The organism is Streptomyces shenzhenensis (assembly GCF_021462265.1).
In the GTDB taxonomy this organism is placed as follows: Bacteria; Actinomycetota; Actinomycetes; order Streptomycetales; family Streptomycetaceae; genus Streptomyces; species Streptomyces shenzhenensis.
Window position 1 is genome coordinate 115344 of record NZ_JAJONF010000015.1, and the last position, 55195, is coordinate 170538.

A 55195-nucleotide genomic window follows, 5' to 3' on the forward strand; every position below is an offset into this window, starting at 1 on the left:
CTCGGTGAGCCCGGCGGCGCGCAGGGCGTGGGCGAGGCGGTTGCTCGCGCCGTGCAGGTCCGCGTAGGTCAGGGTGCGGCCCTCGCAGAGCACGGCGGGGGCGGCGGGTTGCCGGCCGGCGTGGAAGCGGGCGGTCTGGACGAGGGTGGTGAGTTCGGGGTGGTGCAGCCGGTTCCGCACCGGCTGCGCAGGTGTCCGCATGGGCGTTCTCCCGTTCGGCGGGTCATCGGTGGGTCAGGGGACGTTGACGAACGCGAGGGTCGCCTCGCCGTCGCACCTGCCGCCGTCGCCGTCCCAGTAGCGGTACGACGTCCGCGCGTGGAGGAAGGGGGCGCCGCCGCCGGGGGTGCGCCGGGTGACGGAGTGGAACTCCATCTCGCCGCAGAAGGCACGGGGGTCGACCGGGCGGCGGAAGCTGCCGGCGAAGCGGGCGATGAGGATGTCGGGGAGCTGGTGGCGCCAGAAGTCGTCCAGCGTCCAGGACCCGAACCCGGTCAGGAGCCCTTCCCGCACGGACGTGGCGACCAGGTAGTACATCATCTGGTTGTAGGCGATGTTGGCCTCGACCGAGTTCAGGTGGCCGGTGTCGTCGATGTAGCAGGACTCCGGGATCGCGAACTCGCAGCGGGCGGCGGAGAGTCCGGCGCCGGCGGTGACGTGGGCGGATCTCAGGTACTTGCAGTTGTCCTTGTAGGGCGTCAGGACACGGGCCAGCAGTGCCTCATCCGTGGCATACGTGGCGTACGAGGCGTACGTGGCGTTCGGACCCGGTGGCGGGGCCTCGGGGCGGTCGGCGGCGGGCGCGGTCACGCGGCCGGTGTCCCGTCGTACAGCCCGCGCTCGTCGTGGACGGTGAGGCGGTGGGAGACCGTCGGTTCGGGTGTCGTGGTGTGCCGGGCGCGGTGGATCAGGCTCCGGTTGTCCCAGACCAGCAGGTCGCCCTTGGCGAAGCTCTGGAGGTGGATGTTGCCGTGCTCGAAGGTCTCGTCGAGCTGTCCGGTGGCCTCGAAGAGCCGCCTGAGCAGTTCCTCGTCGAGCGGGTTGCCGTCCGCGTCCTCGATGCCGACGGTGAAGCCCTCGCTGATGTAGAGGACGGTCTCGCCCGTCATGGGATGGGTGAAGGTGGTGGGCTGGACGACGGGCGGGGTCCTGGTCTCGACCTCCTCGATGACTTCGCCCAGGGGGCGGTACACGTCCTGCGGCCGGATCTTGAAGTACTTGCGCACGGAGTGCCGGCACCGCGTCCCGGCGATCTCCTTCTTCAGGTCGGCGGGCAGCGCCTCGTAGGCCCGGCCCATGTCGATGAAGTACGTTCCGCGGTTCTTCTCCGGGACGGCCCGGGGGTAGATCAGGGTGATGCCGAAGGGATCCGGCATGAACTGGTAGTCGGCGTGCCAGAACTTGCCGGTCTTCGGCACTCCTGTCTGCCTGCCGTTCTCCGGGACGTTGGAGGAGACGAATATCTCCGGGACCTCGGGGTGCTCGTACATCGGCTCGTAGTAGGTCTCGGGGCGGCCGAGGCGCTCGCCGAGCGCGAGGAACTCCCGCGGGGAGAGGTCCTGGCCCTTCAGGACGGCGATCTTCTTCGTGTAGACGGTGCGCTTGAGCGTCGCGATGTCGGCGTCGGACGCCGTGGTGTGGTCGAAGTCCTCGACGGTCGCGCCTGGTCCGGCTCCGGCCTGGTCCGTGATCCGCATGTCGCTTGTCCTTCCGCGGGGTTCGGGGGGTGGGGTTTCCGGCGTGGGGTTTCCGGGGGGTTCCGGCGTGGGGTACAGAGGTGGGGTTCGGGGTCGGGTGCGCGGGGTTCAGACGGTGGTGGCGCGGCGTGCGTCGATGAGTGCGGCGATCTCACCGAGCGTCAGGTCGGGCTGGAGTTCGTCGTCGCCGACGGTGACGCCGAGGTCGCGTTCGATACGGATGCTGATCTCGACGGTGGTCAGGGAGTCGACGTCCAGGGCGCCGAGGGTGGCCTCGGAGCGGATCAGGTCGGCGGGGGCGTCGTGGAGGCGGGTGAGGATCCCGACGAGTTCTTCGTAGGCACTGGTCATGGTGTGGTCCGTTCCGATTGCGGATGCGTGGCGAGCGAGGGCCAGGTCAGGAGGCAGGAGCCCCAGGTGAGGCCGCCGCCGAAGGCGGTGAGCAGAAGGCGGTCGCCGGGCCGGAGCCGCCCCCGGGCGGCGGCGTCGGCGAGGGCGAGCGGGATGGAGGCGGCGCCGGTGTTGCCGACGGAGTCGACGTTGGCCACGCAGCGTTCCCGGGGCAGGCCCAGGTCCTCGGCGACGGAGTGCAGGATGCGCAGGTTGGCCTGGTGGGGGACGAAGTGGTCGACGTCGTCGGTCTTCCGTCCGGCCCGGTGAAGAGTGGTCCGTGCCGAGGCGGCCATGCGGGTCACCGCGTGGCGGTAGACCTCCCTGCCGCGCATCGCGAAGTGCCGCTGGGCGGGGGTGGGTTCGCCGCCGTCGGCGTACGGCCGGCGGGAGCCGCCGGCGGCGACCATGATCAGGTCCTCGTGGGCGCCGTCGCTGCCGAGGTCGAAGTGCCCGACCGCGCCGCGCTCGTCCGGGTGCCCGGCGCGCAGGACGACCGCTCCGGCGCCGTCGCCGAAGACGACCGCGTTGGCCCGGTCCAGGGGATCGACGATCGTGGAGTAGGTGTCCGCGCCGATCAGCAGGACCCGTGCGGCGACCCGGGAGGCGATCAGCCCCGCGGCGGTGGCGAGGCCGTACACGAAACCGGTGCACACCGCGCCGACGTCGAAGGCCGCGGCCCCGTCGAGCCCGAGCCGGGCCGCGACCAGGGGTGCGGTGGCCGGGCAGGGACGGTCCGGGGTGGTCGTGGTGACGATCACCGCGTCGGCGGAGCCGGCCCCGGAGCCGCCCCCGGCGGAGCGCAGGGCGAGCCGCCCGGCCTCGACGGCGAGGTCGGAGGTGGCCTGGCCGGGGCCGGCGAGGTGCCGTCGCCGGATCCCGGTGCGGGTGCGGATCCAGGTGTCGTCGGTGTCCAGCCGCTCGGCGAGTTCGTCGTTGGTGACCACGCGGGGCGGAACCCACCCGGCCAGTCCGCACAGGACGGCCGCTGGGGCGGACGGGCTGGGGGCGTTGCTGCGCACGGCTGTTCTCCTGACGGTGTGGGTGGGGAGCGGCGGGTCGAGGAGGCCTACCGGGAGGTGACGGTGGAGCGCAGGGCCAGGACCAGCAGGCCCCCGCAGCCGAGAGCGGCCGCGACGGCGAACACGGCGGCCCGGATGCCGGTGAGCAGCGCGTCGTCCGGCGGGTCCTGGCCGCTGCCGCCCGCCAGAGCGACCAGCAGGGCCAGTCCCACCGCGCCGCCGACCTGGAGGCTGGTGGAGGCCATGCCGGACGCCACCCCCTGGTCCTCGGGGGCCGTCCCGGAGGCGGCGGCGATCCACATGCCGGTCCAGGCGGCGCCCTGGCCGAGGCCGAGCAGCACGATCCCGGGCAGCAGCAGGCCGTATGGGCCGTCCGCGGTGAGCGCGGCTCCCAGGGCGGCGGCTCCGGCCGCGCCGGCGGCCAGACCGCCGACGAGCATGCGCCGTACGCCGACGGCTGCGACGGCCCGTTCCCCGGCCTGGGTGCCCAGCGCGGTCACCACGGCCGGCACGAGGAAGGCGAGGCCGGTCGCGAACGCGCTGTAGCCGCGCACGTTCTGGAAGTACAGGGTCAGGAAGTAGGGCAGAGAGCTGAACGTGGCGCTGTAGAGGGCGGTGACCGCCATCGCCGCGGCCAGACCCCGGTGGGCGAACAGCCGGGCCGGGACCAGCGGGTCGCGGGCGCGGGACTCGACGACGGCGAACAGGGTCAGGAGGACGACCGCGAGACCGGCGGCCGGCAGGACGGACGGGCTGGTCCAGCCCGCCTCGGGCGCGTGCACCAGGGTGAACACCAGGAGGGTGATGCCGCCGGTCCCGCAGAGCGCGCCGGTCACGTCGAAACGCCGCGCACCGGGGCGTGGGCCGCCCGGGCGCGGACCGTCCGCCGGGAAGAGGCTCCGGCCCGCCCACGCCATGGCCGCCGCCACCGGCACGTTGACGAAGAACACCGAGGGCCAGCCGAACGCGCCGACCAGCACGCCACCCAGCAGTGACCCCAGGCAGAGGCCCCCGGCCCCGGCCGCACCCCATACCGCCAGGGCGCGGTTGCGGGCCGGTCCCTCCTCGTAGACCGTGTTGATCAGGGAGAGGGTGGCCGGGAAGAGCAGCGCACCGCCGATGCCCTGGACCGCGCGGACGGCGACGAGGGTCCCCGCCGACTGCGACACCCCGCCCACCAGGGAGGAGCCCGCGTAGACCAGGGCCGCGGCGACGAACGTCCGGCGCCGGCCCAGCAGGTCCGCCGTCCGGCCGCCCAGCAGCAGGAAGCCGCCGCTCGTCACGACGTACGCGCTCACCACCCACTGGAGGTCGTGCGCGGAGAAACCGAGGCCGGTGCCTATGTCGGGAAGGGCGACGTAGACGATGTTGTAGTCGAGCGCGATGACCAGCTGAGCGAGCGCGAGAACGAGAAGCGACAGTCGTGCACGCATCGGTCGGCCTCCTCCTCACGCCTGAACGGGAAACGGCGATGAATTCGGACTCGATATCCGCGCCGGTCGATCGATTTCGGTCACCATAACACCCCGGAGAAGGCTTGAGAATGATTAACCGGAAAACATTTCTCCGCGACTTGAATCGCATTTTCAGGCATGCCTGAATTCCGGCGGAGAGAAATTCCGTCGGCTGAATTGGCGTTACCCGTGACGCGGGGTCAGCCGTCACCCATCAGGCGTCTGATCTCGGTGATGAGCGCGACCAGTGCGCGCCGTTCGGGAATCGTCGTCTCCGGATGCCACAGGTCAACGAGCAGGCAGGTCCGCGGCCGCTCGCCGGCATTGCGCGCCGCATGCTCGAAGGAATAGTCGAAGAGCAGGCATTTTCCCTCCTGCCAGGAACGGGTCTCACCCGCCACGGTGATACTGCAGCCGTCGGGAATGTCGACCGCGAGATGCAAGTTGATGCTGAAGTTCCACAGGTCGCTGTGCGGGGCGATGACGGCCCCGGGGAGCAGTGTCGAGAAGTGGGATTCCAGGAGGGGACAGATCTTTCCGGTGTCCACCGCGAATTCCTTGAGCACCCGGTACGCGGTGGGCGCGGGGCCGGCCGACTCCTCGACCAGCGCCCCTCGCCGGTACAGGTAGAGGGCCTGCCAGTCCTCCTGGCGCATCAGGTAGTGCTCGTAGCCCGAGAACGCCTCCCGCCGTCCCGCCCAGGCGGCGGTCAGCTCTTCCTTGACGGCGGGGTGGGCGCTCTCCAACGCCTCGACCAACGGGGTCAGTTCGGGATACCCGTGCGGATCGTGCCAGGGGGTGGCGGACAGTCCCGGCAGGATCCACTTGGCCGCCTTCTGCAACGGGTGCCGTGGGCCGCCCCCGCCGGGCTCCAGCATCCGTTCCACACGCAGGAGGCAGTCCGCGCCGTAGTCGCCTCTGATCGCCGCGAAGGCGGCCTCCGTCCCGGGTGTCATACGGGCCCCTCCCACTGGTGCCACGACCGGCTCGACGAGCCGGTGTCGCACTAGTAGTCGGACGCGCAGGTGAGCGGGTTCCCGCGAGTTCCCGCCAATCGGCCGGCCGGGCTGAGCAGTTGGTGCTCCCCCGGCGGGGAGCACCAACCCGTCCCGTCAGACCGCCGGGGCGGCCGGGGCCTCGGCCCCCAGGAACTGCCGCTCCAGAGCCGCCCGGGCGCGGGACACCCGGGAGCGGACGGTGCCGACGGCGCAGCCGGTGAAGCCGGCGGTCTCCTCGTAGGAGAGGCCGACCACCTGGGTGAGGACGAACGCCTCGCGGCGTTCGTCGGGCAGCGCGTCCAGCAGATCGAGCAGGGCCACACCCTCCTCGAACCCCGGCAGGCCGCGCGGCTGGGTGCGTTCGACGGCCGTCTGCCAGTCGGGGGTGTCGGCGAGCCGCGGCCGGGCGGCGGCGTGCCGGAAGCTGTCGGCCACCGCGCGACGGGCGATGGACAGCAGCCAGGTGCGGGCCGAGGCCCGGCCTTCGAAGCGGTGCAGGCTGCCGAAGGCCCGCACGAAGGTGTCCTGGGTCAGGTCGTGGGCGGTCTGGGGATCGCCGCTGAGGTGGGCGACGTAGCACAGCACGTCGTGGTGGAGCGCGCGTACGAAGTGCTCGGCCGCATGGCGGTCGCCACTACGGGCGGCCAGCGCCCAGGCGGTCGCCGCCGCGTCCGTCGCGGCGCGTTCCGTCCGGGAAGCGGGCAGGACGGTAGCAGTCACGTGATGTCCTTCTCGGGTCGTCCGGGGCCGGCCGCCGGGAGCGGCGGCGCACCGGGACTTGGGGTGCGGCCGTACCCGGTGGGTACGGCGATGCCCGGGGCCCGTCAGGAGGCGTCGGCGCACGGCGGCACGCGGAGGTGCCGGTGTGAAGCGCCGGTGCGGGAGGGAACTGCGCGCGAAGGCGGCAGGACGGAAGGCGAGACGTGAGGCCCCGGTGGATCCGGCTGTCTCAGACGACAGCGGCACCCGTGGGCGGGGCCCGGGAGGTGAGGGAACAGCACAGCAGCAGGCGCGCCGGCGCCGGGACGTCGGTGGCGCGGCGCCTGCCCGCGAGCGGGCGCGGGAGCGGCGCGGGGCCTGCGAGCAGCATCCGCAGCGGGGCCACCAGCCGGGTGGCCGCGGCCCGCAGGACGCTGAAGAACGCACGTTCGCCGTACGCGAGCCAGAGCCCGCACAGGATGGCGGCCAGGAGGTGCGCGGCGAACATGCCGTACGTGGTGGCGCCGCCCATGCCGGCCATGCCGTGCGTGTGCTGGGCACCGGCCATGGTGTGCGCCATGGACCCCATGTCCATCGGGTCCATGTGCGGGGAGCCCATGGAGGTGAGGCCCATGTCCATGCGGCCCGTATTCATGCCGCCCAGGTCCATGCCGCGCATGCCCGTCGTGGAACCCGGGGCACTCGCGGCTGCGCCCTGGCCGGGCGCCGTCGCCGGTGTGAGCGTCTGCGCCAGCGAGAACACCTCGTGGAGCACCGCCTGTGCCACCGTCACCACCGTGACGATCAGTGTGCGTTCGCGCTCACGCCCGGCCAGCAGCCAGCCCAGCGTGCCGGTCCCGGCCGCACCGGCCGCCATCGCCCACCAGGGGACGGAGGTCCCGGACATGAGCACGTGGCCGAGGGCGGCGAGCAGCACGCAGGCGGCGGCGAACACACCGGCTCGCAGCGCACGGCACCACCCTCGGACAGTCATAGCCCGCCCATCCTCGCACCCGGCGTCCGCTCGTCGTCAGGGGATACGTACGGGCACCCGCCCTCCGACTCACCGGCCGAACGGTAACGCACCTCACACCCGGTGGCCGGGAACTCGACGGGCGGCCGGTACGACTATTGCAGCGGGACACTCCCCGGACGCACCGCCACCGCGAGGACCTCGACCCGTCCACTGTGCCGGAACTCCAGGGTGAAGGGCACCAGATCGCCCGAGTTCCATTTCCCGGCCGGAGCGGACACCGCCAGATCCACCCCCCGCGGCGACATCGTGACGCTGCCGCCCGCCGGTATCCCGACGGAGTCGACGGTGGCGCGGTAGGCCGTGTTCCCGCCGTTCATGCGGTGCCGGCCGAGCGTGACTCCGCCGGTGGCCTCGCGCGAGGTCACGCGTATCAGACTGTCGGCGGAGCCGCCCGTGTTCTGGATACGGAAGAACGCGGCCGTCTCCGCGCCCCCGGCGGACGGCAGCAGGACGCGCCCCTCGGTGACGCTCATCCGCGGCGGGCTGCCCGCCCTGCCGGTACCGGTCCAGGCCGTCAGGCCCGCCAGCGCCACCGTGCACGCGGCGACGGGAACCAGAGCGGCGAGCGCGCCGTCCCGCAGCCGCCGGGCGTCGAGGTCCGTGGTCGTCCACCTCACAGAACAGCCGCCTTCCCGCCCCGCGCCCCGCGCCGGCGGCCCGCGCTCCCGCGGCGAGCCGGCTGCCAGCCGCGCAGCCGCAGGCTGTTGGCCACCACCAGCACCGAACTCACCGACATCGCGGCGGCGGCGAGCATCGGGTTGAGCAGCCCCACCATGGCGAGCGGCACGGTCACGACGTTGTACCCGAAGGCCCACAGGAGGTTGGCGCGCATGGTGCCCAGAGTGCGCCGGGCCAGCCCGACGGCGTCCACGAGCGCCTCGATGTCACGGCGCACCAGGGTCAGGTCCGCCGCCCCGATGGCCACGTCGGTGCCGCTGCCCATGGCGATGCCCAGGTCGGCCGCGGCCAGCGCGGCGGCGTCGTTCACACCGTCGCCCACGACCGCGACCCGCGAGCCCTCGGCCCTCAGCCGCCGGACAAGGCCGGCCTTGTCCTCCGGGGAGCAGCGGGCGTGCACCTCGTCGATCCCGAGCGCCTCCGCCACGGCCCGCGCGGGGGCCTCGCGGTCCCCGGTGGCGAGCACCGGGCGGATACCGAGGCGCCGCAGCCGCTGCACGGCACGGTAGCTGCCGGACCGTACGAGGTCGCCGACGGCGATCAGCGCCACGGCCCGGCCGTCCACCCGGACCACCACGGGCGTGTACGCCTCGCCCTCCGCCGCGGCCAGCGCCTCGGCCAGCACGGGCGGCAACTCGCCGTCGGGAACGGACACTTCGACGGTACGACCGGTCACGCGCCCGGTGACACCCCAGCCCGCCCTGGCGGCGAAGCCGGTCACGTCCGGCAGCGGCTCCCGGTCGGCCGAGCGGCGCGCGTAGGCCGTGACCGCCCGCCCGACGGGATGCTCGGAGCCCTGCTCCACCGCTCCGGCCAGCCGGACCAGTTCGTCCTGGGCCGGGCCGCCGGGCACGGTGGTCACCCGGGCGACGGTCATGTGACCGGAGGTCAGGGTGCCGGTCTTGTCCAGGACGACCGTGTCCACGTGCCGGAGCGCCTCCAGGGTCCGCGGCCCGCTCACCAGCACTCCCAGTTGCGCCCCGCGCCCGGTGGCGGCCATCAGCGCGGTCGGGGTGGCGAGCCCGAGCGCACACGGGCAGGCCACGACGAGGACGGCCACGCAGGCGGTGAGGGCGGCCTGCGGGTCGGCGCCGGCCCCGAGCCAGAACCCGAGGACGGTCACCGCGATCGTCAGCACCGCCGGCACGAACACACCGGCCACCGCGTCGGCCAGCCGCTGCGCCCGCGCCTTGCCCGCCTGGGCCTCGGTGACGAGCCGGGTGATCCGGGCCAGCCGGGTGGCCGCGCCGACGGCCGTCGCCCGGACGAGGAGCAGCCCGCCGGCGTTGACGGCCCCGCCGACCAGCGCCGAGCCGGGGCCCACCTCGACGGGCTCGCTCTCGCCGGTGACCAGGGACAGGTCCACGGCCGAACCGCCCTCCACCACCCGCCCGTCCGTGGCGACACGCTCACCCGGGCGCACGACGAAGACCTGCCCCACCCTCAACCGCGCCACGGGGACGGACCGCTCGCCGTGCTCGTCACGGACCGACACCTCCTTGACGGTAAGGCCCGCCAGCGCCCGCAGGGCCGCTCCCGTCCCCCGGCGCGCCCGTGCCTCCAGGTACCGCCCGGTCAGCACGAACAGCGGCACGCTCACCGCCGCTTCCAGGTAGACGTGCGCCGTGCCGTCCGACGCCGACGGCAGCAGACTGAACGGCATCCGCATGCCCGGAGCTCCCGCTCCCCCGAGGAACAGCGCGTACGCCGACCAGGAGAAGGACGCCACCACGCCCAGCGAGACCAGCGTGTCCATGGTGGCGGCGGAGTGCCGCAGCCCTCGTAGCGCGCGCTCGTGGAAGGGCCACGCGCTCCACACCGCCACCGGCGCCGCCAGCGCGAAGCACAGCCACTGCCAGTTGCGGAACTGAAGGCCGGGCACCATCGACAGCACCAGCACGGGGACCGCGAGCAGCGCGGTGCCGAGCAGCCGCTCGCGCTCCTGCCGGGCGGTTGCCCCGGCCCCGTCCGGGTCGGCGTCCGCCGTCCGCTCGTCCTGGCGGCCGGGCGGCGCGGGCAGCGCGGCCTGGTAGCCCGCCTGTTCGACGGCCACGACGAGCCGCTCCGGCGCGACGTTCGCCGGGTGACTGACCCGAGCCGTCCCGGTGGCCAGGTTCACGGTCGCCGTGACGCCGTCCAGCCCGGCGAGCTTCTTCTCCACCCGCCGCACACAGGCCGCGCAGGTCATCCCGCCGACGGTGAGGTCCGTGACCAGGAGGCCGGCCACCGCCTCGCCCGCCATCAGTGACCACTTCCGTCCGTCATCCCCGGCATGTCCTGCGTGCCGCCGCCGCTCCCGCCGCCACCGCCTCCGGTGCTCCCGGCGGTCCCGGTCCCGTGCATGCCGGGAGCCACCGGCCCGGCGGCCGATCCGGCGGCGTAGGACGCCGGGAACACGAGGACGAGCAGCAGCAGGAAGCCGCACAGCGCCGGAGGCGGCAGCGGCACGCGGGCGATCACGCCGGCGGAGTGGGACGGTTGTCGGATCTGGGCCATGCTCGACCTTCCTGGTCGCGTCGAGCCGTCGTGACGCAAGACAGCGGTTGGAGCCGTATCGCTCCAGTAGTCGGCCGCTCGGAAGATCGAGTTCCCGGCCCCGGACATGACGTACGACACACCAGGGGTGGACGGCGCCGGGGGGCCGACGCGCCGGACGGCACGCCGCTGCGTGGTCGCGGCGACGGCGTATGCGGGCTGCCCGGTACGGCCGAGTCCGCCAGGAGTCACGGCGAGGGCCCGGGACATGAGCCGCTTCGAGGGAGCCCGACGCCGTGCGGGCGTCCCGCGCGCACCCCGTGCGAGCGCATGGCCCGTCCCCGGGCAAGCGCATGGCCGGTCCCCGGGCGGCGGGTCAGCCCTCCGGCAGTACCGCGTCCCCCAGCCAGTACGCCGCGACCAGCGCCAGTTCCAGGTCGAGGCGGTCGTCCTCCAGCGGGCGGCGCCGCTGTGCGACGGCACGGGCGACGCGGTACTTCACCGTGTTCTTGTGCACGTGCAGGCGGTCCGCCGCGGCGACCAGGCTGCCGCGTTCCTGGATCAGCACGAGCAGGGTCTCGCGCAGCCGGGCGGCGCTCTCGGTCCTGGCGGCCAGTTCACCCAGCGCGGTCGCCACCAGGCGGCGGGTACGGGGCAGGTCCGCCGTGAGGAGCGCGGCGGCGCGGACGCCGGGATCGGTGTAGCTCACGACCGAGGGCGGTTCGCCGCTGCCGAACGTGGCCACGCGAAAGGCCTGCAGGGCGTCCTCGTGGGTGTGCCGGAAGCCGGCCAGCCCCGGGGCCGGGGCGCCGAGGGCCGCGTACACGCCGGGCGCGGTGCGGTCCAGGACCGCCGCGGCCGCCGCCGGGTCCGCCGTAGCCTCCGGGCCGAACGGGAACCAGACCCAGGCCGAGGCCCGGTCCTTCGGCCAGAAGACCGGGCTGCCCACGGCGCCCAGGGCCTGCCCGAGCCGGCCGGCCGCGGACTCCAACTGCGGCAGGTCGTCCCGTGCTTCGTGCCCGCCGGTGGTCCACAGCACCGCGCCCAGATGCTGCCGGCGCAGCCGGATGCCCAGGGTGGCCTCCACGGTGCGCTCCTGGACCGCGTCCCCGGCCAGGATCCGCTCCAGGGTCTCCGCCCGGACCGTGTTGCGGTGCGAGAGCCACCGCTCGCGCTCGGCCTGGTACTCCTCGATGACCTGCTCGGAGAGGGTGTCGATGTAGACGAAGTTCAGCCCGAGCAGGGCGCGCACGGCGGCCAGCGCCCGTGCCGGGTCGGGGTATTCGCGGACCAGTGACTCGACGGACCACATCAGGTGCAGGTGCTGTCCGAGCCGGTAGGCCCGCACCAGCGCGGTCACGGCGACGCCCCGCTGGGCCAGCCGGCGCGCGTACTCCCGGGCCTCCGCGGGGGCCACCAGCTCGGCGAGGTCCAGCTCGCCGCGGTAGAGCGCGCCGGCCGCGCGCAGGTTGCTCTCCACGCTCCGCGACAGCAGAGCCGCGGTCATCCGGTCCTGCGGCAGCTCGGGGATCTGCTCCCGCATGGCGGCGGCCAGCGCCGCGGTGAGCTCCGCCATGTGCTCGGCGACGGCGGCACCGAGCACGCTGACGTCGGCGGGCACCTCCACGTCGTACCGCCCTGCCATCCCAGCGCCTCCAACAGTGCTCCAACAGTGTCCCGGAGGCCAATGAATGCGGCCTGTCGGGACCATTCTGACCCCGTTCCTTGTCCTCCCGGGACAGTGTCGGCGGTCACGGCCCTCTCTACCTTCGACGCACCCTCGAAGGACAGGAGCCGTCCATGACGCCACCGGCGTATCTCCCCTGGTCCGCGGAACCGGCCCATGCCGACCGCCCGTGCGTTCGCGACGAGCGCCATCAGCTCACCTACGCGGAGTTCGCCGTGTGGGTGGAGGCGGCGGCCGAGCAGTTCGCCGAGCGCGGCATCGGGCGCGGGTCGGTCGTCGCGGTCATGCTGCCGAACCGCGTCGAGCTGCTCGTCGCGATGGCCGCCGCGTGGCGGCTCGGCGCCGCCGCGACGCCGATCAACCCGGCGTTCACCGCCGAGGAGGCCGGCTACCAGATCCAGGACGCCGACAGCGCCCTGGTCGTGAACGCCGGCCCGGACGCGCCGGACGGCGGCCGGCCCGGTCTCCCCGTCGACGAGTTGCGGCGGGTGCCGTCGGGTGCGCCGCTGCCCGCGGCGCACACCTCGCCGGACGAACTGGCCCTGCTGGTCTATACGAGCGGGTCGACGGGACGGCCCAAGGGGGTGATGCTCGACCACGCCAACCTGGAGGCGATGACCTCGATGATGGCCGACCTCATGCGGCTCACCGCCGACGACCACTGCCTGCTCTTCCTCCCGCTGTTCCACGTGAACGCGATCTGCGTCAGCTTCCTGTCGCCGATGCGCACCGGCGCCCAGCTGACGCTGCTCGGCCGGTTCACCGTCGACGGGCTCCTCGACGCCGTCGAGCGGTACCGTCCGACGTACTTCTCGGGCGTCCCCACGATCTACGCCATGCTGCTGGCGCAGCCGCGCGACGCCGACTTCTCCTCGGTGCGGTTCGCCGCGTGCGGGGCCGCGCCGGCCTCGAAGGACCTGCTCGACGCCGTCGAGGCACGCTTCGGTTTCGTACTGGCGGAGGGCTACGGCCTGACCGAGTGCACCTGCGCCACCACGAGCAACCGGTGGTGGGACGAGCGCAAGGTCGGCACGGTCGGACCGGCCTTCCCCGGGGTGCGCGTGGAGATCATGGACGCCGCCGGGTCGATCCTGCCCCGCGGCGAGCGCGGCGAGGTGGTCATCCAGGGGCCCCACGTGATGCGCGGGTACCTGGGCCGCCCCGAGGCCACGGCCGAGACCCTGCGCGGCGGCTGGCTGCACACCGGCGACGTCGGCGTCCTCGACGAGGACGGCTACCTGCGCATCGTCGACCGGATCAAGGACATGATCATCCGGGGCGGCGAGAACATCTACCCGCAGGAGATCGAGGCCGTCCTGCTCTCCCGTGAGGGCGTCTTCGAGGCCGCTGTGATCGGCCGGCCGGACGAGCGGTTCGGCGAGGTCCCGTTCGCCTACGTCTCGCTGCGTCCCGGGGCCGCCGTCACCGGCCAGGACCTGATCGAGGCTTGTGCCGCGAACCTGGCCCGCTACAAGGTGCCCGTGGGCGTGCGCGTCCTGGACGCCCTGCCCAAGAACCCCGTCGGCAAGACCGACACACCCGCGCTGCGCCGGCAGCACGGCACCGTCACCACCGGAGCGTGAGGCATGGCCTTCAAGACCCCCGTCTTCCCCGCGGTGGACGACCCCGAGGAGTTCCTGCGCCGCCCGTTCTTCGAGCGGGTCAAGGTGATGACCGGCTTCTGGGCCGGGAACGGCTTCGGCAGCCCGTGGGTGCTGCACCTGATCTACATCGCCAAGCTGGTCGGTTTCTCCGCGGTCGGCGGCCTGCTGGTCGTGACCGCGACCTCCGACGTCGGCGGCCTGTTCGACGTCGGCCGGTGGTGGGACGAGCCGGTCGTCTACCAGAAACTCGTGCTGTGGGTCGCTCTCCTGGAGGTGGTCGGCGTCGGCGGCGCCTGGGGCCCGCTCACCGGCCACTTCAAGCCGATGTACGGCGGAGCGCGCTACTGGCTGCGGCCGGGCACGATCCGGCTGCCCCCGTGGCCGCGCGTGGTGCCGTTCACCCGAGGGGACCGGCGCGGTGTCGTCGACGCCGTGCTGTACGCCGCGATCCTCGTCAGCCTGGCGGTGGCGATCGTGCTGCCCGGCGTCGGCACCGCGGCGCTGTCCGCCGCCCGTCCCGACGTGACCGGTGGCCTGGTGCGGCCCGTGCTGTTCGTGGTACCGGCCGCCCTGCTCGTGCTGCTCGGTCTGCGGGACAAGGTCGTCTTCCTGGCGGGCCGGGGCGAGCAGTACCTCCCGGTGATGGCCGCCTGCGCCACGCTCGACTTCACCGACATGATCATCGCCGCGAAGCTGATCATCGTCATCGTGTGGGTGGGCGCCGCGGCCTCGAAGTTCACCCGCCACTTTTCCTTCGTGGTGCCTCCGATGGTGTCGAACGCACCGTTCATGCCCAGGGCTCTGCGGCTCAGGCACTACAAGAACGCGCCCGACGACCTGCGCCCCTCCGGCATCGCCCACTTCATGGCGCACGTGCTGGGGACGCTCGCCGAGTTGGCCCTCCCGCTCGTGCTGCTGTTCAGCACCGACCGGGACCTGACCCTCGTCGCCGTCGCGGGCATGGTGCTCTTCCACCTCTTCATCACCTCGACGTTCCCGTTGGCGGTGCCGCTGGAGTGGAACATCCTGTTCGCCTACACCGGGATCTTCCTGTTCGCGGGGCATCCCAACGGCACGGGCTACGGCCTCCTCGACTTCAGCGAGCCCTGGATGCTGCCGGTGATCGCGGGGGCCCTGCTCTTCTTCCCCGTGCTGGGCAACCTGCGCCCGGACCTGGTCTCCTTCCTGCCCTCGATGCGGCAGTACGCCGGGAACTGGGCGTCGGCCGTCTGGGCGCTGGCGCCGGGTGCCGAGGAACGGCTGGCCGAACTGCCGGTCCCGGTCGAGCCGCACCACCGGCAGCTGCGGGCCTTCGGCTACTCCGCTCCGCAGGCCGAGATGGCGATGCAGATGTTCGTCGCCTGGCGCTCGATGCACACCCAGGGCAAGGGGCTGCTGTCAGTGGCGCAGACCTACCTCGGTGACGACCTTGACACGTACACCGTGCGCGAGGGTGAGATCGGCGCGAACCTCGTCGTGGGCTGGAACTTCGGCGACGGCCACCTGCACGACGACCAGCTGATCGAGGCGATCCAGCGGCGGCTGCACTTCGCCCCCGGGGAGCTGGTGGTCTTCTGGGTGGAGTCCCAGCCGATCCACCGGCCCGTCCAGGAGTACTTCGTGATGGACGCGGCCCTCGGTGTCGTCGAGCGCGGCCGGTGGGACGTGCGCGACCTCGTCGACCAGCAGCCCTGGCTGCCCGACGGGCCCGTCCCGCTGGACGTCACCTGGCGGCACCCGCGGCACCACCCCGCCTACCGGACGGCGAACGGCGAGGGAGCGCTCGCATGACGACGGCAGTCGTGGTCGGCAGCGGGCCCAACGGGCTCGCCGCCGCCCTCACCCTCGCCGCGGCGGGGGTGAGGGTCCGCGTCATCGAGGCGGCGGACGTGCTCGGCGGCGGCGTCCGGTCCGGCGAGCTGACCCTGCCCGGCCTGGTCCATGACGAGTGCGCCGGCTTTCACCCGCTGGCGCCCGGCTCGGCCTTCGCCCAGCGGTTCGACCTCGCCGGGGCCGGTCTGACCTGGCGCTGGGCCCCGGTGGAGTTCGCCCACCCGCTGGCGGGCGGGCGCGGCGCGGTCGCCCTGCGGTCGGTGGCCGAAACCGCCGCCGGGCTCGGCGCGGGCGGCCCGGGGTGGCAGCGGACGTTCGGACCGCTCGCGGAGCGGTTCACGGCGATCAGTGAGGAGTTTCTGCAGCCGGTGCTGCACGTTCCGCGGCACCCGCTCCACCTGGCCCGCTTCGGTGCCTACGCCGGCCTGCCGGCCACGCTGCTGGCACGCCGCCTGCGCACCCCGGAAGCCCAGGCGCTCTTCGCCGGCGTCGCCGCGCACGCCTTCCGGCCCCTGGACACGCTCGCCTCCTCGGCGATCGGGGTCGCGCTGACCACGGCCGCGCACGCCTTCGGCTGGCCGGTCGCCGAGGGCGGTACGGCCGCGATCCGGGACGCGATCCTGGCCCGCGCGGCCGAACACGGCGTGCGGTTCGAGACCGGCCGCCGGGTGACCTCCCTGGACGAGCTGGGCGCTCCCGACGTGGTCATGCTGGACACCTCGCCGGCGGCTGCCGCCCGGATCGCGGGCGACCGGATGCCGCCCCGCGTCCGGCGCGCGTACCTGAGGTACCGCCACGGGCCCGGCGCGTTCAAGGTCGACTTCGCCGTCGAGGGCGGCGTGCCATGGCTGCACGAGGGTTCGCGCTCGGCCGGAACGGTGCACCTCGGCGGCGACCTGGCGGAGATGGCGACCGCCGAGAAGGAGGTGGCGGCCGGACGGATGCCCGAGCGGCCGTTCGTGCTCGTCGGGCAGCAGTACCTCGCCGACCGGACCCGCTCGGCCGGCGACGTGCACCCGCTCTACGCCTACGCCCACGTGCCGGCCGGCTTCACCGGCGACGCGACCGAGGCGATCACCGCCCGGATCGAGCAGTACGCCCCCGGCTTCCGCGACCGGATCCGGGCGATGTACGTCCGCTCCACCACGGAGCTGAGCCGGCACAACGAGAACTACGTCGCCGGCGACATCGTGACCGGCGCCAACGATCCCTGGCAGCTGGTCTTCCGGCCGCGCCCGGCCCTCGACCCGTACGCCACCGGCATCCCCGGCGTCCACCTCTGCTCCGCCGCGACCCCACCCGGCGCCGGTGCCCACGGGATGTGCGGCTACAACGCCGCACAACGCGCCCTCGCCCGGCTCTGAGGCCCGGCCAAAGGGCTGGTGTGACCGGCTCTGGGGGTGCTCGCGCTGGTCGTGGGCGGCAGTCTGAGGAGTAGATCATCTGACGGAGCTGTCTCGGGGGCGGATAAAGCGTCGGGACAAGTTGGTTGCGATCTGATCAGGCAGGATGGACGGATGCATGAGTCGTCCTTGCCCGGAGGTTTCGTCAACGCGGTCGTTCGTGTCGGGGACACGGTGCGCCGCCCGGCCTCGACTCGTACGACGTTTGTGGGTGATCTGCTGAGGTTGCTGGAAGCCAGTGGCTGGAGTGGAGCTCCGCGATATCTCGGTGTGGACGACGAGGGCCGTGAAGTCCTCGGTTACCTCGACGGCCATGTGGCATGGCAGCCGCAACAACCTGCTTCTGTGTCGTCCGACGAGAGTCTGGTGACGGTTGCCCGGCTCGTGCGTGAGTTCCACGACCTGACGGCCGGCTCCCCGCTGGCCGGAGGGCGAGAGGTCGTGTGTCACAACGACCTCTCGCCCAAGAACACGGTCTACCGGCTGTCCGGTGGCGAGCTTCGGCCGACGGCGTTCATCGACTGGGACCTCGCTGCGCCGGGCGCACGGGTCCACGACATCGCTCACGTCTGCTGGCAGTACCTCGGTCTGGGCCCGTCGGTCACCGACGTCGCGGAGGTGGCCCGGCGCATGAGGCTGATCGTTGACAGCTACGAGCTGTCCGACCGGCAACGTCTCGTGTCCACGATCCTGTGGTGGCAGGATCGGTGCTGGCGGGGCATCGAGCGCCAGGCCGACGCGGGGGACGTCGCCATGGCACGGCTCCGTGACGCAGGGGTGGTGAGGCAGGTTCAGATGGCCTGTCAGTGGGTTTTGGATCAACGGGGTGTGCTGGAGCGCTCAGTACAGTGAGCGCCTGGGTAACGGCGGCAGCCGGTTCGCTGGTTCCTCCGTTGACGGTCGGGCCCTCTACGATTCGACGCACGCTGGATCCTGAACTACTGGAACGGATCACCGCGCGCCGTGCGGAACTGGATGAACTCGAAGAAGAGCCGGCCACGCAGCTGGCGAGGTGCGGGCCGAGCGGGACGAACTCCTCGTCGGCGAACGGGTCCTTGAGGGTGAGCGAGCAGCTCGCCGACGAGCGCGCCTCGGCCACGCCAGCGCCCGGGCAGGTCGGCGGCCGTGCGGTGATGCTGATCCCGCACCGCACGCCGGACGCGGAGGAGCCCATGCTCCCGCCGGCCTACCAGCGCATCCTCGCTGCCGTCCGGCAGGCCACGGGACCGATCATGGCCCGGCAGGTCGGCGAGATGCCGGGAGTCGACGGCACCGTGCGGGCCAGGCTGGAACCGACCGCTACGTGGGCGGCTGGTCAGCCTCGTTGATCGCGGCTGGCTGCGCAAATTGCCCTCTCGATCGCCGCCGAGGGATGAAGCGCACTGTGATCACCAATTGCCCGCCTCGCACATCGCGATACGGTTCTGGATCTCGGCCTTCCCGGCCACCGCTACTGGCAGTCTTGTCGACCGGTAGATTCGCGCTTTGACGACTTGAGGAGGACAGGTCACACCAGTCCTTTGGCCTGCGCCTTCAGATTGACGGAGGCTCACTGCTCAACGCCGGAAACCAGGCTGCCCAGGACCGGCCAAGGCGCACTCGGCCCAGACGGTCTTGCCGGGGCCGAGGCGGTCGCGTACGCCCCAGTCGGCGGCGAGCGCGTCGACGAGGACCAGGCCGCGGCCGCCGTCCTCGGCCGGGCCGGGAGCCAGTCGCGCCGGCTGGGCGGGATGGGTGTCGGTCACCTCGATCCGGACGACGCCCCGGCTCTCGTCGTGGGACAGGGACAGGGCGAAGTCACGTCCGGGGACGCGGCCGTGGAGGACGGAGTTGGCGGCGAGTTCGGCGACCACGACGGCGACCGTGTCATACGCCTCGGTGCCCGGCGGGTGGCCCCACTCGGTGAGCTGGTGCGTGGCGAGCAACCGGGCGAGGCGGGCGCCGCGCCGGGTGGCGGAGAAGCGTTGCGTGAAGGTGCGGACGGGCGTGGGGCTTTGAGTGCGGGGGGCTTGCATGCGGCCCACCCTTCCGGAGGGCGAGGGTCCGTCGGCAGATCCTGCGCTGATACAGATCACGCTGTACTGGTTCACCCGCTGGACCGGGTCGGTCGCGGTACGTGACGATGGCTGTGCCGGACGTGGCGCAGCGCGTCCGGCAGACGGTACGGGGTGGTGCCCGGGTCCGGAAGCGGATACGGCCCGGCGGCACGACGGCACAGGGGAAGGCGGCTGCGATGGTGACCGACAACGGCGTTGGGGCCGGCGGAAGTACCGGGCAGGCCGGGGGCAACGGAAGCTGCGAGCCGGAACTCTCGGACAGTCTGAAGACGTTCGGCGCGGTCCTCAAGGCCTTACGGGAGGAGGCCCGCCTGACGCAGGAGCAGTTCGCTCCGCTGGTGCGGTACTCGGCCGCGTACATCGCGAAGATCGAACAGGGGAAGCGGTTCCCGCCACGGGACCTGCTGGAGCGGTCCGAGGAGGTGCTGGGCGCGGTCGCGGGACGGGTACTGGGGGCGGCGGCGAAGAGTCTGACGCGGAAGGCGGGGTTGGCGTCGTGGTTCCGGCAGTGGGCGGGGATCGAGGAGGAGGCGATCTCGCTCTATGCGTATGAGTGCGCTGTAATTCCGGGCCTGCTCCAGCCTGAGCCGTACATTCGCGCGCTCTTCGAGCGGCGGCTTCCGCCTCTGTCGGAGGAGCAGTTCGAGCAACAGGTGACGGCTCGGCTTGAACGTCAGCGTCTCCTGACGGAGCGGCCGAACAGCACGTTCAGCTTCATCATCGAGCAGGCCCTGCTGGATCGTCGCTTGGCCGGCGACAGCGTCACACACACGCTGCTCACCAGCCTCCTCGAAGTGGGCCGTCTCCGGAACGTGGAGATTCAGGTCATGCCCAGGGTCCAGGAGGATCACTCCGGTTTCGAAGGCCCTCTCTACCTCGCTGAGACGGTGGAGAACCGATGGGTGGGCTACGTCGAAGCGCACGACTGCAGCATGCTTGTCACCGACACAAAAGCCGCAAGCGCCATGCTTCAGCGCTATGGCAAGATGCGCTCGCAGGCTCTGAGTCACCAGGCCACCGCGAGCCTGCTGGAGCAGATGCGAGGAGCGTTATGAGCACCACCGAACTTGCTTGGTTCAAGAGCAGCTACAGCGGCGGTGGGGGCGGCAACTGCGTTGAGGTCGCCGTGCGCGCCGACGTCGTTCTCGTACGGGACTCGAAGGACACGGACAGGCAGTCGCTGGCCGTGTCCGGCGATGCTTGGTCGGCGTTCACCGCGCTTGCGGCCGACTCGCGCGTCTGAACCGCGTCACGCAAGAGGATCTACCGGCGCAGACTCCGCCGCGAGGGCGAATCCCGCGGATTGATCAACGCCCAGTACACGCCCCAAGATCAGCCGAGACCACGATGGGCGGCCCACAACGCCCCGGCACGGCTGGCAGCATCGGAGACCAGGACCGCCAGTTCGGGCTTGTCGGGGACAGGGAACGAGACGTATGCACCCCGACCACCACCAACTGGTCTGCCATAGGCCTTCACGGCGAGGTGACCGTCCGGGAGAAGCCGAACGTTGAGCGTGGTCAGCGTGAACGCCTCACCGCGTCGAGTGTCCGTCCATCGGAGCGCCTGCGGTATCACGACATTGATCGCCAGAGCGCTTACTTCCAGGTCGCTGCTCATGGACGGATGATCTCACGCGAGTCGCCGGGCGCGGGCGGCAAAGGAAGTCGGTGGCGGCCTCGTTCGTCGGCCCCCGAGACGGCGCGCTATCAGTCGGCGGTGTCGATGTCGTAGCGTTCGCGGGCGGCGACGACCTCGTCCATGTTCTCTTCCGCCCAGCTCTTGATCGCCCGCATGACGGGGATCAAGCCCTCCCCCAACGGCGTCAGGGCGTAGTCCACGCGGACGGGCACCGAGGGTGTGACAGTGCGTTCGACGAGGCCGTCCCGTTCGAGGTTCCGGAGTGTCTGCGTCAGCATCTTCTGGCTGACGCTCACGAGCCGCCGGGAGAGATCGCTGTAGCGCTGTGGGCCTGCGGAGAGCGCGTTGACGATCAGGCTGACCCACTTGTTGCTGATCCGGTCCAGCAACTGCCGTGCGGGGCACTCCGCCAAGTACGCGTCGTAGGCAGCGCGGGCGTCGGACCGTGTCGCCATGGCTCTCCTTGAGGGGCGGTACGCACTTCGAAGTGCCTGCTTCCCAACAGAGAGTAGCTCTCCATAGGGTCGTCCTGCACACCATCTCTGTAGATCACGTAGATCACGGTGAGGAGTCGTCGATGCGTGCCGTTGTGGTGAGGTCCTTCGGCGGGCCGGAAGTCCTGGAGGTCAGTGAGGTCCCGGTGCCCGCGGTCGGCCCGGGACAGGTGCGTGTCCGGGTCGAGGCCGCCGCCGTCAATCCCGTCGACGCGGCGACGCGTTCCGGGGCGCTCGCCTCCGCGGGGCTGATGCCGCCGCGGGAAGTCATCGGCATCGGATGGGATGTCGCCGGACGCGTCGACGAGCTGGGTGCAGGTGTGACGACGTTCGCTCCCGGCGACAGGGTGATCGGCCTGCGGGACCGGCTCGACGTCTCGCTGGGCACATACGCCGATTTCGTCGTCCTCGACGCCGAGGCCGTCGCGCCCGCCCCCGAGGGCGTTTCGGCGACCGAGGCGGCCACGCTGCCCCTGAACGGGCTCACCGCCCTCCAGGCGCTGGACCTGCTGGCTCTGGAACCAGGCGCCACGTTGCTGGTCACCGGCGCCGCAGGTGCGGTGGGCGGGTTCGCGGTCGAACTGGCCGCGCTGCGCGGGCTGCAGGTGGCGGCAACCGCCGGTGCCGCGGACGAGGCATTCGTCCGGGCAGCGGGTGCACGGTGGTTCGTCCCGCGCTCCGCCGACCTGTCCCAGGCCGTCCGCGACCTCGTCCCCGGAGGCGTCGACGGGGCTCTTGACGCCGCTGTGCTCGGCGTACGGGCGCTTGGCGCCGTGCGCAACCGGGGGGCCTTCGTGTCGGTTGTCGCCGGCGCGGCTCCCGTACCGCTGCGCGGCATCAAAGTCTCCGAGCAGTGGGTCGCCGCGGACGGCTCCGCCCTCGCGTGGCTGTCCTCACTGGCTGCACGCGGTCAACTGTCCCTCCGTGTGGCCGATGCCCTGCCACTGAACCGTGCCGACGAGGCGCACAAGGCGCTCGCCCGGGGCGGCCTGCGGGGGCGGCTGGTCCTCACCCCGTGAGCCCGTTGCCCGTGGACCGGCCTGGCCGTGCTCGCCACGTGGGCCGCGGCCGCGCTGCTGGTCGGCAGCCTGCTGCTGCGCAGCCGCGACGCGTAGGACAGCTCCTCAGATCACCGACAGGACAGCGCCTCGTCGGCTGCCGCGTCGGCTCCGGCTCCGGCTGCGGGAGCAGGGTTCCTCGGGCCGCGGGCGAGGATGTAGAGGAACAGGACGCCCATGACGACCACGCCTGCCCACATGGCCTGCTGCCAGCCGTCGACGAAGGACTGCCGCGCGGCCTGGACGAGGTCCTGCGCGTGGGGGCCCGCACCGTTGGCCGCCTCGACGGCGTTCGCGACACCTTCGCGTGCGGTGTCCGCGGCGTCCTGGGGGACGCCGTCGAGCTTGCCGTCGATGGCGCTGCGGTATCCGGCGGACAGCAGTGCGCCGAGCAGGGCAACACCCAGGGCGGTGCCGAACTCGCGGGTGACGTCGTTGAGGGCGGAGGCGACGCCCTGCCTCTCGCGCGGCAGGGAGCTGGTGATGGCCTCGGTGGACGGGGTCATGGACAGGCCCATGCCGATGCCCATGGCGAGCATGCCGGGCAGGATCGACAGGTATCCGCCGTCGACGGAGACGATGAGGGCCATCAGCGCCAGGCCGGCACCGGCCACTGCGATTCCCGTGGCCATGGTGGAGCGGGAACCGATGCGCGCGGCCAGCCTGGGGGCCAGGCCGGAGGTCGTCATCATCGCCACGGCCATGGGCATCAGCGCGAGGGTGGACAGCAGGCCCGACCAGCCCAGGACGGCCTGGAAGAACGGGAAGAGGACGACGAAGATTCCGGCTTGTACGCCGAAGAGGGTCAGCAGCGTGATCGATCCGCCGGCCAGGCCGCGCTCGCGGAACAGGCGCACGTCCAGCAGGGCGGCGTCCTGGCGGCGCAGCTCCCAGACCACGAAGAGGACAGCGGCGAGGAGACCGACGGCAAGGCTGATCAGGGTGGCAGGGTCGCTCCAGCCGTGCTCGGGGCCTTCCTGGAGGACGAAGATGAGGCCGACGACGGTGACGGCGGAGGTCAGTGCGCCGACGGTGTCGAAGGAGTGGTCCGAGTGCTCACGGGAGTTGGGCACCGAGCGCACGGCCATGGCGAGTGCGACGACGACCAGCGCCACGGGCAGGATGAACAGGTAGCGCCAACTGGCAACGTCCACCAGGGCGGCGGAGAGGAACATGCCCAGGATGCCGCCGCCTCCGGCGACGCCGGTCCACACCCCGATCGCCTTGCCGCGCTGTTCCTCCGGGAAGACGGAAGTGATCACGGCGAGGGTGATGGGCATGATCGCCGCCGCGCCGATGCCGCTGAGCAGACGCGCGCCGAGCATGACCTCGGCCGACGGGGCGAGTCCGGCTGTCGCGCCGGCGACGCCGAAGACGATCAGGCCGGTGATCAGCATGGGCTTGCGGCCCAGCCGGTCACCTATGGCGCCGAGCGGCAGCAGCAGTGCGGCCAGGGTCAGTGTGTAGATGTTGATGATCCACAGGATCGTGCTCTGCGAGGCGCCGAACTCGACGGCCAGGTCGGGCTGCGCGACGTTCAGCCCGGATACCGAGGCGATGACTGCCATCAACGCGACACAGACCGCGATCAGGATGGTGCGCAGCTGACGCGCATCCGGCGCATCCCCGGCAGGGGCGGCGCCGTCGGCTGCGGGTGGTGCGGGCTGGTTCGTACTCATGGATTCCTCTCAAAAGGGCATGCCGAGGGCAGCAGCGGACCAATGTCCGGCCGCCGGGATCGAGTGGGAGGTCGGTGCTCGCGTGCCGGGCGCGCGTCAGGCGGTGGTGGTGCCGTTCGGGCCTGCGGCGCCGCTGCCGGTCACCACGGTGTCGGCGGTGCCCCGTTTCGCTCGTGCTCAGGCCCCGGTGGTTCCGGTCCTCTGCACAGGACGCTAAGCCCGCCTTGCGATGCAGGCATACCATCTTGCCCATGACGCAAGAAGAGAGTGAGCTGGACAGCCTCGTACGCAAGCGCATCCGTGCTCTGCGGGTGGCGCAGGGCTGGTCCCTGGAGGAACTGGCCGCCCGCGCCAGGGTCAGTCAGTCCACGCTCTCCCGTATCGAGAACGGCCGGCGCCGTCTCGCGCTGGACCAGTTGCTCACCCTCGCCCGCGCCCTGGACACCTCCCTGGACCAGCTGGTGGCGACCGCCTCCGACGACGTCGTCACCAGCCCCATGATCGACGGTGCGCACGGGCTGATGCGCTGGCCCATAAAGGGGGACCCCGGTATGAGCGTCGTGCGTCAGCGGATCACCGAGCCGCCCCCGGACAATCCCTCGCGCATGCGTGCCCACCAGGGCCGCGAATGGCTCGTGGTCCTGTCCGGCACCGCGGTCCTCCTGCTGGGCCACCGGCGCTTGCGCGTCGAGACGAACCAGGCCGCCGAGTTCCCCACGATGCTGCCGCACGCCATCGGTGCCGAGGGCGGTCCCTGCGAGATCCTCGGCATCTTCGACCGCGACGCCCGCCGGGGCCACCAGCGCGACAGCCGGCGCGACAGCGGCAACCGCGAATCGGACGGCTCCCGTACGTGACCGCCGGATGATCGTCCTGGCGTGACGGCATGACCCACGCGCACCAGCACACCTCCCCTGGCGCAGGGCACAGCCCGTACGGAATGCGCTCGACCTTTTACAGCTGGGGGCGGGTTACTTGCTCCCAGGTGCCCGAGCGGCGTCAGTGCGCATCCGCAGGGGGCAGCCGGACGGTGAAGCATGCGCCGCCTTCGGGTCCGTGGCCGACGACGGTGATGCGGCCGCCGAGGCGGGCTGCCAGCTTGTCGGCGATGGCGAGTCCCAGTCCGCTGCCCACCGGGCGGGTCGCCCGGTAGCGGTCGCGCAGCACTCCCCGACGGAACGCCGTGGCCTCGTCCTCGGGTGCGAGGCCGGGCCCGCCGTCCCGGACCTGAAGCTGCGGGCCGTCCGGGCCGCCGGGCTCGCCGGCGCGCAGCGCCAGGACGACGGGCTCCCCGGCCGGGACGACCCGAAGGGCGTTGCCGATCAGGCCGTCGAGGAGCTGCCGGACGCGGAAACCGTCGGTGACCGCCTCGACGGGGCCGGCGGGCAGTTCGGTCCGCAGGACGACCCCGTACTCGTCGGCCTTCACGCGCCAGGCGGCGGCCGCCTGTCCGAGGACGTCCGCCAGGTCGGTGGGGGCCGGATCGAGACGGAAGTCGTCCGCCTCCAGTCGCGCCAGGGCGAGCAGGTCACTGGTGAACGCCTCCAGCCGGTGCGTCTCGGACAGCAGGGTGGTGCCGACCTGGGCGGCCTCGTCAGCCGCGACGACGCCGTCCGCCAGCGCCTCGGCGTATCCGGTGACGACGGTGAGAGGAGTGCGGATCTCGTGGGAGACGGACAACAGGAATTCCCGCTGCCGCTGTTCGGCGTCGGCGAGGGCCGCGTCCAGCACGGCCAGCGAGTGGTGCAGTGCGTCGGCTTCGGCCGTACCGCCCGGCCGGTGTCCGGGCAGCCCCCGCTCGCCCGCGGCGAGCCGTCCGGCTGCCGCGGCGGCCGTCGCCAGGGGGCGGGCGATGCGGCCGCCCGCGACCGCGCCGACGAGGGCCGCTCCGCACAGACCAATGAGCAGGGGGAGGACGAGTGCCCGCCGGGTGCCGTCGACGGCCTCCTGCACGTAGGTGGCCGGGCGGGTCAGCACGGCCGCGCCTCCGTTCCGGCCGGGGCGGCCCTCCACCAGGATCTGCTCTCCCCCGAGGCTGCCCGAGGACGACAGTTCGTGCCCGGCCAGCAGCGTGTCCCGGTCGGCGTGGGTGAGGACGGCCGCGGCCGGACCGGAGACGGAGCCGTCCGGCGCGATGACCGCGACACGCACGCCGGCGACCTGCGCGTAGGGCCCGGCGCCCGGCGCGAGAAGCGTGGAGAGAGCGGGCAGCCGGGCGAGGGCCTGGGCCTGGCGCCCGAGCTGGTCACGCTCGCGGTGCTCGGCCTGCCGGCCCGCCGCCTGCCAGGCGGTCACCCCGGTCAGGGCCGCCGCCAGCAGCGCCACCGAGGCCGTGGCGGCCGCCAGCACCCAGCGCAGCGACGGCGGACGGGAGCCGCCCGGCAGCAGGCGCCCCGCAGCGCACCACACGCGCAGGAGCCGCTGTGTTCCCCTCACTGGGGTATCCGGTAGCTGTAGCCGACGCCGCGGACCGTGCGGATCGGCGTGGGATCGCCCAGTTTGGCGCGGAGCTGCGAGACATAGACGTCCACGACCCGTCCGTCCCCGTAATCGGCATGCCCCCACACGGTGGCCATCAGCTGGGCCCGGCTGAACACCTGGCCCGGGCTGCGCGCCAGGTGGTACAGCAGGTTGAACTCGGTCGTGGTCAGCTCCGCCGGGGCGCCGTCCACGCACACCGTGCGGCGCGCCGGGTCGACTGTGATCCGGCCCCGCACCAGCGGTCCCGGCTCGGGCGGGCCGGCGGTGCGCCGCAGCACCGCGTTCACCCGGGCGACCAGTTCGCGCGGGGAGAACGGTTTGGTGACGTAGTCGTCGGCGCCCAGTTCCAGGCACAGCACCCGGTCGGCCTCCTCGTCGCGGGCGGTGACCAGCAGCAGTGGAGTCCAGTCGTGTGCGGCTCGCAGGCGGCGGCAGAACTCGACCCCGTCGACCGCACCGGGCAGGCCGATGTCCAGCAGGACCGCGACCGGCCGCAACCGCGCCAGCGCCGCCAGACCGGCCTCGCCGTCCCCCTCGACGTGCACCCCGAAGCCCTCCCGGGCGAGGTAGAGCCGCTCCAGTTCGGCGATGCGGTGTTCGTCCTCCACCACCAGCACCAGTCCGCGGACGGCGCGGGGCGCCGAGCCGGGCAGGACCGAGGGCGGGTCTGCGGTGGGCACGGGCTGTTCACTCTCCTGACCGCGGCCGGTGCGTCCTGTCCAGGGCCTGGCCGGCGAACTCGTCGCGTCCGTCGATGTTAATGCCGCCGGGCGGTGCGGGCCGGGCGCGACCAGGGGCCTTACATTCCCCGAACATTCGCCAGACAGAACCTTGGTACAGCGGGCCCAGACTGCTGCCGCGGCGCCGCCGCATGTCCGTTCCCCCTGTCATGAGGTGACGATGTCCACCGCACAGCCCACTCTCCCGGACGCACGGCCGCGGGCCGTACGCCGCCCCGGACTGCTCCACCGCACGGGGCGCTGGTGCGCGCTGCGCCCGCGCCGGGTCGTGGCCGCCTGGCTGCTCCTGCTCGCGGCCTTCGTCGGCCTGGCACACGCCTTCGGCGGCACGTACAGCGACGACTTCACGTTGCCCGGGTCCCAGGTGCAGACCGGCACCGATCTGCTGAGGGTGCACGCGTCGGGCGTCGGCAGGGGCACCCAGTCCCCGATCGTCCTGCACACCGCGCACGGCACCGTCCAGGACCACGAGCAGGAAGTGGCGGGCGCCGTGGCGGCCCTGGGGAAGGTCCCGCACGTCCTGGGGGTGAGCGACCCGCTGAGCCCCGGCGCCCCCGCCGGCTCGCTCGCCGAGGACGGCCGGACGGCACTGGTGCAGGTGTCCTTCGACGCCAACCCGGGGAGCTACGAGGACGGGTGGCTCAGCCGGATCGACGGGGCCGTGGCAGGCCTGCGGCACGACGGTGTCCAGGTCGAGTACGGAAGCCAGCTCGGCCAGTCCGTGTCCCACGGGAAAGGCGACCGGCTGCCGGAACTCATCGGACTCGCCACAGCGATCGTCGTACTGCTCTTCGGTTTCGGCTCGGTCGTCGCGGCCGGGGTGCCGCTGGTGGCGGCCGTCGCCGGACTCGGCATGGGGCTGCTCGCCCTGAAGGTGCTCGCCTCGCACATCGGCTTCGCCACCACCGCCCCGACCCTGGCCACCATGATCGGACTCGGCGTGGGCCTGGACTACGCCCTGTTCCTGACCACCCGTCACCGGCGTCTGCTGCGCGACACCGGCGACGTGGGCGAGGCGGCCGGCCGCGCGGTGGCCTCCAGCGGACGCGCCGTGCTCGTGGCCGCGGGCACGGTCGCCGTCGCGCTGGCCGGGCTCAGCGCGTCCGGCATCTCCTTCCTGGGCGCGCTCGGTGCCGCCGCCTGTCTCACCGTCGTCACCGCCGCGGCCGCCGCTCTCACCCTCACCCCGGCGCTGCTCGGCTGGTTCGGTCCCCGTGTCGACCGCTGGCGGGTCCGCCGGCCCGTCGACGAACCCGACGGCGGCCAGGACTTCTGGCACCGCTGGGCCGACGGCATCCGGCGCCACCCGGTGCGGGCGCTGGCCGGCGGTCTGCTGCTGCTCGGCGTCCTCGCGGCACCCGCCCTGTCCATGCGTACGGCGCACGTCGACGCCGGTGCCGCCGCCCCGGACACCACCGGGCGCCGGGCGTACGACCTGATCTCCGGCGCCTTCGGGCCGGGCAGCAACGGCCCCCTCACCCTCGTCGTCACCCTCGCCCCGGACCACCCCCCGACCGACGCCGACCGGTCCCGAACAGCGGGGGAACTGCACGACGCACTCGCGGCGGACCCGCGGGTCGCCTCCGCGGGCACCCCGGTGGCCACCGCGGACGGGGCGCTGCTGACCACGCGGATCGTGCCCCGCACCGGGCCGCAGGACCAGGACACGGCGGACCTCGTGCACGACCTCACCGACACCGTGCTGCCCCGCACCCTCGGCCCCGAGGACGCGCACGGCTACCTCACCGGCCCCACCGCCGGCCAGATCGTCTTCCGTGACACGCTGGCCGACAAGCTCCCCCTGGTCATCGGTGTGGTCACGGCGGCGGCCTTCGTCCTGCTGGTGCTCGTCTTCCGGGCCCCCGTCCTGGCGGTCAAGGCCGCGCTGCTCAACCTGCTGTCCATCGGCGCCGCCTGGGGTGTCCTGGTCGCCGTCTTCCAGTGGGGCTGGGGCTCCTCGCTGCTGGGCGTGGACGAACAGGTGCCCCTTGAGCCCTACGTCCCGGCGCTGATGTTCGCCATCGTCTTCGGCCTGTCCATGGACTACGAGGTCTTCCTGCTCTCCCGGGTCCGTGAGCACTGGCTGGCCGGTGCGGACACCCACTCCAGCGTCGCCGAGGGTCTGGCCGCCACGGCCCGTGTCATCTCCTGCGCCGCCCTCGTCATGACCAGCGTCTTCCTCGCGTTCCTGCTGAACGACAGCGTCGTCGTCAAGATGCTGGCTCTCGGGCTCGCCCTCAGCATCGTGCTCGACGCCACGGTCGTACGGCTGATACTCGTCCCGGCCGCCATGTACCTGCTGCGTGAGGTCAACTGGTGGCTGCCGTCATGGCTGGACCGGCTCCTCCCGCACCTCGACGCCGAGGGCTCCGCGTCGGCCGGCGCCCGGTGAGGCGCCGGCTGCTGCCCGCCGGACGGGCCGCCCGTGCCGCCCTGGGCGTGGCGCTCGCCCTGGTGGTCCTCTGCGCGTCGGGCGAGGCCGTGGTCCGGCGCACCGTGGCCGAGCGGGTGACGGCCGCCCTGGGCGGCCGGCTGGGCGGTAGCCCGGACGTGTCCCTGGGGGCACGGCCGGCGCTGCTCACCCTGCTGGACGGCACCCTGCCGACGGTGACGGTGGCGGGGCGCGCGAACGCGGCGGGTTTCACCGGCATTCCGGTCACCGCGGTGCTGTCCGGGGCGGTCGTCGACCGGTCCCGGCACACCGCCGAGGTGTCCGGCTCCCGGGTCACCGCGGAGGTGTCCACCGCGGCGGTCACCCGGCGCCTGGCCTCGACCGCCGGCCAGGGCGGCGCGGCGGTCTCCGGCGTCACCGCCGAGCCCGCTTCCGGAACCCTCGGACTCGCCGTCCGCGGCGGTCTCGCCACCGTCCGGGTGCGGCCCGCCGTCCACGACAGCCGGCTCTCGCTCTCCGTGGTGGACGGCGAGGTCCTCGGCTCGGCGGCCCCCGCGGCGCTGCTCGACCGCGTGCAGTCCCGCGTGGACAGCCTCGCCGCGTCGGGCCGGCGGGAAGGCCGGGACGGCGCCGTCGGCGCGCTCGGCCTGAGGCTGAAGGACGTCACCGTCACCGACGAGGGGCTGCGGCTCGTCCTCACCGGCGGCACGGCCACGTTGGACGGGAGCGGCTCCTGAGGAGACGGCCGCGGTCGCACAGCGGGAGTGCCCGGCCCCGGTCACGCCTCATGTCGTCGCCTTGCCGTCCAGGCGTCGGTCAGCCGGTCGCCGCCGCCCTCGCCGACCGGCCCGAACCGCGGGTCCACGGCACCGCCGCCGTCGCGGCGGCCCTCGGCGGCCAGGACGGCCGCCGTGCTCACCGGTTGCGCAGGCGCGCCGTCAGCCGGGCCAGCAGGGGCAGCGCCGCCGCGAGTGTCGCGCGTTCCTCGGCGCTCAGCGAGTCGCCGATGGCGCCGCCGAGCGTCGCCGCGCGCCTGCGCCGTTCCTCGGCGAGGCGCTCGCTTCCCGCGGGAGTGAGGTGCAGCAGGAGCTTGCGGCCGTCCGCGGGGTGCGCCTCGGTACGTACCAGGTCCTGAGCCACCAGCCCCTTGACCGCCTTGGCGACCGCCTGATGGCTGACGCCCCGCTGCTGGGCGACGTCGGCGGTGGTCGCCGGGCCGTCGCGGTCGAGACAGCCCAGGACGGCGGACTCGGTCGCGGGCATGGTGTCGGCGGTGCGCACGGCGCGCACCAGCTGTCCGACGGTGAGCCGGAGTTCCTCGGCGAGTCGGTTGTCGTCGTCCATGGCGGCAAACTACCCGGGTTTCCACAACCGGTCTGTACAACCTGGTTGCGCCACCTCTCGCGCAAAGCCTCCCCCAGCCCCTCGTCAGCCGCCACACCTCGCGCGATATATACAACCAAGGTGTACAGTTTGGTTGTAGAAATTGCTCGGACTGACTCGGACTGAGAGGAATCCCGTGAAGCTCACCAAGCACGCCCACGCCTGCGTCACCGTCGAGAAGGACGACACCCGTCTGGTGATCGACCCCGGCACCTTCACCCCGGACGCGGCGGCCGCCGTCGCCCGGGCGCAAGCGGTCCTGATCACCCACGAGCACTTCGACCACTTCGACGAGAAGCTGGTCGCCGCCGCCCTCGCCGACCGGCCCGAACTTCGTGTCTACGGCACCGCCGCCGTCACGGCGGCCCTCGGCGGCCCGAGCGGCCGCGTGCACACCGTCGCCGCCGGCGACACCTTCACCGTCGGCTCCATCCCCGTCGCCGTGCACGGGCACCGCCACGCGCTGATCCACGCCGACCTCCCGTGCCCCGACAACGTCGGCTACCTCCTCGACGAGGGCACTCTCTACCACCCCGGCGACGCCTACTTCGCACCCGACGCCCCCGTGCGCACCCTGCTGCTCCCCACCAGCGGACCGTGGACGAAGCTCGGCGACGCCGCTGACTACGTCCGCGCCGTCAAGCCCGGACAGGTCATCCAGATCCACGAACTCATGCTCAGCGAACTCGGGCAGCACTCCGTCGCCAACCTCCTGGGCGAGAACGGCCTGACCGGCACCGCGATCCAGCGCCTCGCGCCGGGCACCACCGTCCAGCTCCAGGACCGGTGAGGCCACGGCTCCCCGACGAAGGAGCGGCATGCGCTTCGCGACGATCCGCACCGGCGACACCCTCACCGCCGCCCGCATCGAGGGCGACCGCGCCGTCCTGGTCGACGCCACCGACGCCGTCGACGCGTACCGGCGCCGAGACCGGCTGCGGGACATCGGCGAGACAGACGCCGGCACCGCCCACTACGCCCGTGTCTCGCCCACCCCGGCGCACATCCTGTGCGTCGGCCTCAACTACCGCAGCCACATCCGGGAACTGCGGCTCCCCACCCCCGAGTATCCGACGTTCTTCGCCAAGTTCGCCTCCACCCTGACCGGCCCACGGGACACCATCACCCTGCCCCGCGTCAGCGACCACATCGACGGGGAGGCGGAACTGGCGGTCGTCGTCGGACGCCGCCTCCGCCGTGCCGGCCCGCGGGAGGCGACGGAGGCCATCGCCGGCTACACCGTCGCCAACGACCTGTCGATGCGCGACTGGCAGCACCGCACGACCGAAGCACTCCAGGGCAAGGTCTTCGACCGCTCCACCCCCCTGGGTCCGCTCCTTGTCACCCCCGAGGAAGTCGACGACGCCCGTGACCTGACCATCACCTTCTCCGTCGACGGCGTCGAACGGCAGCGCGGGTCCACCGCCGACCTCGTGTTCACGCCGGCGCAACTCCTGTCCTACTGCAGTACCTTCCTCACTCTCGAACCCGGTGACGTCGTCCTGACCGGCACACCGGGAAGGACACCCCGCGCGGCCGGCCCACTCGTACCCGGACAGCGATTGGTCACCGCGATCGAGGGCCTGGGAGAGGCCATCAACCCGACCGCAGCGGATCCGCTGCCCGACACCTGTCCCGCCTGGACGGAACGGAACTCCGACACCGCGATGACCTGACATCCGCGCCCGACGGCCCGACCCACATCATGACCGAGCCGCACGCTTCGACGGGCAACGCGTGCGCGGGGTCGGCCGTATCAGTTCACTTCGCACCTGGTCCGGCCGGCGGGCCGGCACACTGTCGGCCCGCCGGTCTCAGCCGCTCACGAGCCCAGGCGGACACGCAGCCCGGGCGGGAGGAGGTCGCCGTGGGCGGTGACCATGTCGTCGCACAGACGCCAGATGTCCTCGACCGGCAGCGCCGCGGCCGTGGCGGGGTCGGTCATCGCCGCGTGCCTGATGTGCCGCGGTTCGTCCTCGATCACCGCCCGCACCACCAGGTCGTTCGCGCTCAGGTAGGTGCGGTTGAGCGCCGCCAGCTGGGGTGGGAGGGAACCGACTCGGGTCGGCTGGACGCCCAGCGAGTCCACCAGGCACGGCACCTCGACGACGCCGTGCGCGGGCAGGTTGTCGATCAGGGCCCGGTTGGGGACGTTGCCGTAGACCGTGCGCGGGATGCCGGTGACCATGCTGTGGATGATCTGGGGCGCGTACTCCATCGTCCCCTCGACGGCGACCGGTGCCCCGGCGGTCAGCGCGTCGCGGGTCTTCTCGTAGGTGGCGACGTTCTCGTCGACGATCTTGAGGTACTCGCCGATCGGCAGCCGCAGCCGTTCGACCTCGCTGCTGTGGTGCAGGTACCAGGGCACGTACTCGGAGGAGTGCTCGCTGGTCTCCGTCGGGTAGTAGCCGAGCCGGCGGTACATGTCGACCCGCACCCTGCGGCGCAACTGGTCGTCGGAGGCGATCAGTTCGTCGAGCTTCGGGTAGAGGCTCCGGCCCTGGTGCTCGAAGCGCAGCACCCACGCCTGGTGGTTGACGCCCGCGGCGTGGTAACTGATCTCCTCGTAGGGGACCTTGACCAGATCGGCGAGATCGCGCATCGTCCAGTACACCGAATGGCACAGTCCCACCACCCGGGTCAGGCCGGTGGCCTGCGTCAGGTACTGGACGTTCATGGCCATGGGGTTGGTGTAGTTCAGCAGCCAGGCCTGCGGGCAGACCTCGGCGATGTCCCGCCCCAGTTCGCCGAGGAACGGCAAGGTGCGCAGGGCACGGAAGATGCCACCGATGCCGAGGGTGTCGCCGATGGTCTGGCGTACGCCGTAGCGGGCCGGTACCTCGAAGTCGGTCCGGGTGGCGTCGCCCATACCGATCTGCACGATGTTGATGACGAAGTCGGCCTCCGCCAGGGCCTTGCGGCGGTCGGTGTCCGCGGTGACGGTGGGATCGGCGCCGAGGGTGTCCGCGATCCGGACGGCGGCGGCGTACGCGGTGGCCAGACGCTCGGTGTCGATGTCGTGCAAGGCGATGTGCGCCGACTTCAGTTCGGCGAACGCGAGGAGGTCGGCGAGCAGTCCCTGGGTGAAGACGACGCTGCCTGCGCCGATGAAGGCGATCTTGGGGGTGGTCATACCGGGGCTTCCTCGGTCTCGGAAAGGCGGGCGAGGACTTCGTCCCGCGTGGGCTGTGCGGTGGTGCCGCCGTGAGCACGGGTGGACAGGGCTCCGCAGACCGCGGCGAAGCGGAGCGCTTCCGGCAGGGGTCTCCCGTCGAGCAGGGCGGCGATGAATCCGGCGTCGAAGCTGTCCCCGGCGCCCACCGCGTCGACCGGCCGGACCCGGATGCCCCGGGTGGTGAAGAGCCGTTCGCCATCGTGGCACAGCGCGCCGTCTGCGCCGTTCTTGACCGCGGTGACCGGGCCACGGCGGGCGAGCCGTGCGGCGGCCTCGGCGGGATCGTCGGTATCGAGGCGGGCCAGGCGCCGGGCTTCCGCGGCGTTCGGCAGCAGGAAGTCGGTGTGGGCCAGGACCGCGTCCAGGCCCGAGGCCTCCCACCGGCCCGCCGGGTCGTCGTTGGTGTCCAGGGAGGTGGTGGCGCCGTGCCGACGTGCGGTGCGCAGGAGTTCCGGGAGCGCGATCGCGAGCTGTGGCATCAGGAAGTAGGAGGCCGAGTGGACGTGCCGGGCGGCCCCCAGCAGTGTCGCGGGCACGTCGTCGGCCGTGGTCGCGGCCAGGGTGCCGGGGGCGGTGACGATGGCCCGGTCGTCCCCGCGGGTGAGCACGACCGTCATGGGGGTGGGCCGGCGGGGGTCGAGCCGCAGCGCCTCGGTGTCGACGCCGTGGGCGCCGAGCCGGTCGCGCATGTAACGGCCGGCGTCGTCGTCGCCCACCCGGCCGGCGAAGGCGACCCTGAGACCGAGGCGTGCGGCCCCGCAGGCGACGATCGCGCCGGATCCCCCGACGGTGAGGGTGCCGGTGGGCACCAACTGTTCGCGCTGGCCGAAGGCGAGCGGGCCGTCGAGCGGGCCGACGACGACGTCGGGGTTGGCGTCACCGATGACGAGCAGGTCGAAGGTGTGCGGCATTGAGGTGTTCCTGCCTGAGTGGTGTGTCGGGTGGCGAACGGGGTCAGCCCTTGAGACCGGTGGAGGTGATGGACTGGATGAACGCCTTCTGCGCACCGAGGAAGGCGAGCAGGACCGGCAGCACGGTGATGACGTTTCCGGCCATCACGGCGGCCCACTGGGTGTGGTGTTGTCCCTGGAAGGTCGTGAGGCCGAGCTGGAGCGTGTACTGGGTGTCGTGGTTGATGGCGATCAGGGGCCAGGTCAGGTCGTTCCAGGTGCTCAGAAACGTCAGGACGGCCACCGTGCTGAGGGCCGGCCGGGACAGCGGCAGCACGATCCGCCACAGCACGTGAAGCCGTGAGCAGCCGTCGATCCAGGCGGCTTCCTCCAGCTCGCGGGGCAGCGAGAGGAAGAACTGGCGCAGGAGGAACACCGAGAAGGGCGTGACCAGGGACGGCACGATCAGCGCGCCGAGGGTGTCGATGAGGCCGAGCTGCCTCATCACCAGGAACGTGGGGATCATCGTCAGCTGGAACGGGATCGCCATCGTGGCCAGCATCAGGCCCAGCAGCAGCCGGGAGCCGGCAAACCGCATCCGGGCGAACGCGTAGCCGCCGAGAGTACCGAGCACGAGGTTCGCGGTGACCGTGACGAGGCTGACGACGAACGAGTTGGCGAACCAGCGGGGGAACATCGCGTTGCCCAGCACATAGCGGTAGCCGCCCAGGTCGAGGTGGGAGGGCCACAGCGCCGGCGGGAAGCGGTTGATCTCCGCGTTGCTCATGACCGAGCTGAGCGCCACCCAGATCAGCGGTACCGCGAAGAGCAGGGCCGTCGGCGCGAGCAGCAGGTGCCAGGGGCTGAACGGCAGTCGCGGGTGCCGTCGTCGCGTGTCGGGCCGGGGAGCGGAGGAGGCCGCCTGCGCGGCGCCGGGCGGGGCGGAGACGGTGGTCATGCGGAGGCCCCCTGGACGCGGCGGCGGACGAACTGGAGGATCAGGCCGATCAGGCCCAGGGCCACGGCCAGGACGTAGGCGGAGGCGGCCCCGTATCCGGCGGTGGCGTTCTGGAAGGCCTGCTGCCAGATGAAGTAGACGATCACCGTGGTGGAGCCGAGAGGGCCGCCCTTGGTGGTGACGTACACGAGGTCGAACGTCTGGAGGGACTCGATGGTCTGCCACAGCAGCAGGAAGACCGTGACGGGCCTGAGGGCGGGCAGCGTGACGTGGCGCAGGAGCTGGAGGCGGCCGGCGCCGTCCAGCCGGGCCGCCTCGATCAGCGAGGCCGGCACGTCCTGGAGTGCCGCGAGGTAGATCACCAGGCAGAAGCCAGTACCGCTCCACAGGCTGATCGCGACGAGTACGGGAAGCGCCTGGGAGGGGTCGGTGAGGAAGCCCTGGGACGGGATGCCGAGGTGGTGCAGTACGGCGTTGGCGGCGCCGAACTCCGGGTCCAGGATGAAGGAGAACAGCACCCCCTGGGCGGTCGCGGAGACCACGAAGGGGACGAAGTACAGGGTGCGGTAGAGCCCGACGAAGCGGATGCGCCGGTTGAGGGCGAGGGCGAGGAGCAGGCCCACCGCCATGCTCGCGGGCACGTACAGCGCGGTGTACAGCAGGGTGTTGCGCAGAGCCTGGCTGAAGTGTGGGTCCTGGGCGAGGGCGCGGTAGTTGTCCGGGCCCACCCAACGGCTGGGGGTGACGAGGTCGTCGGCCTGGAAGGACAGCAGCAGCGACCAGATGATGGGTACCACGCTCAGGCCGATGATGATCAGGACGGCGGGGGAGACGAACGTCCAGGCCATGGCGGCCTCACCGGTTCGTCTGCGGCGCAGGGCTCGCCGGCTGTCCGGGGGCCCGGACACGGTGATCGGGGTGGGCAGTCGCGACATGACGGGGGCTCCTCAGCGCGGGATGAGCAGTGCGGCGTTGGCATCGGCAGCGCAGGCGCGCAGTGCCTCGGCGGGGCTGCTCCGCCCCAGCAGCACGGCGACGACGGCCTGTCCGAGAGCCTGCGAGATCTGCGGATAGGCGGCGTGGACGGGGCGTACCCGGGCCGTGTCGAGGGCCTTGGTGAACACCCCCAGGCCCTCGGTGCCGCTCTCCTTGTGCTGCCAGGCGGGCAGATCGCGGGCCCGGCGGCTGAGCGGCAGGCTGCCCGCCTCGATGTCCCAGCGCACGTCCTGTGCGGGCTGTATGAGCCAGCTCACGAAGGTCTTGGCGGCCCGCTTGCGGGCGCCGCCGTTGTCGAACACGGTCCAGGTGTCGGGTCCGCTGATGGTCACCGGCCGACCGGAGAAGCTGGGCAGCGGCACGACTTGGTGGTCGATCTTCGCCTGCTGGATGTCGGGCAGCTGCCACGGACCGGTGACGACCATGCCCATGCGGCCGGACTCGAAGACCTGGTACATCTGCTCGCTGCCCGGCTTCGGGTCGACGTAGACGCTCTTGTCGCGGGCCAGGGCGGCCACCACCTCCAGGGCGCGGGTCCCGGTGTCGCCGAATCCGATGTGCTTGCCGTCGCCGGCGACGACGTCCCCGCCGAGGTCCCAGATCATGGGCCACAGGCGCCAGACGGTGTCCTCGTCGCCGACGCCGGGCCAGCCGGTGCCGAAGCGTCCGCCGCCGGCGTCGGTGAGCGCCTTGGCCGTGGCGACGAAGTCGTGCCACCGCCAGCCCGCTTCGGGCAGCGGCAGGCCGGCCTGCCGGAAGAGCTTCTTGTTGCAGACCACGGCGAGCGAGTCCAACAGCGCAGGCGCGGCGCGCACCTGGCCGTTGACGGTCACGGCCTCGCGCGACGGTTCCCAGTAGCTCGTCCAGGGAGCGGGGGCGTGCCGCACCGTGTCGGTGAGGTCGACGACCTGCGGGCTGCGGGCGACGCTCGCCAGGTCGGAGCCGAAGATGTAGGCGATGTCAGGGTAGGAGCCGGCGGCGAGGGCGGCCGTCACCTTCTGGAGCATCGCGTCGGCGAGGACTCCGCCGCCCAACTCGACCCGGATGCGGGGGTGGCTGCGCATGAAGGAGGCGACCAGGGATTCCACGGCCTTCCTGCCGGTGTCGGTCTGGCCGTGCCACATCTCGATGGTCACGGTGCCGTCGGCGCTGACGCCGTCGCCGCCGCCCGCCGCGCAGCCGGCGGCCGACAGGCCCGCGGCCGCCGCGGTGGCCAGAGCCGCGCCGGCACGCAGCACGTCGCGGCGTGCGGGCTGCGCGCTGCGGTTGACCGCATACATGGGTACCTCCGGTGTGGAGTGTGGGACACGCGTTTCCGCACAAGGGGTGCGTCCGGTGTACGGCGTTCCGGCCGCGGGGAAGGCCGGTGGTCCCGGCGGGGCTGGGTGCGGGGCCGGTCTCCGTGGGCCGTGGCGTCGCGGCGGGCGGTGCTCAGCGTCGGGCGCGTGACGCGGCGGACGGCGGTCGTGCCGCTGCCGCCGACACCACGCGTCCCAGGTGGTGCGAGGCCGGTCGGGTGCGGGCGTCGCGAGGCCGGGCGGGTCGGTCCGCACGGGAAGTGCGTCCAGGCACGGTGGTCGTGTCACGGCGGCCGCAGGGAAGTCGCGCGGATAGGGATCATGTCCGGGCCCAGAACCTGGTGGGCACGTCCCCGCCTCGGACCCCGACGGGGTCCTGGCGACTCAGTCCGGACTTCTGACGCGTGGCCAGCTACCGGCTGGGCGTACCTCTGCCGCCGAGTGCTTCGACTGCGGCGTTGGCCAGGAGTTAAACGACGGTGCCGGGCGGCTGTCAAGAGGCAGTAGTGCTTGGATCTGCTTGGAAAACCGATGAAGCGCGCATGATTGAGCATTGGTCGGGGGCGTGTGCGACGTCTGCCTGTGACGGCTCCCCCAGCCGTCACAGGCAGACGCGCCGTCAAGGGGGTCGGGCGATGTCAACCGCGGTTCGACCGCGCCCTCAAGGGGCGCGGGGAACTGCGCGACCAGCCGCGACGGCGCCGCAGACGACCCACCACATGACCCGGCACGTCCAGCGGAGCGATCAGCAGGTCTTGCGGACGTACCCGCTGGTGCCGGCCGGTGAGACGTCCACGTCGCGCTGGACGATGCTCAGCGTGCCGCCCCACCCCTTGCACGCCTTCGACCTGCCGGCATCGGTGTACTCGATCACGATCACGTTGTTGCCGAAGGCGCTGGTGTAGTCGCCGCACTCGTCGTACTGGCCGCACTCCTCGGCCACGGCGAAGTCGAGGCCGTTGGCCGTCCGGTTGCCGGCCAGTTCGGCGGTGTTCTTCTGGGCGATGGCCAGGCCGTCCGCGTGGGCGCGGGCGGAGAGCAGCTTGATGAACGCCTGTGCGTTGTTCGCCGTCAGCCGGTTCCCGGAGCGGGTGTAGCTGTCGTAGTTGTCGGGCTCGACTGCCTGGAAGCCCTTGTCCCGGCAGCCGTCGATCTGGGCTCCGATCGTGTTGGCGATCCGCTGCCGCTTGGCGGCCGTGCCGACGTCGAGGAGGGCCTCGCCCCAGTCCTCGTCGTAGACGACCTTGCCCGCGGAGTCGCGCAGCAACAGGTCCGAGTCCCAGTCGCTCTCGGCGCCCGGCTGCGCCTGGAAGGCGTTGACGTAGCAGATGTTGTACAGGCCCGCCGCCGGGGAGGCGGTGTGGTCGCGGGTGACGACCCTGACGCCGGTCGGCGGCGTGTAGGCGCCTCCGATCTGGTAGTCGAAGGCGGCGTGTGTGGGCGGCAGGGCTACGGTCGCGGCCCGCGTCGAGGGTGCCTGGACGAGCAGAGCGCCGGTCAGGGCCACAGCGCCGACGGCCGCACCGGCGAGTTTACGGGAGTTGGTGTTCAGGCTGCTCATGCGGTGAGCTCCAGAGGAAGCGGGCACGTCCCCGCCTCGGACACGTGGGGTGTCCTGGCGACTCGGGCCGGGCTCGCGGCGCGGGGCCCGCATACCGGCTGGGCGTGCCTCTGAACGCGGAGCGTGACTCCGGCGTTGCCCGGGAGTAAAGCGATCCCTTGTGAGGATGTCAACGCGCCGCCGAAGTCCCCCTGGTACGAGGCGAGTCGGGGCGCCCCGCGCGAGGGTGCGGCAGCCGGCGGACGGTCACTGTGCCGCGCGGGCCACGGAGGCGACGCGGTTGCTCGCGTGGAGGCGGGTGGCGTGTCGTGAGCACCTGGGCGCCCGGGCACCGGCTCCATGCCCGAACCCCGGTCGGCGCATCGCGACGGTGTCCGAGCGGAGAAAGAATGCTTGAAGATGCTTGAAGTGAGCCTTGATAGAGCATTTTCAAGCATCTATTGTCAGGCGTGTCACGGTCGAGCCCGGGGTGCGTCGCCGGTCCGGGATGCGTCGTGGCGCATGTCTGCCGCGCCTCCCGTGCGGGCTCCGTCAGCGCCCCCCGGTACGCGGCGAGTCCGTCGGCCACCGCGTACCGCGGCCGACCCTCCGACCGGCCTACGACGCCCAGGCGTCGGCCACGTCTCCCCGTCCGGGACGAAGACGAAGGGGTGTTCCATGACCAACCAGCCGACCGCGCCGGAACTGCGCGTCGGTGTCGTCGGCACAGGCCAGCGAGCCGGGCTGGCCGTCCTGGCCGAGCGGCCCGGCTCGGCGCGCGTGGTCTCCTGCGCCGACACGTCCGAGCGCGGCCGCGCCGACGCCCGGACGGTCTTCGGGGCCGGCGTCCAAGTCCACGAGCGCTACGAGGACATGCTCGCGGACGGCCTGGACGCCGTCTTCGTCCTCACTCCGGACGACTTCCACACCGCTCCGGCCCTGTACTTCCTCGAAGCGGGTGTCGCTGTGTTCGTCGAGAAGCCTCTGGCCGTCGACCTCGACGACTGCGACCGGGTCCTGACCGCCGCGGCCCGCACCGGCACCCGGCTGTACGTCGGGCACAACCTCCGCCATCTGCCGGTCCTGCGCACCATGCGCAGGCTCGTCGACGAGGGGGCGATCGGAACCGTGCGGGCCGTGTGGTGCCGGCATTTCGTCGGCCACGGCGGCGACTACTACTTCAAGGACTGGCACGCCGAACGAGCCCGGACCACCGGCCTGTTGCTCCAGAAGGGCGCGCACGACCTGGACGCGATCCACTGGCTGGCGGGCGGCTGCGCCCGCACGGTGACCGCGCTGGGCGACCTGTCCGTATACGGGGCCAGTCCGCACCGCCGTACCCGGCCACAGGGGTCGGAGCGGGTGCAGGACTGGTTCGACGAGGGCGTCTGGCCGCCGTCCGCGCTCCGCGATCTCAACCCCGTCATCGACGTGGAGGACATCAGCATGGTGCTGACCCGCCTCGACAACGGGGTGCTCACGAGCTACCAGCAGTGCCACTTCACCCCCGACTACTGGCGCAACTACACGGTCATCGGCGACGAGGGCCGGATCGAGAACCTCGGGGACGGCGTCCAGGGCGACGCCCCGGTGATCAAGGTGTGGAACCGGCGGCGGTCCGGCTACCGCCCCGAGGCCGATCTGACCCTGCATCCCACCGAAGCGGCCGGCGGCCCGCACGGAGGCGCGGATCAGTCCCTCGTCGACGAGTTCCTGCGTTTCGTCGCGCACGGCGGCGCAACCGAGACGTCGCCCGTCGCCGCCCGCGAAGCCGTCGCGACCGGCATCGCGGCCACCACGTCCCTGCGTTCGGGCGGCGCTCCGGTGGAGGTCCCCGCCCTCGACCCGCACCTCGCCGACTACTTCGCGCGCCACCAGCCCGGCTCCCGCGCCCCGGCCTCCCGGAGCGACTGAGCCCTCCTCCGCACCCCACCGACCCACGCAGCGCCCCTGTGCGCGGCGCCCGTCCCTCCCCAGCAAGGAGCACGCACATGTCGTTCATAGGCGAGGAGATCGCCCGCCAGCCCCAGACCTGGCTCAAGGCCGCGAGCGTGGCGGCCGAGGCGGCGGATCTGCTGCCCCGCCCGGGCGAGCGGGTTGCCGTCGTCGGCTGCGGCACCTCCTGGTTCATGGCCGAGGCGTACGCCGCGCTGCGCGAACGGCGAGGCCTGGGCGAGACGGACCACTTCGCGGCCTCCGAGTTCCCCCACGAGCGCACCTACGACCGACTGGTGGCGATCTCCCGGTCCGGCACCACCACCGAGATCCTGGACCTGCTGGAGCGCAGGCGCGGCCGTTTCCCGGCCGTCGCCCTGACCGCCGGCACATCCACCCCGATCGTCGACGCCGCCGACGACGTCCTCGACCTGTCCTTCGCGGACGAGAGGTCGGTCGTGCAGACCGTCTTCGCGACCACCGCGCTCACCGCCCTGCGCGTCGGTCTGGGCGAGTCGGCCGAGCCGCTGGCGCAGGCCGCGCGCACGGCACTCGACGCGCCACTGCCCGAGGAGTGGCTCGCCGCCGACCAGATCACCTTCCTCGGCCGCAGCTGGGCGCACGGCATCGCCCGCGAGGCCTCCCTGAAGATGCGTGAGGCCACCCAGAGCTGGACGGAGGCCTACCCGTCCCTGGAATACCGGCACGGCCCGATCGCCATCGCCGCGCCCGGTCGTCTGGTGTGGCACTTCGGCGCGGACGAGGACGGACTGCGGGCGGACGTCGCCGCCACGGGCGCGTACTTCGTGGACCACCCCGAGGACCCCCAGGCCGACCTGGTACGGGTGCAGCGGCTCGCCGAGGCCGGCGCCGTGCGCAGGGGACTCGACCCCGACCGGCCGCGCGCCCTCAGCCGCTCCGTGATCCTGGACCGGCCCGGTTCCTGACCCGGCACCCGGCGTCGTCTTGCACCGGTGCCGGCTTTCCGGCGGCGGACGGCGACCCGCCCGGGCCGGACGCCGCACCTTCCGGCCCGATCGGCCGGGACGAGGCGGGCCCGGCGTCACCCGGACACCGGGCCCGTCGCCTCGACGGCCGTCGGCCGTCGGCCGCGCCCGCCCTCTCCGAAAGGACGTCATGCTCTGCCGCACCGCGGACCTGATCGCCGAAGCCCATGCGTCGGGCTCCGGCATAGCCGCCTTCAACGTCATCACCCTGGAACACGTCCAGGCCGTCGCCGACGCCGCACAGCGCACCGGCCGGCCGGCGATCGTGCAGATCAGCCAGAACGCCGTCCGCCACTACGGCGGCGACGTCATGCCGTTGGCGGCCGCCACGACCGCGGCAGCCACGAGCAGCGGAGCCAGGCTCGCGATGCACCTGGATCACGTCGAGGACGTCGAACTGCTGCACCGCACGGCCGAGTGCGGGGCCAGTTCGGTCATGTACGACGCCTCCCGGCTGCCGGACGAGAAGAACACCGCCGCAACCCGCGCCGCCGCCCGCTGGGCGCACGACCACGGCCTGTTCATCGAGGCCGAACTCGGTGAGATCGGGGGCAAGGGCTCGGCGCACCTCCCCGGTGTGCGCACCGACCCGAAGGACGCCGCCCGGTTCGTGGCCGAGACCGGCGTGGACGCCCTCGCCGTCGCCGTGGGCAGCAGCCACGCCATGGTCACCCGCGCCGCCGCGCTGGACCTCGGCCTGATCTCCCGCCTGCGGGACGAGGTGCCCGTGCCCCTGGTCCTGCACGGCTCCTCCGGCGTGCCGCACCCGACGCTGAGGTCCGCCGTCGAACACGGCATGACGAAGATCAACATCGGGACGCTGCTCAACGTCGCCTTCACTCGGGCGGTCCGTCGGGCACTGGCCGAAGCGCCGGAACTGGTCGACCCGCGCCGCTATCTGACGCCGGCCCGGTCCGCGATGACCGACACGATCGCCGACTGCCTCACGACACTGACAGCGCCCGCATCACCCTGACGGCGAGCCGGTCCGGCTTGTCGAGGTGCGGAATCCGGCGAGGAGCCCGGCAGCCTCGCCTTTACACCTGATCCAGACGCCGTAGACGCCTGACGGAACATCAGCCCGTGCGTCATTCACGCGTCATGGCGCATGACGAACACGTCCCGTTCCCGCCGAACAACCCGCCCCTCAAACGAAAGCGCAGGCCACGCGGCGCCGTCCGGCTTCACGTGTTCCCACGCCGGGAAACAGGTCGAGCAGCCAGAGGAAGTCAGAAAACAGCAGGTCAGCTGCCTTGCCCGGCAGGCTCCAGAATCGCCACGCACTCCACGTGATGCGTCATCGAAAAGGTCGGTCTGAGCGAGTCCGAGAAAAGACCAGGTCAAAGCCCCTTTCACGCCTCATTGCCCTGCGTGCGGGCGTCCAGAGCGGCAGACGAGCGTCACGCCGACAGCCCGTCCCTGCTGCTCAGGGCAGAAGAGACTGCGCAACGGTAGCTCTACGACGCCCTGGGCCGGGCCGCGCAAGTCGTCCAGTGACTCCGGCAGACGCCGCCGGACAGGCCGGTGCCGTCGACGGTCAGGTCGGCTTCCGCGGGCGGGATCGAGTGAAGCCGTAGGCCCTGCAGCACGTTTGTGAGTGATCTTCTTTCGGCTAGAGGTTGTAACCGCCTGACACCTCGATGTTCTGAGCGGTGACCCAGCGGCTCTCGTCGGAGACCAGTGAGGCGATCATGACGCCGATGTCGTCGGGTTCACCGACCCGGCCGAGTGCGGTCCTCGCGGCGAGGGCCGGAACAACCTCGGGGAACCGGGTGAAGGCATCGTCGGCGATTCGGGTGCGGGTCGATCCCGGCGAGACCGCGTTGACACGGATGCCCCGCGTGCTGAATTCCTTGGCCATGTACCGCGTCAGCACGACCAGGCCGCCCTTCATCGACGCGTATGCCGCATAGCCGGGCTCCAGGCCGGCCGTCGCCGCCGCGTTGCTGCTCGTGTTGACGATGGCCCCGCCGTCCGCCATCAGGGGCAGCAGCCTCTGCGTCAGGAAGTACGGTCCCTTGAGCAGGACCCGCATGAGGCTGTCGAACGCCTCCTCGGTCGTGTCCTCGATCAACGACGTCTGCGCGAAACCGGCGTTGTTGACCAGGTAGTCGAAGGTGTCGCGCTGCCAGGTGTCGCGCAGCACGTCGGCCACCGTGTCGCGGAATGCCGCCAAGGTGGCGGTCTCGCCGACGTCCAGCGGCAGTGCGACGGCCGTGCCGCCCTCCTTCTCGATGGCGGCGGCCGTCTCCTGCCCTCCTTGCGGGTTGTTGCCGTAGGTCAGGATGACTCCGGTTCCGCGTTTGGCGATCTGGATCGCTGCGCTTCGTCCGATGCCGGAGCTGGCGCCCGTGACGATGGCGACCTTCATGGTGTTCCTCCTGGGGTGCGGTCGTGCGTGGGTTGTGTGTGACTGCGCGGGCCGCGCTACGCGGCGGACTTCGGGGGCAGGACTCGGGCGAGCCGGACTGTGCGTGCCCGGCGGGCCGTGGCCGAGATGTGGGCCTGCGGGTACAGGGCGTCGAATCCGTGGAAGCCGCCTGCCCGGACATGGAGTTCGGCCTGACCGCCGGCCGCCCGGATACGGATGGCGTGGTCGGCGTCCTCGTCGCGGAGGACTTCGGCGGAGGCGGTGTCGACGTAGGTGGCCGGCAGGCCCGAGAGGTCGTCGGCCGGCGCGGGTGACACATAGGCGGGTACCTGGTCATCGTGAGGTCGCCGACGACGCAGCGCCACCCGAACGCGTTCATCTCACAGGCCAGACGCCGGGCCCGTCCGAGTACCGGCGGCTGGAGGCGCCGGTGTTGCGGTGGTCGAGCATGGGGCCGATCAGCACCTGCGCGGCGATCGCCGGGGTGCCGAGGCCGCGGGCCAGCGGGTGACGCCGGCAGCGAGGCCGCCGCCCGCGTCGGCGCCGCGACGACGATCGGGGCGGTCGGGGAAGGCCGGGGCCTGGGTGTAGGGCGATCGGCAGGTCAGAAGGCGGCCTTGCCCCGGACCGGCACGTAGTCGGTGTATTCGGATTCCTTGGCCAGCAGTCCGTCGATCTGCGCCACGATGGCTTGGGCGGCCTCGCCGGCGAAGATCCGGTGGTGGTCCTCCTCGCTGGTCCAGCCCTCGGTGACGTGGACGACGTCGGGGTCGGACGCGGAACGGGAGACGAGGTAGACGACACAGAGTTCGCTCGCGCCGGGACTGCCCTCGTCCAGACCGGTCAACAGCAGGTCGACCAGTCGGTCGCCCATGCCTGGCTTGGCGGTCAAGGTGGCGTTGAAACCGTAGTTGGCGATCATTGCCTTCTTCTCGGTAGTGGAGTGAGGTGATGCCATTCAACCGAGGTGACCTGCGAAAACACTAGAACGATGCTCGCTCGTACTTGCACGATCCTCGTAGTCATGGGAGCCGCGCGCGGAATGGTGCTGCAATGGACGCATGCCCCTCGAAGAGCTCCGCAGCCTGCTGACCCGGCATGCCCGGCCCGACTGGACCACTGCCATCGACGGCGTCCTGATCTCGAAGGTCGACCGATCGGATCCGCCGGAGCCCTCGATGTCCGGCACGGTGCTGGCGGTCATCGCCCAGGGCTCCAAGCGTCTCGCGCTGGGTGACCGCGTGTACGAGTACGGCGCCGGGCAGTATTTGGTCGCATCCGTCGACCTGCCCGTCAGCGGGCAGTTCACCCGGGCCGACGCCGAGCAGCCGGCGCTGGGGTTCGGACTCGTGCTGGAACCGCCGGCTGTCGCCGAGTTGCTGTTGCAGGCCGGGCCCGGAGACACCCCCCGCACCGGCGGAGGTGCGCCGTCGGGGATCATCGTCAGCGACGCTCCGGCCGCGCTGCTCGATGCGGTGGTCCGGCTACTGCGTCTGCTCGACGAGCCCCGCGACCGGGCCGTACTCGCCCCATTGGTCACACGCGAGATCCTGTGGCGCCTGATCACCGGCGACCAGGGCGCGACAGTCCGCCAACTCGGCCTGGCCGACAGCAGCCTCAGCCACGTCTCCCGGGCCGTGGGCTGGATCCGCGAGCACTACGCGGAGCCCTTCCGGGTCGAGGACGTGGCGCGGATGTCCGGGATGAGCGTCTCCGCCTTCTACCGCAACTTCCAGGCGGTGACCGCGATGAGCCCCATTCAGTTCCAGAAACAGATCAGGCTGCAGGAGGCGCGACTGCTGCTCGCCACCCGTCCGGGCGACGTCACCGGCGTCGGCCACCGCGTCGGCTATGACAACCCGTCACAGTTCAGCCGCGAATACCGCCGCCAGTTCGGGGCGCCCCCCAGCAAGGACGCGGTCCGACTGCGTCAGGCCGTGCGTACTCCTTCGGGTGTCCTTCCCTGAATCCGGACTGGACTCCGCGAGTCCGCCTGGGAACTGCCCCGCGTCCTCGCCGACCGGGGCCCTGGCGCGGCGGCCGTCGTGGTGAGCAGCCTCCCCTGGCCGGCGTTCACCGGTCCGCGAGGCCAGGCCCTCGTACCGGCGAGTCGCTCGGTGCGCTGCCACCCATGGAACGGCACTCCTACAGCGCCGTGTTCTGCCAAGTGACCGTCGACCCGGCCACCGGCGAGGTACGCGTGCGGCGGCTTCTGGGCATGTTCGCCGTGGGCCGCGTCATCAACCCGCTCCTCGCGCGCAGTCAACTGGTCGGGGGCATGGTCATGGGGCTGTCGACAGCCCTGCACGAAGAAGGCGCCCGCGATCCGGCGACGGGACGGCACATCACCACCGACTTCGCCGGCTACCACATCGCCGCACCCGCCGACATACCTGGCATCGAAGCCGACTTCGTACCCGACTACGAACCCGGCGACCCGTCAGGACTCAAGGGCGTCGGCGAAATCGGCACCGTCGGCACGGCGGCCGCGATCGCGAACGCCGTCTGGCACGCCACCGGCCGCCGCCAGCGGACCCTGCCCATCCGTCCGGACCGCGTGCTCGAGGAACAACCGACGTTGTGAACCGTCCACGAGAAGGGGCGCTGAGACCGCTGCCGTCGCTGCCCCGAAGTGTGGCCCTTCGTCGACGCCCACCGTCGGGCAGGCCGGCCCGTCTCGCTGGCCCGGCTTGTGGGCCGTGACGGTCCCGGATCAAGACCGCTGGGCGCCACCATGGCCGTCGCCGCGGACGGTACGTGGCGCGGCTCACTGTCGGGCGGCTGCGTCGAGGGCATCGTCCTGGACGCTGCCCGCGCCGTCCTGGCAGGGGCCCCGCCCCATGTGACCGCGGTGTCACCCGGGGACGACCTGCTGCCCTGGGAGGACGCTCCCGCCTGCGCCGGCGCACTGCGCGTCCTCGTCACGCCCGCGCCGCCCGAACCTGTGCACTCCGCCATCACCACGGCGCTGGCCGACGACCGCCCGCTCGCGGTGCGGGTCGGGCTGAGGCCGCCTCACCGCTGGTCGACAGCATCCGCTGTCAGCCAACTGACCGACGTGGGAACCGCGTTCACCGAGGAACTGGTGGGTCGGCCACGGCTGCTGCTGGTCGGCGCAACAGATCTCTCCGCAGTCCTGGCCACCCTGGCCGGGACCTTGCACCGCCCGGTCGTCGTCCTGGACCCACGGTCCGGCCATGTCGCCTCCGGGGCCTTCCCCGGCACCGCCGACGTCGTCCGTGCCTGGCCCGACGAGTGGATCGCCCGCCATCCGCTCGGCGTACACGACGCGGTCGTCGCACTCAGCCATGACCCGCGCATCGACGACCGCGCTCTTCGCGCCGCTTTGGCCGGCCCCGCCGGGTACGTCGCCGCGCTCGGCAGCCGGGCCACCCACGCGCAACGCCTGCGGCGCCTGGCCGACGCGCCCGGACTTGACCGGCTGACCGGCCCCGCGGGCCTCGATCTCGGCGGAGCGTCGCTCGCCGAGAGCGCCCTGTCGATCCTCGCCGAACTCGTCGCGGTGGACAACGGCCGCTGCGGGCGGCGTCTGCGCGACGGTGGTCTGCCCATCCGGGCCACCACGGCCGCAGCGCACACTTAGCCGATCAGGTCGCACAAGGACGACGATGCCTGGGCGGTCTGCCGTCCGCTCGGGAACGTCGCCGGCGGCGCGCGTCGATGTGGTGCTGGCCGGCGCCGAGGAGCGCGACGAAGTCGTCCCGGCCGTAGACGACCCGTCTCGCCGTGCTGGAAGCAGAGCAGGAGGGGATGCTCGGACAGGGGTGGGACGAGGTTGCCGCGCTGGATGCCGGGCGGGCCAGGCCGCGGTGACCGGCGTCGGGGCCGCGTCGCGCAGACGCAGATCCCCTCCGCCCGGCCGCTCGGCGGGTTCGTCACCGCCGAAGACGGCGTCCGCAAGGTCGACTGCTGCGAGATCACCGAAGGTGGGCACAAGGACGTCCGCGAGATCCCGCGCGGTCCGCATGATGTCCGGGGAGCCCCCACCCGTTCGGCAACCGCATGGGCAAGATCCAGCTGTCGGCGGGCACGCAGTTGGCCGCTGTCGTCTACGTACGGCGGCTCGGCACGGGTCACTCCGCACGTAACCGCTGGCGTGTCGCGCCGGCTCCACTCTCCTGCCGCCGGGACGCCAGTTGGTCAGTGCCCGAAGGCGCGCACAAGTCGCCGTTGTGGTGTCCAGCCGGTTCAGGCGCCCCGGCCCGGTAGTCGCCCGGAGGTCCCGGCGCCGGGACGATGCCGGGGAACCCATACCCGGAGCGCCCGAGGACTGATGCGGCACCGCACGGGCGTCGGCAGGCTGACAGCTTCGCCGTCCAGCCCGGCGGGAAGGGCGGGGACGTCGGCGTACACGACAACGTCGTCGGACGTGGCGAGACGGGTGAGGCCGTCAGGTCGCCCGCTGCGCAGCCTCGTGACCGTCTCGGCCGGCGTCTCCGCCCTGGCGGCCAGTACTCCCAGGAGGCCGGAGTCGAGGTGCGCACGCCTGCCGAGCACGACCGGGTCATCCAGTGGGTAAGGGTTGTTGCTCACCAGCACGGCATCCGGCCCGTGCACGGTGAGCGTCCCTGCGCGAACCACCAGCTCCGGGCCCTCGTGGCGGGCCAGGAATTCCGGAAGGATCCGCACTGCCGTACCAAGTTTGTCGTCCCGATAGGCGGGATCCCGCACCAGGGCGGCATAGGCACCGAACGACACGTTGTTGACGAAAACCCGCTCGCCTGCGTATCCCAGATCCACGCGCAGCTCGACGCCATCCGTGAGGGCCTCCAGCGCGGCCGAAGGGTCCTCACGGTCCAGACCGAGGTCCATCGCGAAGTGGTTGCGGGTACCCGCCGGAATGACCACGAAGGGCAGGCCGCTCTCCGCGGCCACCTCGGCGACAAGCGCCTGCGTACCGTCTCCGCCGGCCACCCCCAGCAGGTCCGCACCGTCATCCACCGCACGTCGGGCAACAGTCGCCAGGTCCTGGGGCAGGGAATGATCGATCAGGAAAACCTGAGCACCGATCACACGTGCTCGTTCCGCGATGCGGAACCGGCTTGCCTTCCCTCCCCCCGAACGCGGATTCACGATCAGATAGGGCCGCCGTGCGCCGGTCGTCAGTCGCGACGCGTTCTCGGTCACGGCGCGTACCCTAAAGCCGCGTGTGCCAGCCCGGCGCACATCACTGGTGGCAACAGGACTGCCGCGATCGCGCCCGTGGCCGACAGCGCCGCCCTCTGCCAGACCGACGATCCGGCGCTTGCGCCTGCGGCCACCGCCACCATGACACTTCCCTCGACAGTTCCGACCTACGGCATCAGCTTGCAGCCCGGCCTGGAGAGCCGCACCCGGCACCAGGACCGCCGCAGCCGGACACGGCTGCCTCGAGATCGTTCCCTGGGGGACGGCCGAGGCATGCGCCGGTTGTCCCATTCCCTGGTGGCGGGCGGGCCCTGATCGGGACTTCGCCGGCTTGGGCGGAACGTGAGTGCGGCCCTGACGGGCCGATGCCCGAGATTGCCCCGGCCAATCGGGCGCGACTGGCGACGGGCGACGGGCGACGCCCGGATCGATCGTCATCACAGCCGCGCGCTACTGCGATGAGTGGAGGCCGCCGCTCGCCGCGCCGGGCGATCCGCCCTCCGGTCAGTGCTGGGGGTGCGGACGTGCGTGGAACAGGCGGCGCCGCCGGGCGGGCGTGCCGACAGCCAGGTGGCCGATCTCGACGCGTGTCATGATGGCCCGTACCACCTCCGTCAGGCCGAGAACTATGGCCATGACGCCCACCACCAGGGTGAGTGTCGCGATGGAGGCGAACGGCATGACGATCATCACGATGCCGGCCATGGTGCCGATGATGCCGAAGGCCACATGCCAGCCGCGTGCGGGCATGGCCTGATCGGAGGCCGCGGCGACCGTCTCCAGGGTGCCTCGCATCAGCCAGCTGAAGCCGATCCACAGGGCGAGCAGGAAAATTGACTCCAGCGAGCCCCGGAAGCAGATCAGTCCCAGCAGGACGGAGGCCGCGCCGGTGACGAAGTGCAGTACGCGAAGGTGCCGGGCGACGTGGGTGCCGAAGGCGGCGGCGAGTTGGAAGACGCCGGTGGCCAGCAGGTAGACACCGAAGAGGATGCCGACGACGCGGAGCGTCTCGCCCGGCCAGACCAGGGCGATGACACCCAGGGCGATGGTGGCGAGGCCCATGGTGAGCAGGATCTGCCAGCCCATGTTCGCCACGGCGGACATGCCTTCGGTCAGGCGAGCCTCTTGGGGTTCGGTGACGCGCGGCGGAACGGGCCCGGAGGAATCGGAAGGAAATGTCATGGCACCTGCCTCCTAGTGGCAGCAGCACGGTCACGTCCGTACCTGTCGATCGTCACCCGATCAGCGTCATGTTGCTCGGTGGGAAGGGCTGGGGGTCGCGGCGGCATTCACGCGTGGGGGGGTGATGAGGGCACGTCCTTGGATCCTGCCGTCGTTCAGGAGCTGGTAAGCCTCGTTCGCGCGTTGCAGGGGGAGGTGCTCGACCAGCACCTTGATCTTCTCCTGCTGGGCGAGCGTGATCACTTCCATCAGTTCGGTGAGGGAGCCCCAGTAGGGCGAGGCGACCGAGCACTCGTGCGGCGGGCTGGAGAAATCGACGGGCAGGGCTCCGCCGCCGAGACCGACAATGGTCAGGTGGCCGAGCATCCTGGCCACCTGAGCAGCCATCCGCAGCGTCGGGTCCACGCCGACCATGTCCAGCACAAACTGAGCGCCGTGCTGCGCCGTCATGTCCTTGATGGCGCGATCGCCTCGTCGCCCGAGAGCAGCCTCGTCGGCGCCCATTCGCTTGGCGGTCTCCAGCCTGCCGGCGTCGGTGTCCACGGCGACGACGGTGGTCGCCGCGCTCAGCGCGCGCAGGATCTGGACGGTCATCTGGCCCAGGCCGCCGGCCCCGATCACGACCGCGGTCGAGCCCGGCCCCAGCAGGTGCAGCGACCTGGGAGAGCGCGCTGAGGAAGGTGACGGCCGCTGCTGGACGGGCGCCGTGGCGGGAGGCGTAGGAGTACGGGCCCTTCGCCCCGGGCTTGATCTGCTTCTCCGGGCGCAGGGTCGGGTCCAGGACGAACAGGGCCGGCTGCTTGTCCTCGACCTGGGGGAACTGGGCAGCACCGGCCACATCACCCGGGCGCCCGTACGACTCGCCGAGCTGGTCGACTCCGCCGTGTCCCCGTATCGGCACGCCGCCGAACGGGCCGGACCCGGCCTGCGTACCGACGCGGACGACGCGGCCGTCGACGTCGACGCCCGCTGGCCGGTGGCGGCCATCGGCAACGTCGTCGACAACGCGCTTCGGCACGGCAGGGGAGACGTCCGCGTCACGACCGCCGTCCACGACGGCAGCGTGCGCGTACGCATGGACGACGACGGACCCGGCTTCCCGCCCGCGGCGACGAACGCCGTCACGGCCACCGCGACCACGTTCAGCTGCCCCGCTCCCGCGTACACGGCTGCGGCGATCAGCACCGTCTCCCCGGGGACCGGCACGCCGAAGTCCTCCAGGAAGAGCAGACCGCCGACCGCCGCGTACCCCCAGTGGTCGAGCAGCGGGGCCAGGTCGGCGAAGACTCCGGGCAGTGGAGGTGCGGGCATGGCGGATCACCTCTGAATCGAGGCTACCGGGTGGACGGACCCGGTACTCGGCTCCCGGTGGCGCGGCGACGCACGGCGGTGAGCAGGGGGCCGAGGGCCAGCAGGACGGCGAGGGCGGCGTAGCCGTGGGTGAGGGTGGTGAACGAGGCGATGACGGCGACCAGCAACGGCCCTCCGGCGTCGCCGAGTTCGCGGCCGAGCTCGGCGGCGCCCATGGTCTGGCCCAGGCGTTCCTGAGGGGTCGAGGAGGCCAGCGCGGCGAAGCCGAGCGGGGTGATCAGGCCGGCTCCCACGCCGGTCAGCGCTGCTCCCAGGAGGACCCCGGTCAGCCCCGGCAGCATCGCGCAGCCCAGCCCGGCGGCGGTGAGCAGCAGTCCCGCGGTGATGCCGGACCGGGTCGTCAGGCGCCCCGCGTCCAGAGCCCGCCCGGCCCGCGGCTGCACCACCGCCGTACAGGCGGCCAGCACCGACACGGCGGCACCGGTGGCCACCGTCCCCAGGCCGGCGGCCCGGCCCGAGACCGGCAGGAAGCCCACGCCGACCGAGAGGGCGGCGGTCGCCCCGGCCAGCGCGGACGTCGGGACCAGGAAGGCGGGGTCGGACAGGCGGCGGGCGAGGTCGAGGACCGTCTGCCGGATCTTGGGCAGCGGCGGTACGACGGGCACGGCGACCGCGGCCCAGACGGCGACCGCCGCGCCGAGCACGGCCAGTACCGCGAACAGCAGCCGGAGCCCGCCGGCCCACACCAGCACGCCCCCCAGCAGAGGGCCCAGCGTGTAGCCGATCGACTTGTAGAAGCCGTAACTGCCGAACGCCCGGCCGTGCTTGGCGGCCGGGTTGAGCCGGGCGACCAGCGCGGAGGCCGACGGGGAGAACGCGGAGGCCGCCGCGCCCTGGCCCAGGCGGGCGGCCCACAGCCAACCCGGGCTGTCCGCCATGGCGTACAACGCGGAGGCGACGGCGAAGGCGGCAAGGCCGCCGAGCAGGACAGGACGCGCCCCGACCCGGTCCGCGAGGGTGCCGAACACCGGCTTCAGGAGCACCTCGGCGCCGTCGTACAGGGCAAGGAGTCCGCCCAGGACCAGCAGCGAGGTGACCGCGCCCTCGGCATCGCCGCCCAGACTGGCGGCGATGCCGTGCGCGCCGAAGGCAGTGGTGAACCCGGCCGCGTACAGCGGCCACATCTGCCGGGCCGGCGCCGACCGGGTCTTGGCCGTCCGGCTCATCGGTCGTCGGCCAACGATGTGCCGTGCAGGGCCGCGAAGACGCGTTCCGCGTAGTCCTCGCAGGCGGCGGCGCACTCCTTGAGCCGCTTGCCGGCCTCGGCGGCCTCCGGTGCGCCGAACACGTCGCGCGCGGTGAGATCGCGGTGCCAGCGCCGCAGCCGCTCCAACGACTGCTCCTCTTCCTCCAGCTCGGCGAGGGTGAACTTGGCGATCCGGATCTCCTTCGCCAGCTCCTCCTCGAACTTCCCGCAGTCGGCGAGGAACTCCGTCCAGTCCTCCGACCGCGCGGCCGTGAACAGAGCCTGGAAGCGGGCCGCGTCCTCGGGCCCCCGCCCGGACGCGCTGAGGGTCACCGCCTGCCCCTCCCCCGCCTCCGTCAGCTCCAGCGCGCGGGCGATGCCGTCCGCGAAGACGGGGACGTCCGGCACGGCCCAGACGCCCTGCCCCAGCGAGAGCGCACCGATCCTGCGCAGCTCCCGCCAGACCCCCACCCGATGCCGCGACGGCTGGGCGGGCAGTCTGGTCACGAGGACGAGCCAGCGGCCCATCGGTTCCGCATTCGCCACAGCTACGAATGTAGCAGGCGTTACATTCATGACCGTGTGAGTGAGTGAGCGCGCGTGGCGGTCGACAGGGTCAGGCGGTCAGCGTCCCGGTGGCCAGCAGACCGAGCAGGGCCACGCCGATGACGACGCGGTAGATGACGAACGCGTTGAAGGAGTGCCGGGCGACGAACTTCAGCAGCCAGGCGATCGAACCGTAGGCGACGACGAAGGAGACAGCGGTCCCGACGGCGAGAGGTGCGGCTCCCACCCCGGCGCCGACGGCGTCCTTCAGCTCGTACAGGCCGGCGCCGGTCAGGGCGGGGATGCCGAGGAAGAACGAAAGCCGGGTCGCCGCCACCCGGTCCAGGTCCAGGACGAGCGCCGTGGACATCGTGGCGCCGGAGCGGGAGAAGCCGGGGAAGAGCAGGGCGAGGATCTGGGCGCTGCCCACCAGCATCGCGTCCTTGAACGTGGTGTCGTCCTCGCCGCGCTTGTGCCGGCCCATCTGGTCGGCGGCCCACATCACGCCCGACCCGACGATCAACGAGGCGGCCACCACCCACAGCGATCCGAGCGGCCCCTCGACGAGCTTCTTGGCGGCCAGGCCGACCACGACGATCGGGATCGTGGCGTATATGACCCACCAGGCGAACTTGTAGTCGTGGTGGTACCGCTCGTTCTTGTCGGCCAGCCCGCGCCCCCAGGCCGCAAC

At 72.1% G+C, this 55195-nt stretch carries 54 protein-coding genes and 2 pseudogenes (2 of these 56 only partly in view); 20 read left to right on the plus strand and 36 right to left on the minus strand.

Annotated elements, in window-relative coordinates:
* From LQ326_RS20785 to LQ326_RS20845, 13 genes are all read right to left on the minus strand, one after another.
* Positions 1–201, minus strand: the beginning of a protein-coding gene (locus LQ326_RS20785) for a long-chain-fatty-acid--CoA ligase (RefSeq protein WP_234538751.1). Its footprint begins 1377 nt before the window's first position; the window shows 201 of its 1578 coding nt (coding positions 1–201); its start codon is at positions 199–201; its stop codon lies off the left edge, out of view.
* 33 nt (positions 202–234) lie between these two features.
* Positions 235–810 carry a (2E)-enoyl-ACP glycyltransferase gene (scoD, locus tag LQ326_RS20790; protein ID WP_308401978.1) on the minus strand — a complete coding sequence of 192 codons (576 nt, stop codon included), beginning with the start codon at positions 808–810 and terminating at the stop codon, positions 235–237.
* A complete protein-coding gene (gene scoE / locus LQ326_RS20795; protein ID WP_234538752.1) occupies positions 807–1697 on the minus strand; it encodes a (3R)-3-[(carboxymethyl)amino]fatty acid oxygenase/decarboxylase in 891 nt (296 codons plus the stop codon). Before scoE ends, scoD begins: the two co-directional genes overlap by 4 nt.
* A gap of 108 nt (positions 1698–1805) precedes the next feature.
* Entirely contained in the window at positions 1806–2048 is a 243-nt protein-coding gene (locus tag LQ326_RS20800; RefSeq protein ID WP_181804522.1) for an acyl carrier protein, read from the minus strand.
* Positions 2045–3109 (minus strand): beta-ketoacyl-ACP synthase III, encoded by a 1065-nt coding sequence (locus LQ326_RS20805; protein WP_234538753.1) that lies wholly within the window; start codon positions 3107–3109, stop codon positions 2045–2047. Before LQ326_RS20805 ends, LQ326_RS20800 begins: the two co-directional genes overlap by 4 nt.
* A 47-nt stretch (positions 3110–3156) precedes the next feature.
* Complete coding sequence (locus tag LQ326_RS20810) at positions 3157–4542, minus strand: MFS transporter (RefSeq protein WP_234538754.1); 1386 nt, start codon at positions 4540–4542, stop codon at positions 3157–3159.
* Between the two features lie 221 nt (positions 4543–4763).
* The gene (locus LQ326_RS20815; protein ID WP_234538756.1) at positions 4764–5519 is read right to left on the minus strand and encodes an aspartyl/asparaginyl beta-hydroxylase domain-containing protein; all 756 of its coding nucleotides are present in this window, start codon (positions 5517–5519) and stop codon (positions 4764–4766) included.
* Between the two features lie 156 nt (positions 5520–5675).
* The gene (locus LQ326_RS20820; protein WP_234538757.1) at positions 5676–6281 is read right to left on the minus strand and encodes a sigma-70 family RNA polymerase sigma factor; all 606 of its coding nucleotides are present in this window, start codon (positions 6279–6281) and stop codon (positions 5676–5678) included.
* Positions 6282–6510: 229 nt separating this feature from the next.
* The gene (locus tag LQ326_RS20825; RefSeq protein WP_234538758.1) at positions 6511–7254 is read right to left on the minus strand and encodes a hypothetical protein; all 744 of its coding nucleotides are present in this window, start codon (positions 7252–7254) and stop codon (positions 6511–6513) included.
* 134 nt (positions 7255–7388) lie between these two features.
* Positions 7389–7913, minus strand: a complete 525-nt coding sequence (locus LQ326_RS20830; protein WP_234538759.1) for a copper chaperone PCu(A)C — start codon at positions 7911–7913, stop codon at positions 7389–7391.
* The gene (locus tag LQ326_RS20835; RefSeq protein WP_234538760.1) at positions 7910–10216 is read right to left on the minus strand and encodes a heavy metal translocating P-type ATPase; all 2307 of its coding nucleotides are present in this window, start codon (positions 10214–10216) and stop codon (positions 7910–7912) included. The genes LQ326_RS20830 and LQ326_RS20835 overlap by 4 nt, the downstream gene beginning before the upstream one ends.
* Positions 10216–10470 (minus strand): hypothetical protein, encoded by a 255-nt coding sequence (locus tag LQ326_RS20840; protein WP_234538761.1) that lies wholly within the window; start codon positions 10468–10470, stop codon positions 10216–10218. Before LQ326_RS20840 ends, LQ326_RS20835 begins: the two co-directional genes overlap by 1 nt.
* A 355-nt stretch (positions 10471–10825) precedes the next feature.
* Positions 10826–12094 carry a PucR family transcriptional regulator gene (locus LQ326_RS20845; protein WP_234538762.1) on the minus strand — a complete coding sequence of 423 codons (1269 nt, stop codon included), beginning with the start codon at positions 12092–12094 and terminating at the stop codon, positions 10826–10828.
* 155 nt (positions 12095–12249) lie between these two features.
* Between LQ326_RS20845 and LQ326_RS20850 the strand changes: the two genes are divergently transcribed.
* From LQ326_RS20850 to LQ326_RS20870, 5 genes are all read left to right on the plus strand, one after another.
* Complete coding sequence (locus LQ326_RS20850) at positions 12250–13719, plus strand: class I adenylate-forming enzyme family protein (protein WP_234538763.1); 1470 nt, start codon at positions 12250–12252, stop codon at positions 13717–13719.
* A 3-nt stretch (positions 13720–13722) separates the two neighbouring features.
* Positions 13723–15531 (plus strand): DUF3556 domain-containing protein, encoded by a 1809-nt coding sequence (locus LQ326_RS20855; RefSeq protein WP_234538764.1) that lies wholly within the window; start codon positions 13723–13725, stop codon positions 15529–15531.
* Positions 15528–16937: a phytoene desaturase family protein gene (locus LQ326_RS20860; RefSeq protein ID WP_234538765.1), complete on the plus strand. Its 1410-nt coding sequence runs from the start codon at positions 15528–15530 to the stop codon at positions 16935–16937. Before LQ326_RS20855 ends, LQ326_RS20860 begins: the two co-directional genes overlap by 4 nt.
* 309 nt (positions 16938–17246) lie before the next feature.
* A complete protein-coding gene (locus tag LQ326_RS20865) occupies positions 17247–17828 on the plus strand; it encodes a phosphotransferase (protein WP_372496904.1) in 582 nt (193 codons plus the stop codon).
* Between the two features lie 209 nt (positions 17829–18037).
* A complete protein-coding gene (locus LQ326_RS20870) occupies positions 18038–18304 on the plus strand; it encodes a hypothetical protein (RefSeq protein WP_234538771.1) in 267 nt (88 codons plus the stop codon).
* A 228-nt stretch (positions 18305–18532) separates the two neighbouring features.
* Here the strand turns inward: LQ326_RS20870 and LQ326_RS20875 are convergent, their stop codons facing one another.
* The gene (locus LQ326_RS20875) at positions 18533–18991 is read right to left on the minus strand and encodes an ATP-binding protein (protein WP_234538772.1); all 459 of its coding nucleotides are present in this window, start codon (positions 18989–18991) and stop codon (positions 18533–18535) included.
* 218 nt (positions 18992–19209) lie between these two features.
* On the opposite strand from LQ326_RS20875, the gene LQ326_RS20880 reads away from it, so the two are divergent.
* Entirely contained in the window at positions 19210–20088 is an 879-nt protein-coding gene (locus LQ326_RS20880; RefSeq protein WP_234538773.1) for a helix-turn-helix domain-containing protein, read from the plus strand.
* On the plus strand, positions 20085–20276 hold the full coding sequence (locus tag LQ326_RS20885; RefSeq protein ID WP_234538774.1) for a DUF397 domain-containing protein: 192 nt from the start codon (positions 20085–20087) through the stop codon (positions 20274–20276). The genes LQ326_RS20880 and LQ326_RS20885 overlap by 4 nt, the downstream gene beginning before the upstream one ends.
* 89 nt (positions 20277–20365) lie before the next feature.
* Here the strand turns inward: LQ326_RS20885 and LQ326_RS20890 are convergent, their stop codons facing one another.
* Together LQ326_RS20890 and LQ326_RS20895 are read right to left on the minus strand one after the other, a co-directional pair.
* Positions 20366–20653 carry a hypothetical protein gene (locus LQ326_RS20890; protein ID WP_234538775.1) on the minus strand — a complete coding sequence of 96 codons (288 nt, stop codon included), beginning with the start codon at positions 20651–20653 and terminating at the stop codon, positions 20366–20368.
* Positions 20654–20742: 89 nt separating this feature from the next.
* Positions 20743–21129 carry a winged helix-turn-helix transcriptional regulator gene (locus LQ326_RS20895; protein ID WP_234538776.1) on the minus strand — a complete coding sequence of 129 codons (387 nt, stop codon included), beginning with the start codon at positions 21127–21129 and terminating at the stop codon, positions 20743–20745.
* A gap of 122 nt (positions 21130–21251) precedes the next feature.
* Between LQ326_RS20895 and LQ326_RS20900 the strand changes: the two genes are divergently transcribed.
* Complete coding sequence (locus tag LQ326_RS20900) at positions 21252–22187, plus strand: NADP-dependent oxidoreductase (protein ID WP_234538777.1); 936 nt, start codon at positions 21252–21254, stop codon at positions 22185–22187.
* A 110-nt stretch (positions 22188–22297) separates the two neighbouring features.
* Here LQ326_RS20900 and LQ326_RS20910 read toward each other — a convergent pair whose 3' ends face one another.
* Positions 22298–23905, minus strand: a complete 1608-nt coding sequence (locus LQ326_RS20910; RefSeq protein ID WP_234538778.1) for an MFS transporter — start codon at positions 23903–23905, stop codon at positions 22298–22300.
* Between the two features lie 251 nt (positions 23906–24156).
* Between LQ326_RS20910 and LQ326_RS20915 the strand changes: the two genes are divergently transcribed.
* Positions 24157–24762, plus strand: coding sequence for a helix-turn-helix domain-containing protein (locus LQ326_RS20915; RefSeq protein WP_234538779.1), 606 nt, complete (start codon positions 24157–24159; stop codon positions 24760–24762).
* 142 nt (positions 24763–24904) lie between these two features.
* On the opposite strand, the gene LQ326_RS20920 is transcribed toward LQ326_RS20915, so the two are convergent.
* Both LQ326_RS20920 and LQ326_RS20925 read right to left on the minus strand, forming a co-directional pair.
* Complete coding sequence (locus LQ326_RS20920; RefSeq protein WP_234538780.1) at positions 24905–26341, minus strand: sensor histidine kinase; 1437 nt, start codon at positions 26339–26341, stop codon at positions 24905–24907.
* On the minus strand, positions 26338–27066 hold the full coding sequence (locus LQ326_RS20925) for a response regulator transcription factor (RefSeq protein WP_234538782.1): 729 nt from the start codon (positions 27064–27066) through the stop codon (positions 26338–26340). Before LQ326_RS20925 ends, LQ326_RS20920 begins: the two co-directional genes overlap by 4 nt.
* Before the next feature lie 220 nt (positions 27067–27286).
* Here LQ326_RS20925 and LQ326_RS20930 point away from each other — a divergent pair, with 220 nt between their 5' ends.
* Positions 27287–29518 (plus strand): MMPL family transporter, encoded by a 2232-nt coding sequence (locus LQ326_RS20930; RefSeq protein ID WP_234538785.1) that lies wholly within the window; start codon positions 27287–27289, stop codon positions 29516–29518.
* Positions 29515–30255: an LmeA family phospholipid-binding protein gene (locus tag LQ326_RS20935; RefSeq protein WP_234538786.1), complete on the plus strand. Its 741-nt coding sequence runs from the start codon at positions 29515–29517 to the stop codon at positions 30253–30255. The genes LQ326_RS20930 and LQ326_RS20935 overlap by 4 nt, the downstream gene beginning before the upstream one ends.
* 41 nt (positions 30256–30296) lie before the next feature.
* On the opposite strand, the gene LQ326_RS20940 is transcribed toward LQ326_RS20935, so the two are convergent.
* Together LQ326_RS20940 and LQ326_RS20945 are read right to left on the minus strand one after the other, a co-directional pair.
* Positions 30297–30437, minus strand: coding sequence for a hypothetical protein (locus LQ326_RS20940; protein WP_234538787.1), 141 nt, complete (start codon positions 30435–30437; stop codon positions 30297–30299).
* On the minus strand, positions 30434–30862 hold the full coding sequence (locus LQ326_RS20945) for a MarR family winged helix-turn-helix transcriptional regulator (protein WP_234538788.1): 429 nt from the start codon (positions 30860–30862) through the stop codon (positions 30434–30436). The genes LQ326_RS20940 and LQ326_RS20945 overlap by 4 nt, the downstream gene beginning before the upstream one ends.
* 175 nt (positions 30863–31037) lie before the next feature.
* Between LQ326_RS20945 and LQ326_RS20950 the strand changes: the two genes are divergently transcribed.
* Complete coding sequence (locus LQ326_RS20950; protein ID WP_234538789.1) at positions 31038–31691, plus strand: MBL fold metallo-hydrolase; 654 nt, start codon at positions 31038–31040, stop codon at positions 31689–31691.
* A gap of 28 nt (positions 31692–31719) precedes the next feature.
* Entirely contained in the window at positions 31720–32577 is an 858-nt protein-coding gene (locus LQ326_RS20955) for a fumarylacetoacetate hydrolase family protein (RefSeq protein WP_234538790.1), read from the plus strand.
* 146 nt (positions 32578–32723) lie between these two features.
* On the opposite strand, the gene LQ326_RS20960 is transcribed toward LQ326_RS20955, so the two are convergent.
* The 6 genes from LQ326_RS20960 to LQ326_RS20985 all read right to left on the minus strand — a co-directional run bounded on the left by LQ326_RS20960 (position 32724) and on the right by LQ326_RS20985 (position 39779).
* Positions 32724–34034, minus strand: coding sequence for an alpha-glucosidase/alpha-galactosidase (locus LQ326_RS20960; RefSeq protein ID WP_234538791.1), 1311 nt, complete (start codon positions 34032–34034; stop codon positions 32724–32726).
* On the minus strand, positions 34031–34987 hold the full coding sequence (locus LQ326_RS20965) for a carbohydrate kinase family protein (protein WP_234538792.1): 957 nt from the start codon (positions 34985–34987) through the stop codon (positions 34031–34033). The genes LQ326_RS20960 and LQ326_RS20965 overlap by 4 nt, the downstream gene beginning before the upstream one ends.
* 43 nt (positions 34988–35030) lie before the next feature.
* Entirely contained in the window at positions 35031–35924 is an 894-nt protein-coding gene (locus LQ326_RS20970; protein ID WP_234538793.1) for a carbohydrate ABC transporter permease, read from the minus strand.
* Positions 35921–36859: a carbohydrate ABC transporter permease gene (locus tag LQ326_RS20975; RefSeq protein WP_234538794.1), complete on the minus strand. Its 939-nt coding sequence runs from the start codon at positions 36857–36859 to the stop codon at positions 35921–35923. The genes LQ326_RS20970 and LQ326_RS20975 overlap by 4 nt, the downstream gene beginning before the upstream one ends.
* Before the next feature lie 12 nt (positions 36860–36871).
* A complete protein-coding gene (locus LQ326_RS20980) occupies positions 36872–38200 on the minus strand; it encodes an ABC transporter substrate-binding protein (RefSeq protein ID WP_234538795.1) in 1329 nt (442 codons plus the stop codon).
* A 763-nt stretch (positions 38201–38963) separates the two neighbouring features.
* Positions 38964–39779, minus strand: coding sequence for an endo alpha-1,4 polygalactosaminidase (locus tag LQ326_RS20985; protein WP_234538796.1), 816 nt, complete (start codon positions 39777–39779; stop codon positions 38964–38966).
* A gap of 657 nt (positions 39780–40436) precedes the next feature.
* On the opposite strand from LQ326_RS20985, the gene LQ326_RS20990 reads away from it, so the two are divergent.
* From LQ326_RS20990 to LQ326_RS21000, 3 genes are all read left to right on the plus strand, one after another.
* Entirely contained in the window at positions 40437–41672 is a 1236-nt protein-coding gene (locus LQ326_RS20990) for a Gfo/Idh/MocA family protein (RefSeq protein ID WP_234538798.1), read from the plus strand.
* A 77-nt stretch (positions 41673–41749) separates the two neighbouring features.
* Entirely contained in the window at positions 41750–42640 is an 891-nt protein-coding gene (locus LQ326_RS20995) for an SIS domain-containing protein (protein WP_234538799.1), read from the plus strand.
* 190 nt (positions 42641–42830) lie between these two features.
* Positions 42831–43676 carry a class II fructose-bisphosphate aldolase gene (locus tag LQ326_RS21000; protein ID WP_234538802.1) on the plus strand — a complete coding sequence of 282 codons (846 nt, stop codon included), beginning with the start codon at positions 42831–42833 and terminating at the stop codon, positions 43674–43676.
* Between the two features lie 636 nt (positions 43677–44312).
* Here the strand turns inward: LQ326_RS21000 and LQ326_RS21005 are convergent.
* The 3 genes and pseudogenes from LQ326_RS21005 to LQ326_RS21015 form a co-directional block, all read right to left on the minus strand.
* Positions 44313–45071, minus strand: coding sequence for an SDR family NAD(P)-dependent oxidoreductase (locus LQ326_RS21005; protein WP_234538804.1), 759 nt, complete (start codon positions 45069–45071; stop codon positions 44313–44315).
* A 56-nt stretch (positions 45072–45127) separates the two neighbouring features.
* Positions 45128–45616 (minus strand): annotated as a pseudogene (locus LQ326_RS21010) (alpha/beta hydrolase fold domain-containing protein); the annotation flags it as partial.
* 59 nt (positions 45617–45675) lie between these two features.
* Positions 45676–45993, minus strand: a complete 318-nt coding sequence (locus LQ326_RS21015; RefSeq protein ID WP_234538805.1) for a putative quinol monooxygenase — start codon at positions 45991–45993, stop codon at positions 45676–45678.
* A gap of 139 nt (positions 45994–46132) precedes the next feature.
* On the opposite strand from LQ326_RS21015, the gene LQ326_RS21020 reads away from it, so the two are divergent.
* From LQ326_RS21020 to LQ326_RS48345, 3 genes and pseudogenes are all read left to right on the plus strand, one after another.
* Positions 46133–47038: an AraC family transcriptional regulator gene (locus tag LQ326_RS21020; RefSeq protein ID WP_234538807.1), complete on the plus strand. Its 906-nt coding sequence runs from the start codon at positions 46133–46135 to the stop codon at positions 47036–47038.
* A gap of 134 nt (positions 47039–47172) precedes the next feature.
* Positions 47173–47655, plus strand: a pseudogene (locus LQ326_RS21025) (molybdopterin cofactor-binding domain-containing protein); the annotation flags it as partial.
* A 48-nt stretch (positions 47656–47703) separates the two neighbouring features.
* On the plus strand, positions 47704–48675 hold the full coding sequence (locus tag LQ326_RS48345) for an XdhC family protein (RefSeq protein WP_308401979.1): 972 nt from the start codon (positions 47704–47706) through the stop codon (positions 48673–48675).
* Positions 48676–49280: 605 nt separating this feature from the next.
* On the opposite strand, the gene LQ326_RS21035 is transcribed toward LQ326_RS48345, so the two are convergent.
* From LQ326_RS21035 to LQ326_RS21045, 3 genes are all read right to left on the minus strand, one after another.
* Positions 49281–50219: a diacylglycerol/lipid kinase family protein gene (locus tag LQ326_RS21035; protein ID WP_308401980.1), complete on the minus strand. Its 939-nt coding sequence runs from the start codon at positions 50217–50219 to the stop codon at positions 49281–49283.
* Between the two features lie 504 nt (positions 50220–50723).
* On the minus strand, positions 50724–51401 hold the full coding sequence (locus LQ326_RS21040) for an HdeD family acid-resistance protein (protein ID WP_234538810.1): 678 nt from the start codon (positions 51399–51401) through the stop codon (positions 50724–50726).
* A 66-nt stretch (positions 51402–51467) separates the two neighbouring features.
* On the minus strand, positions 51468–51995 hold the full coding sequence (locus tag LQ326_RS21045) for a zinc-binding dehydrogenase (RefSeq protein WP_234538839.1): 528 nt from the start codon (positions 51993–51995) through the stop codon (positions 51468–51470).
* 112 nt (positions 51996–52107) lie between these two features.
* On the opposite strand from LQ326_RS21045, the gene LQ326_RS48350 reads away from it, so the two are divergent.
* The gene (locus LQ326_RS48350; RefSeq protein WP_308401982.1) at positions 52108–52728 is read left to right on the plus strand and encodes an ATP-binding protein; all 621 of its coding nucleotides are present in this window, start codon (positions 52108–52110) and stop codon (positions 52726–52728) included.
* A gap of 7 nt (positions 52729–52735) precedes the next feature.
* On the opposite strand, the gene LQ326_RS21055 is transcribed toward LQ326_RS48350, so the two are convergent.
* The 3 genes in view from LQ326_RS21055 to LQ326_RS21065 are tightly spaced (at most 40 nt apart) and all read right to left on the minus strand, a layout consistent with a single transcriptional unit that may run on beyond the window.
* On the minus strand, positions 52736–53896 hold the full coding sequence (locus LQ326_RS21055; RefSeq protein ID WP_372496908.1) for an MFS transporter: 1161 nt from the start codon (positions 53894–53896) through the stop codon (positions 52736–52738).
* Positions 53897–53934: 38 nt separating this feature from the next.
* Entirely contained in the window at positions 53935–54534 is a 600-nt protein-coding gene (locus LQ326_RS21060) for a Chromate resistance protein ChrB (protein ID WP_372496905.1), read from the minus strand.
* Between the two features lie 40 nt (positions 54535–54574).
* Positions 54575–55195, minus strand: the 3' portion of a protein-coding gene (locus LQ326_RS21065; RefSeq protein ID WP_234538813.1) for an undecaprenyl-diphosphate phosphatase. 216 nt of this gene lie beyond the right edge of the window; 621 of the gene's 837 nt are visible here — the last part of the coding sequence; the start codon falls outside the window, past its right edge; the stop codon is at positions 54575–54577.

Excerpts from the sequence above, each read along its gene's own strand:
- LQ326_RS20980 (WP_234538795.1), bottom strand. The coding sequence starts at position 38,200 with ATGTATGCGGTCAACCGCAGCGCGCAGCCCGCACGCCGCGACGTGCTG.
- LQ326_RS21015 (WP_234538805.1), bottom strand. The coding sequence starts at position 45,993 with ATGATCGCCAACTACGGTTTCAACGCCACCTTGACCGCCAAGCCAGGC.
- LQ326_RS20910 (WP_234538778.1), bottom strand. The coding sequence starts at position 23,905 with ATGAGTACGAACCAGCCCGCACCACCCGCAGCCGACGGCGCCGCCCCT.
- LQ326_RS20860 (WP_234538765.1), top strand. The coding sequence starts at position 15,528 with ATGACGACGGCAGTCGTGGTCGGCAGCGGGCCCAACGGGCTCGCCGCC.
- LQ326_RS20895 (WP_234538776.1), bottom strand. The coding sequence starts at position 21,129 with ATGGCGACACGGTCCGACGCCCGCGCTGCCTACGACGCGTACTTGGCG.
- LQ326_RS20915 (WP_234538779.1), top strand. The coding sequence starts at position 24,157 with ATGACGCAAGAAGAGAGTGAGCTGGACAGCCTCGTACGCAAGCGCATC.
- LQ326_RS21045 (WP_234538839.1), bottom strand. The coding sequence starts at position 51,995 with ATGACCGTCCAGATCCTGCGCGCGCTGAGCGCGGCGACCACCGTCGTC.
- LQ326_RS21040 (WP_234538810.1), bottom strand. The coding sequence starts at position 51,401 with ATGACATTTCCTTCCGATTCCTCCGGGCCCGTTCCGCCGCGCGTCACC.
- LQ326_RS21055 (WP_372496908.1), bottom strand. The coding sequence starts at position 53,896 with ATGTGGCCGCTGTACGCGGCCGGGTTCACCACTGCCTTCGGCGCGCAC.
- LQ326_RS20885 (WP_234538774.1), top strand. The coding sequence starts at position 20,085 with ATGAGCACCACCGAACTTGCTTGGTTCAAGAGCAGCTACAGCGGCGGT.
- LQ326_RS20990 (WP_234538798.1), top strand. The coding sequence starts at position 40,437 with ATGACCAACCAGCCGACCGCGCCGGAACTGCGCGTCGGTGTCGTCGGC.
- LQ326_RS20970 (WP_234538793.1), bottom strand. The coding sequence starts at position 35,924 with ATGACCACCGTCTCCGCCCCGCCCGGCGCCGCGCAGGCGGCCTCCTCC.
- LQ326_RS20985 (WP_234538796.1), bottom strand. The coding sequence starts at position 39,779 with ATGAGCAGCCTGAACACCAACTCCCGTAAACTCGCCGGTGCGGCCGTC.
- LQ326_RS20880 (WP_234538773.1), top strand. The coding sequence starts at position 19,210 with ATGGTGACCGACAACGGCGTTGGGGCCGGCGGAAGTACCGGGCAGGCC.
- scoE (WP_234538752.1), bottom strand. The coding sequence starts at position 1,697 with ATGCGGATCACGGACCAGGCCGGAGCCGGACCAGGCGCGACCGTCGAG.
- LQ326_RS20800 (WP_181804522.1), bottom strand. The coding sequence starts at position 2,048 with ATGACCAGTGCCTACGAAGAACTCGTCGGGATCCTCACCCGCCTCCAC.
- LQ326_RS20825 (WP_234538758.1), bottom strand. The coding sequence starts at position 7,254 with ATGACTGTCCGAGGGTGGTGCCGTGCGCTGCGAGCCGGTGTGTTCGCC.
- LQ326_RS20845 (WP_234538762.1), bottom strand. The coding sequence starts at position 12,094 with ATGGCAGGGCGGTACGACGTGGAGGTGCCCGCCGACGTCAGCGTGCTC.
- LQ326_RS20815 (WP_234538756.1), bottom strand. The coding sequence starts at position 5,519 with ATGACACCCGGGACGGAGGCCGCCTTCGCGGCGATCAGAGGCGACTAC.
- LQ326_RS20945 (WP_234538788.1), bottom strand. The coding sequence starts at position 30,862 with ATGGACGACGACAACCGACTCGCCGAGGAACTCCGGCTCACCGTCGGA.
- LQ326_RS20960 (WP_234538791.1), bottom strand. The coding sequence starts at position 34,034 with ATGACCACCCCCAAGATCGCCTTCATCGGCGCAGGCAGCGTCGTCTTC.
- LQ326_RS20975 (WP_234538794.1), bottom strand. The coding sequence starts at position 36,859 with ATGTCGCGACTGCCCACCCCGATCACCGTGTCCGGGCCCCCGGACAGC.
- LQ326_RS20965 (WP_234538792.1), bottom strand. The coding sequence starts at position 34,987 with ATGCCGCACACCTTCGACCTGCTCGTCATCGGTGACGCCAACCCCGAC.
- LQ326_RS20890 (WP_234538775.1), bottom strand. The coding sequence starts at position 20,653 with ATGAGCAGCGACCTGGAAGTAAGCGCTCTGGCGATCAATGTCGTGATA.
- LQ326_RS21000 (WP_234538802.1), top strand. The coding sequence starts at position 42,831 with ATGCTCTGCCGCACCGCGGACCTGATCGCCGAAGCCCATGCGTCGGGC.
- LQ326_RS20930 (WP_234538785.1), top strand. The coding sequence starts at position 27,287 with ATGTCCACCGCACAGCCCACTCTCCCGGACGCACGGCCGCGGGCCGTA.
- LQ326_RS20840 (WP_234538761.1), bottom strand. The coding sequence starts at position 10,470 with ATGGCCCAGATCCGACAACCGTCCCACTCCGCCGGCGTGATCGCCCGC.
- LQ326_RS20995 (WP_234538799.1), top strand. The coding sequence starts at position 41,750 with ATGTCGTTCATAGGCGAGGAGATCGCCCGCCAGCCCCAGACCTGGCTC.
- LQ326_RS21020 (WP_234538807.1), top strand. The coding sequence starts at position 46,133 with ATGCCCCTCGAAGAGCTCCGCAGCCTGCTGACCCGGCATGCCCGGCCC.
- LQ326_RS20835 (WP_234538760.1), bottom strand. The coding sequence starts at position 10,216 with ATGGCGGGCGAGGCGGTGGCCGGCCTCCTGGTCACGGACCTCACCGTC.
- LQ326_RS20855 (WP_234538764.1), top strand. The coding sequence starts at position 13,723 with ATGGCCTTCAAGACCCCCGTCTTCCCCGCGGTGGACGACCCCGAGGAG.
- LQ326_RS21060 (WP_372496905.1), bottom strand. The coding sequence starts at position 54,534 with ATGAATGTAACGCCTGCTACATTCGTAGCTGTGGCGAATGCGGAACCG.
- LQ326_RS20810 (WP_234538754.1), bottom strand. The coding sequence starts at position 4,542 with ATGCGTGCACGACTGTCGCTTCTCGTTCTCGCGCTCGCTCAGCTGGTC.
- LQ326_RS21005 (WP_234538804.1), bottom strand. The coding sequence starts at position 45,071 with ATGAAGGTCGCCATCGTCACGGGCGCCAGCTCCGGCATCGGACGAAGC.
- LQ326_RS20875 (WP_234538772.1), bottom strand. The coding sequence starts at position 18,991 with ATGCAAGCCCCCCGCACTCAAAGCCCCACGCCCGTCCGCACCTTCACG.
- LQ326_RS20955 (WP_234538790.1), top strand. The coding sequence starts at position 31,720 with ATGCGCTTCGCGACGATCCGCACCGGCGACACCCTCACCGCCGCCCGC.
- LQ326_RS20850 (WP_234538763.1), top strand. The coding sequence starts at position 12,250 with ATGACGCCACCGGCGTATCTCCCCTGGTCCGCGGAACCGGCCCATGCC.
- LQ326_RS20900 (WP_234538777.1), top strand. The coding sequence starts at position 21,252 with ATGCGTGCCGTTGTGGTGAGGTCCTTCGGCGGGCCGGAAGTCCTGGAG.